General features: G+C 61.0%; 53 protein-coding genes and 2 riboswitches (2 of these 55 only partly in view). Of the genes, 15 read left to right on the forward strand and 38 right to left on the reverse strand.

The annotated features are described in order from the left end of the window. On the forward strand, window positions 1-28 hold the end of the coding sequence (locus DD235_RS11330; RefSeq protein ID WP_109062184.1) for a TonB-dependent siderophore receptor. 2354 nt of this gene lie to the left of the window's left edge; only the last 28 of its 2382 coding nucleotides appear in the window; its start codon lies off the left edge, out of view; its stop codon occupies window positions 26-28. An 86-nt stretch (window positions 29-114) separates the two neighbouring features. Here the strand turns inward: DD235_RS11330 and DD235_RS11335 are convergent, their stop codons facing one another. Then, a complete protein-coding gene (locus tag DD235_RS11335) occupies window positions 115-1728 on the reverse strand; it encodes an ATP-binding cassette domain-containing protein (RefSeq protein WP_109062185.1) in 1614 nt (537 codons plus the stop codon). A gap of 251 nt (window positions 1729-1979) precedes the next feature. On the opposite strand from DD235_RS11335, the gene DD235_RS11340 reads away from it, so the two are divergent. Beyond that, window positions 1980-2462: a hypothetical protein gene (locus tag DD235_RS11340; protein WP_109062186.1), complete on the forward strand. Its 483-nt coding sequence runs from the start codon at window positions 1980-1982 to the stop codon at window positions 2460-2462. Between the two features lie 134 nt (window positions 2463-2596). Then, window positions 2597-2788 (forward strand): YqaE/Pmp3 family membrane protein, encoded by a 192-nt coding sequence (locus DD235_RS11345; RefSeq protein ID WP_109062187.1) that lies wholly within the window; start codon window positions 2597-2599, stop codon window positions 2786-2788. Between the two features lie 86 nt (window positions 2789-2874). Here the strand turns inward: DD235_RS11345 and DD235_RS11350 are convergent, their stop codons facing one another. The 5 genes from DD235_RS11350 to DD235_RS11370 form a co-directional block, all read right to left on the reverse strand. Beyond that, the gene (locus DD235_RS11350; RefSeq protein ID WP_109062188.1) at window positions 2875-3594 is read right to left on the reverse strand and encodes a hypothetical protein; all 720 of its coding nucleotides are present in this window, start codon (window positions 3592-3594) and stop codon (window positions 2875-2877) included. An 8-nt stretch (window positions 3595-3602) separates the two neighbouring features. Further along, a complete protein-coding gene (locus tag DD235_RS11355) occupies window positions 3603-4400 on the reverse strand; it encodes a family 1 encapsulin nanocompartment shell protein (protein WP_109062189.1) in 798 nt (265 codons plus the stop codon). Continuing rightward, the gene (locus tag DD235_RS11360) at window positions 4393-5460 is read right to left on the reverse strand and encodes a Dyp-type peroxidase (protein WP_109062190.1); all 1068 of its coding nucleotides are present in this window, start codon (window positions 5458-5460) and stop codon (window positions 4393-4395) included. Before DD235_RS11360 ends, DD235_RS11355 begins: the two co-directional genes overlap by 8 nt. Before the next feature lie 43 nt (window positions 5461-5503). Further along, window positions 5504-6109 (reverse strand): 3,4-dihydroxy-2-butanone-4-phosphate synthase, encoded by a 606-nt coding sequence (ribB, locus tag DD235_RS11365; RefSeq protein ID WP_239990124.1) that lies wholly within the window; start codon window positions 6107-6109, stop codon window positions 5504-5506. 187 nt (window positions 6110-6296) lie between these two features. Then, window positions 6297-6464, reverse strand: a riboswitch (FMN riboswitch). A gap of 56 nt (window positions 6465-6520) precedes the next feature. Next, window positions 6521-7414 (reverse strand): TIGR01777 family oxidoreductase, encoded by an 894-nt coding sequence (locus DD235_RS11370; RefSeq protein ID WP_109062192.1) that lies wholly within the window; start codon window positions 7412-7414, stop codon window positions 6521-6523. A 99-nt stretch (window positions 7415-7513) separates the two neighbouring features. Here DD235_RS11370 and DD235_RS11375 point away from each other — a divergent pair, with 99 nt between their 5' ends. From DD235_RS11375 to DD235_RS11390, 4 genes are all read left to right on the forward strand, one after another. Then, window positions 7514-8974: a cryptochrome/photolyase family protein gene (locus tag DD235_RS11375; RefSeq protein WP_109062193.1), complete on the forward strand. Its 1461-nt coding sequence runs from the start codon at window positions 7514-7516 to the stop codon at window positions 8972-8974. A gap of 143 nt (window positions 8975-9117) precedes the next feature. Next, window positions 9118-9933, forward strand: a complete 816-nt coding sequence (locus DD235_RS11380) for a MetQ/NlpA family ABC transporter substrate-binding protein (protein ID WP_109062194.1) — start codon at window positions 9118-9120, stop codon at window positions 9931-9933. A 279-nt stretch (window positions 9934-10212) separates the two neighbouring features. Then, window positions 10213-11616, forward strand: coding sequence for a DUF3141 domain-containing protein (locus DD235_RS11385; RefSeq protein ID WP_162300474.1), 1404 nt, complete (start codon window positions 10213-10215; stop codon window positions 11614-11616). A 51-nt stretch (window positions 11617-11667) separates the two neighbouring features. Next, window positions 11668-12828, forward strand: a complete 1161-nt coding sequence (locus DD235_RS11390; RefSeq protein WP_109062196.1) for a linear amide C-N hydrolase — start codon at window positions 11668-11670, stop codon at window positions 12826-12828. A 54-nt stretch (window positions 12829-12882) separates the two neighbouring features. Here DD235_RS11390 and DD235_RS11395 read toward each other — a convergent pair whose 3' ends face one another. The 4 genes from DD235_RS11395 to DD235_RS11410 all read right to left on the reverse strand — a co-directional run bounded on the left by DD235_RS11395 (window position 12883) and on the right by DD235_RS11410 (window position 17112). Beyond that, window positions 12883-13737, reverse strand: a complete 855-nt coding sequence (locus tag DD235_RS11395; protein WP_204524237.1) for a diguanylate cyclase domain-containing protein — start codon at window positions 13735-13737, stop codon at window positions 12883-12885. 170 nt (window positions 13738-13907) lie between these two features. Continuing rightward, a complete protein-coding gene (locus DD235_RS11400; protein ID WP_109062197.1) occupies window positions 13908-14837 on the reverse strand; it encodes a LysR substrate-binding domain-containing protein in 930 nt (309 codons plus the stop codon). An 87-nt stretch (window positions 14838-14924) separates the two neighbouring features. Next, window positions 14925-15674: a cysteate racemase gene (cuyB, locus tag DD235_RS11405; RefSeq protein WP_109062295.1), complete on the reverse strand. Its 750-nt coding sequence runs from the start codon at window positions 15672-15674 to the stop codon at window positions 14925-14927. 154 nt (window positions 15675-15828) lie between these two features. Further along, window positions 15829-17112: an aspartate carbamoyltransferase gene (locus DD235_RS11410; RefSeq protein WP_109062198.1), complete on the reverse strand. Its 1284-nt coding sequence runs from the start codon at window positions 17110-17112 to the stop codon at window positions 15829-15831. 198 nt (window positions 17113-17310) lie between these two features. Then, window positions 17311-17414, forward strand: a riboswitch (glycine riboswitch). Between the two features lie 147 nt (window positions 17415-17561). On the opposite strand from DD235_RS11410, the gene DD235_RS11415 reads away from it, so the two are divergent. Next, entirely contained in the window at window positions 17562-18803 is a 1242-nt protein-coding gene (locus DD235_RS11415) for a D-amino acid dehydrogenase (RefSeq protein WP_109062199.1), read from the forward strand. A 64-nt stretch (window positions 18804-18867) separates the two neighbouring features. Here the strand turns inward: DD235_RS11415 and DD235_RS11420 are convergent, their stop codons facing one another. The 4 genes from DD235_RS11420 to DD235_RS11435 form a co-directional block, all read right to left on the reverse strand. Further along, complete coding sequence (locus tag DD235_RS11420; RefSeq protein WP_109062200.1) at window positions 18868-19320, reverse strand: GNAT family N-acetyltransferase; 453 nt, start codon at window positions 19318-19320, stop codon at window positions 18868-18870. An 83-nt stretch (window positions 19321-19403) separates the two neighbouring features. Next, a complete protein-coding gene (locus tag DD235_RS11425; protein ID WP_109062201.1) occupies window positions 19404-20108 on the reverse strand; it encodes a Bax inhibitor-1/YccA family protein in 705 nt (234 codons plus the stop codon). A 202-nt stretch (window positions 20109-20310) separates the two neighbouring features. Then, window positions 20311-20736, reverse strand: coding sequence for a DNA polymerase III subunit chi (locus tag DD235_RS11430; protein WP_109062202.1), 426 nt, complete (start codon window positions 20734-20736; stop codon window positions 20311-20313). A gap of 7 nt (window positions 20737-20743) precedes the next feature. Further along, complete coding sequence (locus DD235_RS11435; protein ID WP_109062203.1) at window positions 20744-22246, reverse strand: leucyl aminopeptidase; 1503 nt, start codon at window positions 22244-22246, stop codon at window positions 20744-20746. 123 nt (window positions 22247-22369) lie between these two features. On the opposite strand from DD235_RS11435, the gene lptF reads away from it, so the two are divergent. From lptF to DD235_RS11450, 3 genes are all read left to right on the forward strand, one after another. After that, window positions 22370-23530: an LPS export ABC transporter permease LptF gene (gene lptF / locus DD235_RS11440; protein WP_109062204.1), complete on the forward strand. Its 1161-nt coding sequence runs from the start codon at window positions 22370-22372 to the stop codon at window positions 23528-23530. 150 nt (window positions 23531-23680) lie between these two features. Then, the gene (locus DD235_RS11445) at window positions 23681-24634 is read left to right on the forward strand and encodes a CysB family HTH-type transcriptional regulator (RefSeq protein WP_109062205.1); all 954 of its coding nucleotides are present in this window, start codon (window positions 23681-23683) and stop codon (window positions 24632-24634) included. A 190-nt stretch (window positions 24635-24824) separates the two neighbouring features. Then, a complete protein-coding gene (locus tag DD235_RS11450) occupies window positions 24825-25175 on the forward strand; it encodes a DUF2325 domain-containing protein (RefSeq protein WP_109062206.1) in 351 nt (116 codons plus the stop codon). 20 nt (window positions 25176-25195) lie between these two features. Here the strand turns inward: DD235_RS11450 and DD235_RS11455 are convergent, their stop codons facing one another. After that, window positions 25196-25846: a C40 family peptidase gene (locus DD235_RS11455; RefSeq protein ID WP_338028416.1), complete on the reverse strand. Its 651-nt coding sequence runs from the start codon at window positions 25844-25846 to the stop codon at window positions 25196-25198. 126 nt (window positions 25847-25972) lie between these two features. On the opposite strand from DD235_RS11455, the gene DD235_RS11460 reads away from it, so the two are divergent. The 3 genes from DD235_RS11460 (at window position 25973) to DD235_RS11470 (ending at window position 29784) form a co-directional block, all read left to right on the forward strand. After that, window positions 25973-26380 (forward strand): heme-binding protein, encoded by a 408-nt coding sequence (locus DD235_RS11460; RefSeq protein ID WP_109062207.1) that lies wholly within the window; start codon window positions 25973-25975, stop codon window positions 26378-26380. A 7-nt stretch (window positions 26381-26387) separates the two neighbouring features. Continuing rightward, window positions 26388-27677, forward strand: a complete 1290-nt coding sequence (locus DD235_RS11465) for an MFS transporter (RefSeq protein WP_109062208.1) — start codon at window positions 26388-26390, stop codon at window positions 27675-27677. A 247-nt stretch (window positions 27678-27924) separates the two neighbouring features. Then, window positions 27925-29784, forward strand: coding sequence for a methyl-accepting chemotaxis protein (locus DD235_RS11470; RefSeq protein WP_109062209.1), 1860 nt, complete (start codon window positions 27925-27927; stop codon window positions 29782-29784). Window positions 29785-29903: 119 nt separating this feature from the next. On the opposite strand, the gene hslO is transcribed toward DD235_RS11470, so the two are convergent. The 23 genes from hslO to panD form a co-directional block, all read right to left on the reverse strand. After that, entirely contained in the window at window positions 29904-30845 is a 942-nt protein-coding gene (hslO, locus tag DD235_RS11475) for an Hsp33 family molecular chaperone HslO (RefSeq protein ID WP_109062210.1), read from the reverse strand. Window positions 30846-30854: 9 nt separating this feature from the next. Next, on the reverse strand, window positions 30855-31376 hold the full coding sequence (locus tag DD235_RS11480) for a gamma carbonic anhydrase family protein (RefSeq protein ID WP_109062211.1): 522 nt from the start codon (window positions 31374-31376) through the stop codon (window positions 30855-30857). Window positions 31377-31390: 14 nt separating this feature from the next. Continuing rightward, on the reverse strand, window positions 31391-32740 hold the full coding sequence (locus DD235_RS11485; protein WP_109062212.1) for an AMP-binding protein: 1350 nt from the start codon (window positions 32738-32740) through the stop codon (window positions 31391-31393). Between the two features lie 110 nt (window positions 32741-32850). Further along, complete coding sequence (locus DD235_RS11490; RefSeq protein WP_109062213.1) at window positions 32851-33396, reverse strand: RDD family protein; 546 nt, start codon at window positions 33394-33396, stop codon at window positions 32851-32853. Window positions 33397-33636: 240 nt separating this feature from the next. Next, window positions 33637-35409, reverse strand: coding sequence for a THUMP domain-containing protein (locus tag DD235_RS11495; RefSeq protein ID WP_109062214.1), 1773 nt, complete (start codon window positions 35407-35409; stop codon window positions 33637-33639). A 5-nt stretch (window positions 35410-35414) separates the two neighbouring features. After that, window positions 35415-35843, reverse strand: coding sequence for a CopD family protein (locus DD235_RS11500; protein ID WP_109062297.1), 429 nt, complete (start codon window positions 35841-35843; stop codon window positions 35415-35417). 48 nt (window positions 35844-35891) lie between these two features. Continuing rightward, window positions 35892-37151 carry a glutamate-5-semialdehyde dehydrogenase gene (locus tag DD235_RS11505; protein WP_109062215.1) on the reverse strand — a complete coding sequence of 420 codons (1260 nt, stop codon included), beginning with the start codon at window positions 37149-37151 and terminating at the stop codon, window positions 35892-35894. Between the two features lie 116 nt (window positions 37152-37267). Further along, complete coding sequence (gene holA, locus DD235_RS11510; protein WP_109062216.1) at window positions 37268-38311, reverse strand: DNA polymerase III subunit delta; 1044 nt, start codon at window positions 38309-38311, stop codon at window positions 37268-37270. A 13-nt stretch (window positions 38312-38324) separates the two neighbouring features. Beyond that, on the reverse strand, window positions 38325-38852 hold the full coding sequence (locus DD235_RS11515; RefSeq protein ID WP_109062217.1) for an LPS-assembly lipoprotein LptE: 528 nt from the start codon (window positions 38850-38852) through the stop codon (window positions 38325-38327). A 3-nt stretch (window positions 38853-38855) separates the two neighbouring features. After that, window positions 38856-41549: a leucine--tRNA ligase gene (gene leuS, locus DD235_RS11520; protein WP_109062218.1), complete on the reverse strand. Its 2694-nt coding sequence runs from the start codon at window positions 41547-41549 to the stop codon at window positions 38856-38858. 138 nt (window positions 41550-41687) lie between these two features. Beyond that, window positions 41688-43403 (reverse strand): methyl-accepting chemotaxis protein, encoded by a 1716-nt coding sequence (locus DD235_RS11525; RefSeq protein ID WP_109062219.1) that lies wholly within the window; start codon window positions 43401-43403, stop codon window positions 41688-41690. Between the two features lie 198 nt (window positions 43404-43601). Beyond that, a complete protein-coding gene (locus DD235_RS11530; RefSeq protein ID WP_162300475.1) occupies window positions 43602-45347 on the reverse strand; it encodes a methyl-accepting chemotaxis protein in 1746 nt (581 codons plus the stop codon). Between the two features lie 147 nt (window positions 45348-45494). Then, window positions 45495-46469 (reverse strand): helix-turn-helix domain-containing protein, encoded by a 975-nt coding sequence (locus tag DD235_RS11535; RefSeq protein ID WP_109062221.1) that lies wholly within the window; start codon window positions 46467-46469, stop codon window positions 45495-45497. A 188-nt stretch (window positions 46470-46657) separates the two neighbouring features. Beyond that, window positions 46658-47446, reverse strand: coding sequence for an ABC transporter ATP-binding protein (locus DD235_RS11540; protein WP_109062222.1), 789 nt, complete (start codon window positions 47444-47446; stop codon window positions 46658-46660). Next, window positions 47443-49344 carry an ABC transporter permease gene (locus DD235_RS11545; RefSeq protein ID WP_109062223.1) on the reverse strand — a complete coding sequence of 634 codons (1902 nt, stop codon included), beginning with the start codon at window positions 49342-49344 and terminating at the stop codon, window positions 47443-47445. Before DD235_RS11545 ends, DD235_RS11540 begins: the two co-directional genes overlap by 4 nt. Continuing rightward, entirely contained in the window at window positions 49341-50561 is a 1221-nt protein-coding gene (locus DD235_RS11550; protein ID WP_109062224.1) for an ABC transporter substrate-binding protein, read from the reverse strand. Before DD235_RS11550 ends, DD235_RS11545 begins: the two co-directional genes overlap by 4 nt. Before the next feature lie 165 nt (window positions 50562-50726). Continuing rightward, window positions 50727-50897, reverse strand: coding sequence for a 50S ribosomal protein L33 (gene rpmG / locus DD235_RS11555; protein ID WP_109062225.1), 171 nt, complete (start codon window positions 50895-50897; stop codon window positions 50727-50729). A 98-nt stretch (window positions 50898-50995) separates the two neighbouring features. Further along, window positions 50996-51238: a 50S ribosomal protein L28 gene (gene rpmB, locus DD235_RS11560; protein WP_109062226.1), complete on the reverse strand. Its 243-nt coding sequence runs from the start codon at window positions 51236-51238 to the stop codon at window positions 50996-50998. Between the two features lie 81 nt (window positions 51239-51319). Beyond that, the gene (siaD, locus tag DD235_RS11565; protein WP_109062227.1) at window positions 51320-52117 is read right to left on the reverse strand and encodes a biofilm regulation diguanylate cyclase SiaD; all 798 of its coding nucleotides are present in this window, start codon (window positions 52115-52117) and stop codon (window positions 51320-51322) included. Beyond that, the gene (gene siaC, locus DD235_RS11570; protein ID WP_109062228.1) at window positions 52114-52500 is read right to left on the reverse strand and encodes a biofilm regulation phosphoprotein SiaC; all 387 of its coding nucleotides are present in this window, start codon (window positions 52498-52500) and stop codon (window positions 52114-52116) included. The genes siaD and siaC overlap by 4 nt, the downstream gene beginning before the upstream one ends. A gap of 18 nt (window positions 52501-52518) precedes the next feature. After that, window positions 52519-53055 (reverse strand): biofilm regulation protein kinase SiaB, encoded by a 537-nt coding sequence (gene siaB, locus DD235_RS11575; RefSeq protein WP_275667550.1) that lies wholly within the window; start codon window positions 53053-53055, stop codon window positions 52519-52521. A 14-nt stretch (window positions 53056-53069) separates the two neighbouring features. Next, window positions 53070-55073, reverse strand: a complete 2004-nt coding sequence (siaA, locus tag DD235_RS11580) for a biofilm regulation protein phosphatase SiaA (RefSeq protein WP_109062230.1) — start codon at window positions 55071-55073, stop codon at window positions 53070-53072. Between the two features lie 37 nt (window positions 55074-55110). Continuing rightward, window positions 55111-55524, reverse strand: a complete 414-nt coding sequence (panD, locus tag DD235_RS11585) for an aspartate 1-decarboxylase (protein ID WP_109062231.1) — start codon at window positions 55522-55524, stop codon at window positions 55111-55113. A gap of 266 nt (window positions 55525-55790) precedes the next feature. Between panD and DD235_RS11590 the strand changes: the two genes are divergently transcribed. Then, on the forward strand, window positions 55791-56801 hold the 5' portion of the coding sequence (locus tag DD235_RS11590) for a class I SAM-dependent methyltransferase (RefSeq protein ID WP_109062232.1). It continues 414 nt past the right edge of the window; 1011 of the gene's 1425 nt are visible here — the first part of the coding sequence; its start codon is at window positions 55791-55793; its stop codon lies off the right edge, out of view.

The raw sequence follows: 56801 nt of genomic DNA on the forward strand, positions 1-56801 counted from the left end.
TGTGGGCAGCCTGCGCTATCGCTGGTAAGGCCAATCCAGGCACGTCTTCGAGGTGTGCAGGAATGGATCAAGGGGGTCACCAATTCTCATTGGTGACCCCTGGACTTTCCACCCTCACCACGGTGTCAGTTGCCAGCCATCCGGGCTTGCCTGCAGGCGGTCAGTCAATGCCAGGTTGTTCATGAACACCTCATCATGCGACACCACGACCAACGCCCCTCGGTAGCTGCACAACATGGCTTCGAGCGCCTGCATGGTCGTGATGTCGAGGTGGTTGCTGGGCTCGTCCAGCAACAGCAGAGATGGTGAAGGAAGGCGGTAGAGCAGGCAGGCCAGTGCCGCTTTCAGGCGCTCTCCACCGCTCAGCAAGCCGGGCGGTACGGTCAGAGCGTGTGTGTCCAGACCGATCTGTGCCAGTCGCATGCGTAGCGTGCTTTCGCCAATACCCATATCGCACGCGCGCAACTGCTCCAGAATCGGGATGTCATTTCCCAGAACTGTCAGGCGCTGGTCCAGGTAGGCGCTGCCGGGCATGACCCTGACGGAGCCTGACAGGGGAGCGAGGTGCCCGGCCAGCACTTTGAGCAGCGTCGATTTGCCGCTGCCGTTGGCTCCGCTGATGCCGATGCGTTGCTGGTTGCCCAGGATGAGGTTGACAGGCGGACTGCGATCCGCGACGAAGGGCAGCTGTACATCTTCCAGTACCGCTGCCTGTCGCGTAGCCGCCTGAATGGCAGGTGGTACGAAGAGGGTGATCGGGCTATCTTTTTCGACCTGTGCGGCGGCTTCACGCACATCACGGGCAAGCTGCGCGCGGATGGCGGTATGTTGCTGCTGCAGCTTGCCGGTCGAGAGTTCGCTGCGTGCCTTCTGGCGGTCCAGCAGGATTTTGGCCTGGTTGGTGTCCTTTCCCTGGCGGTTGCCTTGCGCTTGCTTGCGCGCCTGCCGCTCGCGTTGTGCGCTCATGGCTTGTTCTCTGCGCTGGCGCTCTGTCTTGCAGTGCGCCAGTTGTTGCAGGGCCTGCTGCCTTTCCTGGGCCTTGGCCTCGGCATAGAACGTGTAATTGCCGCCATGGCTGCGCAAGCCCAGCTCAGACAATTCCACGATGCGCTCCATGTTTTGCAGCAACTGCCGGTCATGACTGATGACCAGCAGACCGCCCGGCCAATCCTGCAGCTGTGTCTCCAGTATCTGGCGGCTTGGGCGATCCAGATGGTTGCTGGGTTCGTCCAGGATGAGAAAGTCTGCGTTCGACAGCAGGGCACCGATCAGCGTGATCCGCATGGCTTCGCCGCCGCTGAGGACGTGGGCGGGACTGCCTGCATCGAGATGGCCCAGACCGTGACGTTCGAGCGCGTATTGCAGGCGTGGGCCGATGTCCCAGTATCCATCTACCGTATCGAAGTCTTCCGGTGCGCAGCTGCCCGTTTCGATACGCCCCAGTGCGTCCAGTATGTGCTGCACGCCAGCGAGGCTGGCCAGGGTGGCACCGGCTGGTGGGGAAACTTGCTGGGCCAGGTAATGCACGTTGCCTGATCGCAGGCAGCGGCCACCGGACGGCAGCAACTGTCCGGCCAGCAGGCGCGCCAGCACTGACTTGCCGGCACCGTTGCGCCCGACCAGGCCCGTGGGGCGTTGGTCGAAGGTTTCATGGAGTGGCCGAAAAAGCATCCTGCCGTCCGGCAGGGAATAGGTCACGCCTTCCAGCGTGATATGAGGATTCGTCATGCGTCATGGTTCCAGTGATGCCAAGGCTTCCCTGCAGTGCAGGGGCGATTGGAGTCTGGCCGTCAGGTCGACGGCGGCATCAATGGCGCATGGGACGAATACCTCGTGAAAATGGCTCTGGCCGATACTATAGAAGGCCTAGTTGAAAATGGCAAAAAGAAGGTGGCCTATTGCCGTATTGAGGGCGTTACGGGGTGAGCTGAAATGTAGTATTGCAACCTGTCTTTTTCCATAGAGGAGTGGTACTTGTCGTGGATACTGTAGTTGATGTCATCGCTGGCGTGCTCGGCGTCTATTTCATCATCGCGATGTTGATGTTTTTTCACTGGTTCTATTTTCGCAAGGGAAGCCCGAAAAAGTCGTTGATACATATCGGTATTTCCGTTGCGTTGCTGTGTGTGGTGGTGGGCGTCCAGATGCTGCGCTGGCAGAGCATCAATGCCGAGCTGGCGGCCGAAAAGGCTGCGCAGGCTCCCAAGCCTGTCGTCATTGCGCCGGATTTGCTGGAGATATTGGTGACCAATGCCGATCCTGCCTCGCTTGAGCCGTCGCAGGTTGCCGCCGTGGCCGCGCTGGCCGAGCAGCGCCTGGGCGAAGCCGGTACGCAGCATGCTGCAGCGCTCAAGCAGTATTTTGTCTATTACCACAGCAAGCTGGCAGAAAAGACCGTGCCCGAGACGATTGCGGGTATCAATTTCGACGCACAGCGTCGCAATGCCGAGCGCATGCCCTGAGCGGGTGTGACGTTGTTTGCCTGAGGCCATGTCCTGACCCGGCAGGATATGACGTGGTACGCTATTCGGGACACAGCCTGCGGATGCGATGCGTCGTTTTCTAGGGCTGATCTCGAATAGACAGGAGTTGAACCATGCGTCTTTTGTTGGCGATCTTTCTTCCCTTTACCGTATTTTTCACGATTGGCCGGCCGATTGCGGGCATCATTTGCCTGTTGCTGCAAATTACTCTGATCGGCTGGATTCCCGCCGCGCTCTGGGCGGTCTATGCCCTGAGCCAGTATAAAACCGACAAGAAGATCGAAGCCTCGCTCCGAGGGCGTTGAGCTGTCTTTGTCCGGCCCCGGCTGTGACGGGCATGGCCGTGCGGGTGTACGTGAGCAATGCCTTGCAGCCCTGGCTCAGTCGTACGTCATTCCCATGCAATTTCGCCATTGCGCAGCGTCGGCACTAGGATCGGGCTGCCTTCGAAACAGGTTTCGAACAGCCATCGGGAAGGTTGAAACGACTCAGGAGGCAGGCCATTCCGCTGCCAGTCTTCACGGTAGCGCTGATCGTCCGGCAGGCGAAACTGGGCAATCCAGCCTGTGTCGCACAGTATTTCCTGGCCTTGTGATGGCCCTTCCGCCTGTACGGTAAAGCGCCGGGGTTGCGCCAGCTCCATCAGCGGCGGTGCCGTCTGGACGGCGGACACCCATGCAGCATTTATGGTCTGTGGCGCGGGAAAGCGCATGGCCTGTACAGCCCGCAATGTCACCGGCCAGTCGGGCGTACCGGGGTCAAGAGGGTCGTCACGCAGCAAGCGGGTGTCGGCAGGGAGCATGATTTCGCCGAATGTAGACGCGGCCTGTACGGTGACATAGCGCCGGGCCTGCAGGTTGGCATCCAGCGCATCCTGGCCCCGTTGCTGCAGCCAGATGTTTATCCAGAGGGTTGCGACCATTGCCGGATAGGCTAGGGCAATGCACAGCAGCAGGCTGCTGCGCCAGGACAGTGGTGCCACCGGTCCCTGGCGAGCCTGTCGGATGCGCCTGCGCATCCAGGCCAGTACGGCTATCACCGACAGCAGGGCGAGCGCGGTGAGCAGCGTGGCGGCCAGGGCAGCCCCGGCCGCGCCGGCAGAGCCGAGCATCGTGTTTCCTACGACTGTACGGTGACGGATGCTTCGGTCGTCAGCAGCAGGAAGGTAAAGCTTTCCTGCAGGTACAGTCGTACGCTGCTGTCGGTGTGGCTCTGGTAGCCGATGGACAGGTCCTGGCCGATGTGGAATGCGAAATCGCCGCCGCGTGTGCTCAGCACGCTGCCGCCCTGGATCGCCGGGGCCCAGATGATTTCGCCATTGACCAGCCGGCGGATATGCTCCAGCACCGGGTAGCCCTGGTCGCTGGCCTCGCTGACTGCCGTATAGGCATCGGCACCGAGCACGACCGTATAGGGACCGTCCACGCCTTCCAGGCGCAGTTGCTCCAGGGCCTTGGCGATGACGGTGGGATAGTCGGCCAGGTCGGGGGGCAGCGACAGCCGTGTGGTGGACGCGCCCTGGCGCACACCGATGATGCCGGCGGCTTCGTAGCCGTCGAAAATGGCGCGGTCTTCGGCCAGCGCCAGTTGCGTGGCGGCGTCCTTGGCCGGTTGCCAGTCGGAGTCGTCGGCACCGCGCTCGACATCGTCGATCGCCTCACGTGACAGTTCGAACGGAACGCGCAATTCGACCACCTGGCGGACTTCGCGCTGACGTGCCTGTACGCCGTCGAGCGGGGCCGCGATGCCGCGCTGATGGCCGGTGCCGATGGCCGCCAGATCCGGGCCCAGCGGTCCCTGAACGTCGACCACGCGGCGTCCGGCCAGCGAACGCTTGAAGGTGCGGGCGACTTCTTCTTCGATCTGGGCCCAGGCGGCGCTGGAAATGGGGGCCAGTTCGCGGTGCAGGTTATTCATGACGAGGTGCTCCTTTGAGTGATCCGATGTTGAGGGTGCCGCTGCCAGGCGTGCCGGACAGGGTGTCGGCGGCCGGGACAGGGGTGTTCGTGTCCTGCAATGTGTCGGGTACCTGTTCCGACAGCGTATCGAGCAGCGGCAGCGACGGAATGAAAAACAGGCTGCCGGTCACGGCCTGTGAGAAATCCAGCAGGCGATCGTAGTTGCCGGGCGGTACGCCCACGAACATGTTTTCCAGCATTTGCTCGATGGGGGCGGGCGAGCGGGCGTAGCCGATGAAATAGGTGCCGAACTCTCCGTGACCGGGACGACCGAAGGGCATGTTGTCGCGCAGGATCTTGATTTCGTTGCCGTCGTCGTCCTCGAGCACGGTCAGGGCATTGTGCGCCCAGCTGGGCTTGGTGTCGTCGTCGAGTTCGATGTCTGACAGCTTGGTGCGACCGATGATGCGTTCCTGGGTTTCCACCGGTAGGGCATTCCAGCCTTTCATGTCGTGCAGATATTTCTGTACCAGCACATAGCTGCCGCCCGTGTAGTCCGGGTCTTCGTCACCGATCACGGTAAAGCGTACGGCCTCGTCGCCTTCCGGGTTTTCGGTGCCATCCACGAATCCGACCATGGAGCGGTGATCGAACTGGCGAAATCCCTGGACTTCATCCACCACGTCGATGGCCCCTTCGAGGCGCCCCAGCAACTGGGTTGCCAGTTCGAAACAGAGGTCGGTGCGTTCTGCCCGGATATGTATCAGCAGGTCGCCCGGCGTGGCGATGGCCTGGCGCGTACCGCTGCCGAATTCGCGAAACGGATGCAGGCCGGCTGGCCTGGGCAGGCCGAACAGGCGATCCCAGGCCGTGGCACCGAATCCGACCACACAGGACAGGTGGCCGGTGGGTATGCGCTTGCCCACGGCACGGGCCAGTCCGGCCACATCCGCGCACCAGGCGCGGACTTGGGCCAGGCATTGCACATCATCCCGGAGCGTGGCCACAATGAAAAAAGCGTTGTTGGTGACCGCACCGTAGACGGGTTGCGGTGCGGGTGATGCTGGGGTATCGATCATGGCGTAGAGGTATGGGGCTGGACGGGAAGTGATTCAGGTATGTTCAGATACATAGTACGTCAACCAGATCGGCGATGGACAGCAGCGGCAGGTCATGACGTGCGGCATAGTCCAGCACCTGCCTGCCGCGCGTCATGGAGCCATCCGGATTCATCAGTTCGCAGAGCACGGCTGCCGGGCGCAGGCCGGCGCGTTCGGCCAGGCAGACGGCACCTTCGGTATGGCCTCGCCGCGCCAGGATACCGCCGGGATGCGCACGCAGCGGAAAAACGTGGCCGGGACGCACCAGGTCAGCGGGCGTGGCGTCGGGCGCAATGGCGGCCCGGATGGTGGCCAGCCGATCATGCGCACTCACGCCGGTGGTGACGCCCCGGCGCGCCTCGATGGTGACGGTAAAGGCCGTGCCGTGACTGCTTTCGTTGTGCTCTACCATTTGCGGCAGTGCAAGCCGGGTCAGGGTGTCGTCCGTCAGGCAGAGGCAGACGATGCCGCTGCCGTCGCGGATCAGTTGTGCCATGGTGGCTTCTGTCAGCCGCTCAGCCGCGATGATCAGGTCTGCTTCGTCCTCGCGGTCGTTGTCATCGGTCAGAACAACCGGACGGCCCGCCCGGATCGCTTCGAGCGCGGCCTCGACGCGTTGCCGCGCCATATCGGCATGGCAGACGCTGGCTGCGGTGAAGGATGATGGTTGAATGGATGCTGCATGCATGTAAACGCTCCTCGGAGATGCAATAGGATGAGAAGACGTTTTCGGGGCGCACGTGCGCAAGCCATACCGGGTACGTCGGACCGACGCGGGCAGGCCGCGTGTCCGCGCACCAGGCGCGATCGCTGTCGTGCATCTTCTTTCATCCGGACTGTGACCGTCGGCTCTGGCATCTGACCAGATCTGCTGACCTCCCGACAATGGCCGGGAGCGCTCGCGGGCTTGCGAAGGAGGCTGCGTGTTGCAGAGACCTTTGCCTACCGCCGGTGGGGAATTTCGCCCCGCCCTGAAGACGTTTGCCGGCAGGTTGCCGACAGGGCAGATAGTGCCGCGATTCGGCACGATGTGCAAGTGTCAGCGCAGCGTCGCCAGCGCCTGTGCCAGGTCGGGGTGTCGGAAGGCAAAGCCGGCGGACAGCAGCCTTGTGGGTGCCAGCCGTTGGCCACCCAGCAGCAGAACCGACATTTCGCCCAGTGCCAGCCGCAATACCCACGCAGGCAGGGGCAGCAGGGCGGGGCGATGCAGGCTGCGTGCCAGCAGCCGGGTGAACTCGGCATTGCGCACCAGATCGGGGGCGCAGGCGTTGATGGGGCCGTCGCAGTCAGCATGTTTGAGCAGAAAATCGATCAGGGTCACCTGATCGTCGAGATGGATCCAGGGCATCCATTGCTGGCCGTTGCCCAGGCGTCCGCCCAGCCCCAGGCTGAACGGCAGGCGCAACCGTGCCAGCATGCCTCCATCGGGACTGAGTACCGGGGCCGTACGCAGCAGCACCACGCGTGTGCCGTGTGGCCGGGCGCGTGCAGCTTCATGCTCCCAGGCCGAGCAGAGCGCGCTGCCGAAATTCGGCTGTCCGGGCGGGCTGGCCTCGTTCATGGCCTGCTCGCCGCCATCGCCGTACCAGCCGACGGCAGATCCCGAGATCAGGACGGGGATGGGTGTGGAATGTTGTGCCATCCACGCGACCAGCCTGCGGGTGAGGTCGATACGACTTTGCCAAAGTACCTGACGACGCGAGGTCGTCCACGGACGGTCGGCAATCGGTGCACCAGCCAGGTTGATGACGGCATCAAGCGGCAATTCAGCCGGAAAGTCTTCCAGGCGGGCAATGCCGCGTGCGTCGGCGCACAGGCCGGGCACATCCAGGGGGCGGCGGCTCCAGACCCACAGTTCGTGGCCCTGTGTCGCCCAGTGTTGGCAAAGCGACCGGCCGATCAGGCCTGTGCCGCCGGTCAGCAGGATACGCATGAGGGTTCTCCCGGTTCGTGGCATGTACGCACGTTGTCCAATACACTGTGCAGCACGCATATTCTGCTGTGTTCCTTGGTTTCTGCAAACAGGCTTGTCATGACTTCCTCCGCCCTGGTCTGGTTTCGGCGCGACTTGCGCTGTGACGATCATGCGGCGCTCTATCACGCGCTGCGCCGCCATGCGCGTGTGTTTTGCGCCTTTGTCTTCGATACCGATATTCTTGATGCGTTGCCAGCCCGCCACGACCGGCGGGTGGAGTTCATCCATGCCAGCGTATTGGCGCTCGATGCTGGGCTGAAGGCATTGGCTGCGGAAAGCGGCGCGCCCGGAGGCGGGCTGATCGTGCGTCACGGCGTGGCGACCGAGTGCATTGTTGCGCTGGCCCGCAGCCTGGGGGTGAATGAGGTTTTGGTGAACCGGGACTATGAACCGGCTGCCATCGCCCGCGACCGGCAGGTGAAGCGTGCACTGGATGAGGCCGGCATCGTCTTCAGCGACTACAAGGATCAGGTGCTGCTCGATCGCAACGAAGTGCTCAATGGGCAGGGACTGCCTTACAGTGTATTTACTCCCTATAAGCGGGCCTGGCTGCAGCAGCTCGATGCCTTCCAGCTCAGACCGTACCCGGTGGCGCGTCATGCCCGGCATCTGGCAGCGGTGCCGGATGCCGATACGGCAGGTGCCATGCCATCGCTGGCGGATATTGGTTTCGAGCGTACCAATCTGGCTGAACTGCCTCTGCCTGCCGGCATGGCGGGTGCGCAGACGCTGTTGCAGGATTTCTTGCCACGCATGGCTGCGTATGGTGTGGCGCGTGACTACCCGGCACGCAAGGGGGTGTCCTATCTGTCCACGCACCTGCGTTTCGGCACGATCTCGATTCGCAGGCTGGCCGCACAGGCCCACGAGCAGGCCCGCCAGGGCAGCGAGGGCGCACAGATCTGGCTGTCCGAGCTGGCCTGGCGGGATTTCTATTTCATGATCCTGTGGCACCATCCCCGTGTGGTGGAGGCGTCCTTCCGGCCGGAATACGATCAGGTGCAGTGGGACGAAGCCCCCGAGCTGTGGGATGCCTGGATCGGCGCGCGTACGGGATACCCGCTGGTCGATGCGGCCATGCGCCAGTTGCATCAGAGTGGCTATATGCATAACCGCCTGCGCATGGTCGTGGCCAGCTTCCTGACCAAGGACCTGGGCATAGACTGGCGTCGGGGCGAGCGCCACTTTGCCGAGCATCTGAATGATTACGACCTGGCTGCCAACAATGGCGGCTGGCAATGGGCGGCGTCTACCGGCTGTGATGCGCAGCCCTGGTTCCGCATTTTCAATCCGATTACGCAATCGCAGAAGTTCGATCCCGACGGACGCTTCATCCGTCGCTATGTGCCTGAGTTGGCCAGGGTGCCAGATCGGCATATCCATTTTCCGGCGGCCATGAAGCCCCTGGAACTACAGGCCTGCGGACTGCAATTGGGGCAGGATTATCCTTTGCCGGTGGTGGACCACGCCCTGGCGCGTGCCCGGACGTTGATGCGTTTCGAGGGTCTGAAAAAGTAGGCGCACCGAGCGAAGGCACCGTGAATGCCGATCTGGGGTGTGCCGAGACAGGAAGCAGGGATCAGCCCTGCTGGCGACCTCGGAAATCCGGGTAGCAGGCCCGGTTTATAGTACTGTGTACGCTTTTGTTTCAGGGGTGGGACATGTCGTTTTTCCGAGGCACGCGCATGGCACTGGCTGCCGTGGCATGGATGGGATTGGCCGTATCGGCTGGCACACAGGCTGCCGAGCGGCCGCTCAGGGTGGGCGTGATCCCGGTCGTGGCCAATGCCGCGACCGAACTGGCGGTTGCCAAGGCGAGAGAAGAAGGCCTCGAGGTGGAACTGATCGAACTCAATGACTGGGTCATGCCCAACCGGGCGGTGGCCGATGGGTCCATTGATGTCAACTTCTTCCAGCACCAGCCTTTCCTGGAACAGTTCAACCGCAGCCAGGGCAGCGAGCTGATGCCGATTGCCTATGGATACTCGACGACGATGGGCATCTACTCCAAGAAGCTCGGCAAGGGCGACCCGATCCCGCCACAGGCAACCATCGCGGTGCCGGGTGATCCCGTCAATACTGCCCGCGCGTTGCTGTTGCTGCAGTCGGCCGGCTTGCTGAAATTGCGGCCCGGTGCCACCCACGAGGCCACGCTGGCCGATATCGTCGAGAATCCGCTGGCGCTGGAGATCGTGCAGATCGATGGCGCGCACTCCACCCGTTCGTTCGATGACGTGACCGCTTCGGTGACCTATGCCTCGTTTGCCAAGCTGGCCGGTATCGACGAGCGTGATGCGTTGTTCTACGACAATACCGATCCCGATAATGTGCGTCGCTATGCCATTCGCTGGGTGACGTTGCCCGAGCGTGCCGATGATCCGCGTATCCTGCGGTTCATCGAAATCTACCAGCAGACGCCAGAGGTGCGCGAAAAGCTGCAACAGTTGTATGGTGAGCTGATTTCCTTCCCCTGGTGATGTCGCGGGCGTTGCCTGCAGCAAGCATCGGATGGCAGGGGACGGTTGACGGCTCTTACAACCTGTTATATTGTTTTGTTGCGGTGCAATAAAACGATGGCCGGAACAGATCCGGCCATGCCCGTTCCTAAATAAGCTGTGCTGTTCGTCATGTTCCGGGGCTGCAAGTCGGCCTGGCCGGAGGTCTGCGCAGGGTGGAGCTGGGCGCGCAGCAAGGCGTATTGACCGGAGCAGGAGATGGCACGTCTCTCAGCCTGTGAGCAGGAGCTTCGAGATCAAATGCGAGACCATCAGACCTTCAATCCGCTTGGCGAGTTTTTTCGTCACCTGACACCGCCTGCCGGCACGGCAGGATTGCCCGGCCCCTGGGCTGCATACGAGTATGCACTGGATGCCTGGCAGCGCAGCGTACTGCTGCTGGATGTGCTGCGGCAGCGTGCCAATCGGCCAGGTAACAACAAGGCAGAAACGGCAGCGGCACAGGACAGCGATGCCGAGGCCGTACTTGGCCAGGAAGCTGCGCGCTTGCTGGCAGCCCTGCAACGGTTGTCCGAAGTCGATGCAGCGCACTACGAACAGCATGTCCGGCCATTGCTGGAAAAAACCCTGACGCCGGTTTTTGCGCATCTGCTGATCGAGCGTCAAGTGCTGCGGCTGGATGATGCCGTGTTTTCCGATCGCAATCCGCTTATGCAGGGCGTGGCACAACTGGCCGCGACGGTCAGAGCAGAGCGGCATCCTGCTGGCAGTGATAATCCCTACCTGTTGCTCCAGCAGCAACTGTCGAGCCTGCTTACCGATGCGCTGCATACGTACGCGGATCTGCGTGACCAGGCAGTAGAACAGGTGTTTCTGACACTGCGTGCGTTGCCCGAGTGGCCGCGACTGCCCGATTTTGTACAGGGCACGCAGCCCGCCGCGACGAAGTTCAAGGCTTCGGTGCCGGCAGCCCAGGCTGAGGCTCCCGCGAAAGCCATTGCCAAGCCCGCCGCTGATGTCAAGGTGCCGGTTGCCAAGAAAACGGTACCAGGCAAGCCGGCTGCTGCTGCCAAGTCTGCGAAATCGCCTGCCACCAAGCCTGTCGGGACCACGCCTGCGGTGTCTGCGCCGAGCAAGCCCGCTGCTGCTCGCGGCGTCAAACCATCCCGCCCGCAGCCAGCAAGCCAGCAAGCCTCCTTGCCAGGCGTGGCCGAACGGCCTGCCGGTGCCATACCGGCAGCGGTATCTTCGGACACCGCGCAGCCTGCTGTTGCTGCCGTACCTGCAGCGGCACCTCCCAGTCCTGTGGCCGCACCGACAGTTTCGGCACCTGCTGCCGTGGCGAGCCCAGTCACTGCCAAGGCCACCGATGCCGCAACGCCGCCGGCAGCACCGCGTCCAGTTGCGCGTCCTGCGCCGTCTGCACAGGCTCGACCCGATGCCAAGCCTGTTACGCCTGTGGCTTCGACACCCAAGCCTGTCGTGAAAAAAACGGTTGCTGCACCAGGCAGCAAGACGGCTGCCGCGACTCCTGCGGCTGCCATGGCGGCAACCATCGCTGCCCTGGCGACGCCCGTCGAAAAAACGGTACCCGCCCGCGCATCGGCTTCTCCCCGCTCCAAGAAGCCGGCGGCCAAGCCTGCTGCAGCCAAGTCAGGCACAGCAGCCAAACCGGGGTTGCCCGTCAAGCCACGCAAGCGCTGAACCCGCTCTGCCTACACATACCAATATCTGTCAGCCGAGGAAAAATCACCCATGACCCGACAATCCGCTTTTCGCCGTGTCGTCCTGGCCGCCGCGCTGGGCTGCATGGCCCTGGCACCTGCTGCCCAGGCCTGCACGTCGCTTCTATATCGGGACATGAACGGGGGGGCCTATGCCGGACGCACCATGGAATTGCCGATGGAGTTGCCGTACAAGGTGTCCTATATACCGACTGGCACGACTTTCGGATCGCAGGCCGACCAGCATCATGTGCTCGATTTCACGGCGCGACATGCCTTTGTCTCGATCGGCGTGCCAGACCCTGTCAATGGTGAAATCAAGGTTGCGGAGGGCGTCAATGACCAGGGACTGACTTTTGCGCTGCTGGCTTTTGCCAGCACCGAAGGGCCGGCGGACATGATCAAGAAGACCCAGGCGGTGCTGTCGGCCATCGACCTGGGGGCCTGGACATTGGCTCAGTTCGGTACGGTAGCGGAGGTCAAGGATGCACTCGAGGAGCAGCCGGTTCTGGTCACAGCACTGCTGCCTCTGGGACTGCTCAAGACGCCGTTCCACTATACGCTGCATGATGCGACCGGCAAGTCGTTGGTGATCGAGTTTGCTGATGGCAAGCAGAACGTGCTGGACAATCCTCTGGGGGTGATGACCAACGGGCCGGAATTCTCCTGGCACATGACCAACCTGAACAATTACACGTTTCTCAGCAACAAGGATCATTCCAAGCTGGAACTCAATGGTGTGACGTTCGCCCAGCCTGACTCCGGCATTGCTACGGTGGCGTTGCCGGCCTCCAATACGTCGGTGGGCCGCTTCGTGCGTGCGGTCTACTATTCGCAGTTTGCGGAAAAAGCCAAGGATGCCGACAGTGCCATCACGACGCTGGCTCATGTGATGAACAATTTCGACCGTCCTCGTGGCATCACCGAGGATGATCGTTTCAAGGAATCGCTGGTCAATATCACGGCCCCTGGCGTCAATGGCGACTGGTTGTATACATCGGAGTACACATCCTGGACGTCCCTGATCGACCTGCAGCGCCGCCAGTTGTACGTGCGTACCTATGCCGGCATCAACTACGTTCGTTTCGATCTGGCCCAACTGGCCTCGATCAAGCAGGTACGGCATGTCGATCTGAAGGACGTGGCGGCCAGCCTGGCCGATGGCTCGGCTGCGCTGCTGGCTGCCAGTTGATTCTCCGATTTGTGTATCGTGGGTCGGCCTCGGGATGATCCGGGTCGGTCCGACTCAGTCTGTTCGGGGACTGTTGCCATCGAGCGGAGCGGTTGCGGCAGACCACCAGCGCCAGCCTGACTTGCCGGTTTTCTTGACTTGATACATTGCCAGATCGGCGCGTTGCAGCAACTCGCGCTGGTTGGCTGCATGATCGGGGTACAGGCAACCGCCGATGCTGGCACTGATGTGCAGGTTCAGGGGGCCGATATGGATCGGAGTCATCAGCGACAGCATGATGCGACGGCAGATCATGTCGAGCTGATCCTGCCCTTCGGGGGCGGCCAACAGCAGTCCGAATTCGTCGCCACCCAGCCGGCAGATCAGATCACTGTCGCGCATGACGGCCTTGAGCCGTGCTGCGGCAATCCCCAGTACGGCATCGCCGGTTTCGTGGCCGTAGGTGTCGTTGATGGGTTTGAAGTTGTCCAGGTCCACCATGATGAAGGCCAGCCGCTTGCCGGGCCGCAGCGTTGCCTCTTCGTTCCAGCGTTCTTGCAGTCCACGCCTGTTGGCTACGGCAGTCAACGGATCGAGAAAAGCATACTCGCGCAGCATGCGATGATCGTGCGTGACACCTGAAATGTCTTTGAAAATGGCGATGCTCACCTTTTGGCGAGGCAGGATCATGCCGCAGTGCAATGCAGTTCTGATTTCTCCGGTACCACTGAGGATATCGATCTCGATGTCGGGAATGGAGATGAGTTCGACATCCTCAGGGAAGTTAAACGCGTGCCAATGCTGGAGCAGACGCTCCCTCTGGCGTTCATGGATGTAGGCTTCTGCAATCAACTGGGCGGCAGTTCGGAAATGACCGGATGGATAGCCGAACAACTGGTCGAAGGCCGGGTTGCCATACTGAATTTGCATGTCGGGCAGCGAGGCCCATGAGATGGCATGAGGCATGCGCATCGAGCATGCGATTGAGTAGTGGGAGAGGGATATGCGGGAGCGGTGCATATCCGCAACCGTCGAGTATGCCGTTCATGCCTGCATTTTCCCGAGTTTGGTGGGCTGCGGCAATATCCCTGTTGCACAGATCATGCAGAATGAGATGCGGTACTTTCGTAAAGGCTGCGCAACCGGTTCCAGAGCCGTCCTACCCCGGGCCGGTCGTTGGTCGTATCGCGATATGCCATCACAGACAGGCGCAGTGTCCAGCGCGGCTCCTCGCTGATCGATACCAGCAGGCCGGCGTCGAGCGCCCGCTGGGCCACGCAGTCGGGCAGCCAGGCAATGCCATGTCCGGCGATAGCCATTTCGCGCAGCACGTCGGCCATGTCGCTTTCTGCCTGTCGCTCCATGACCGGCGGCTGTGGCGCGTTGTCGAGGATCAGGTCGGTCATGCGCGCCAGATAGGCTCCTGGTGAGTAGGCCAGGACCGGCATGGGGCGTTGCGTTGAGCCGGGAAAGGTCCAACGGCGCTGGGCGAGCAATGTGGGTGCCGCATAGGGGTGCAGCGACTGCGCGCACAGCGTCAGGCGCTCGTACTGTGCGGTATCCAGGTGAATCGGTTGCTGCGGATTGTGAAAGCAGACCAGTAGGTCGGCATTGCCTGCCACCAGCGAAGTGACGGCATCATGCACGTTGACCGGATTGACGGTGCAGCCGATCGCAGGCAATCGCTGGGTCCAGTCATGCCACCACTGGGGCAGCATGCCGGTTGCCAGGGCATGGGGGGCTGCGATGCGGATCATGCTGCGATAGCCGGAAGGGCGGTCGGCCATGTCGATCCGGGCATCGGCCACGCGACGCACGATTTCGAGAGCATGTTCCAGGAAGCGGCTGCCCTCTTCGGTCAGGCGGGTGGGGAAGACGCTGCGGTCGATCAGTTCTGCGCCGACCCAGGCTTCGAGGGCGCGGATGCGGCGGCTGAAAGCCGCCTGCGAGGAGTGGCGGATTTCGGCGGCCCGCGTGAAATTGTTGACCTGTGCCAGCGTCACGAAATCCTGCAGCCAGCCTGTGTCCATGTGTGCTCCGGAGCCTGAAAGTATCGGCCCGTATTTTACGGTGATCACAGCCAAACGGATACCGATGCGCTCTGGGGAAGTGCCTGCTCAGGCCGCCTGGCAGATGATGTTCGGTTGGGGCTGTGCACCGCCATGCAGCGAGAAACGAACGGCTTGCCGGGCCAGCGCCAGAGTGGCGTCGAGGCAGTATGCATCATGAGCGGTCTGCCGCAGGGCAACCGGCAGTTCGGTACAAGCCAGCACCACGCCGTCGTAGCCTTGCTCGTCGATCAGGTACCGCAGCGCCTGGCTGCCGATCTTGCGTGCCTCGGCCTCCTGGCCTGCCTTGACCAGCCGGATGGTGTCATCCACCAGGGGCTGGACGGACTCGTCCGGAACCTCGAAGCTGCCTGCAAAACCGGTTGGCATTCTGTCGTACACGCCGGTTGCCAGTGTGCCACGCGTGGCCATCAGCGCATAGCGGCCGCCCGTATTGCCTTGGCGGGCCAGTTCGTCGGCCACTGCGTCGACAATGTGCAGAATGGGTGTCTGAGTGGAACGCGCCAGCCTGTCATACCAGAAATGTGCTGTATTGCACGGGATGACGATGGCATCCACGCCGCATCGTTCCAGTTGCCGTATGCCTGCCAGCATGGGCAGGAACGGCGTATCGGTCTGCTGCTGGATGGCAGTGCTGCGATCAGGGATCTGAGGTACGCTGTGCACGATCAGCGGTACATGCTGCTGGTCGGTCGCGGCAGGCGTCGCGTCCAGCACCTTGTGCATGAAATCCAGCGTCGCCAGGGGGCCCATGCCGCCAAGCACGCCAATGGAGCGGAGATAGGATGAAGTAGCCATGTCGCCATGATAGGCAGCCCATGGGTTTTTCTTCCAATGCGAAAGGCGCATGATGCAAAAAATGCATCATGCGCCTTTCGGTCCTGCAGAGCCACTGAGTGGCACTTTTGCCAGCGTGGATAGCCGGCGTGCCGTCGACGATGCGTGATGCGGATCAGTCGATCCCGTGGAACACGGCATCATCCGGGCCGACCATGGCGGGGCGGCGCCAGGTGGCGTCCCGCATCGAGCGCTGTACCTGTCCGTCCACGCCCATCAGGGTGGCGAAGATGGCCATGCGCACCGGGATACCGTTGTCGGTCTGGCGGAAGATCGCCAGGCGGGGATCCAGGTTCAGGTCGGTGCTCAGGTCATTGGCATCGGGCCGGCCATCGCGCGGCAGCGGATGCATGATCATGGTGTCTGCACCGCAGGCACTGTCGATCAGGGCCTTGTTGATCTGGAAGTCGGGCCGGTAGCCTTCGAAGGATTCATTCTGGAAGCGCTCTTTCTGGATGCGCGTGGCGTAGACCACGTCGGCACCCGCCAGGCCTTTTTCCAGGTCGTCGGTCTGTTCGATCACCATGTCATGCTTGCCCAGGCGCTCGATGACGTAAGAGGGCATTTCCAGTCCGGGGGGGGCGACCAGGGTCAGCTTGATGCCTTTGTAGAGTGCCAGCAGCTTGGACAGCGAGTGGACAGTCCGGCCATATTTGAGGTCGCCGACCAGCGCGATGTGCGCACCGTCGACCAGCTTGCCCAGTCGCGAAAATTCGCGCTGGATGGTGTAGAGGTCCAGCAGTGCCTGGCTGGGGTGTTCACCTGGACCATCGCCGGCATTGATGACCGGGATGTTGGTGGCACGCGCAAACTCGGCTACCGAGCCCTGTTCGGGATGGCGGACCACCAGCGCATCCACATAACCGGCCATGACGCGGCTGGTGTCATAGATCGATTCGCCCTTGGCCATCGACGAGAATGTGAAGCCGGTGGTGTCGCAGACCGAGCCGCCCAGGCGGCAGAAGGCGGCACCGAAGCTGACGCGGGTCCGCGTGCTGGCCTCGAAGAACAGGTTGCCCAGCACGGCACCTTCCAGCACGCGCGAGATTTTCTGGCGGCGGGCGATGGGCTGCATGATGTCGGCTACCTGAAACAGCGCCTCGACCGATTCACGGGAGAACTGATCTACCGACAGCAGTTGTGGTCTACCCTCGAAAGCAATCGCATCGGCCAGCGATAAATGTTTGTGTACGCTCTGTGTTGCCTCGGTCTGGTGCTGGAGAATTTCCGACACGAAGCGTTCGACAATCTCGGGCATGCTGCGAGACTCCTGCGAGTCGTCAGGCAGCAGCCAGGTATCCAGGGCGCGTCGCGAGACGCCGATACGCGTGGCGAAGGCTTCACGGGTCATGTTCAGGCGGCGCATGGCGTCGCGCAGGAAAGTTTGCTGATTGCTCATGGCAGGGCGATCCATAGAGATGTGGTGATGTACGCGATGCGTATATTATCAGTTCTTGCGGTCTGTGAGACGGCCTGTTGCAAAAATATCTATACGCAGTGGGTGTGGGCTTTCTGCCCGCTTCTAGTGCGAACGCTATCAGGGCTTGTCCCGATATTCATCCTGAATCCGAATCAGGTACTGTAGGTGCGTCGAAGCGTCGAGCGCGCGAAAGAGACCGGCGGCCACCATCAGGTGGCGCAGCCGGCGCCGACGGAGCAACCGCCCCGGAAACTCTCAGGCAAAAAGATCGCGCACAGGCTCGGGACAATCTGGAGAGAGGCGCATACGGCGTCCACCGAAGGGGATTCGCGCAGCTCGCAGCGTGCTGCCGAAGAAGCTCTCAGGTCAACGGGACAGATGGGGTGCATCCGCCACGTGGCGGATGCCCTCGTGCATTGGAGTTCCGCATGACACGCATCGCCGTCATCGGTGCCGGCATTACCGGCGTCACCACCGCATATGCCCTGCGCAAGCAGGGTTATGACGTGACTGTCCTCGAGCGACACCGCTATCCCGCCATGGAAACCTCGTTTGCCAATGGTGGGCAACTGTCCGCCTGCAACGCGGAAGTTTGGAACAACATGGCCACCGTTATCAAAGGGCTCAAATGGATGACCCGGCGCAATGCGCCGCTGTTGTTCAACCCGACGCCGGGCTGGCACAAGTACTCATGGATCTATGAGTTTCTGAGGGCGATCCCGGATTATCAGGCCAATACCGTCGAGACTGTTCGGCTGGCCATCGCGGCGCGCGACAACCTGTACCAGTGGGCTGCCGACGAGGATATCGATTTCAATGTTGAGAAGCGCGGCATCTTGCATGTCTATCATTCGCGCCACGGCTACGAGTCGGGATTGAAGGTCAGCGAGCTGCTGAAGCAGGGCGGTCTTGAGCGCACCGCGGTCGGTAATGACGAGATCCACGCTATCGAACCGGCCTTGCAAGGTACCTATTATGGTGGTTTTTTCACGCCGTCGGATGCCACGGGCGACATCCACAAATACACACGTGGTCTGGCGGCAGCCTGCGAGCGCCAGGGCGTTCAGTTCATGCAGGATATCGACGTACGCGATATCGGCCGTGACGGGGCCGGATTCCGGATCGCCGCTAGTTCGGTGGTGCCGGGTGGCGCAGGAGACGTACAGACGTTGCAGGCCGATGCTGTTGTGATCTGCGCAGGCACCGGCAGCCGTCGGCTGGCGGCCATGCTGGGGGATCGCGTCAATATCTACCCGGTCAAGGGTTACTCCATCACGGTCAATATGGATGACGAGGCCAGCCAGGCCGCCGCGCCCTGGGTCAGCCTGCTCGACGAGGAGGCCAAGATCGTCACCAGTCGCCTGGGGGCGGACCGGTTGCGGGTCGCCGGCACGGCCGAGTACAACGGCTACAACAAGGATATCCGTGCTGATCGGGTGCAGCCGCTGATTGACTGGACACGCCGCCAGTTCACGCTGGTCGATACGGCCCGCGTGGTACCGTGGGCCGGATTGCGACCGATGATGCCCAATATGATGCCGCAGGTGCGACCGGGACGGCAGCCTGGCGTGTTCTACAACACCGGGCATGGACACCTAGGCTGGACGCTGTCAGCCATGACTGCGCAACTGGTCACGGACCTGGTGCAAGGCTCGATACGGGTGTCATGATTGCCGGCAGCGCCCACGCATGGGGGCGCTGCACCGATGCGCGTTGTGGGGTGATCGCAATCGCTCAAGCGGCTGCTTTCACCATTTCAATGTGGGGAATGTGGTCCTCATCGTATGTGTCACCAAGCGCCTGAAAACCCAGGGATTCATAGAATTTCTGCAGGTATGCCTGGGCGCTGATGCGGATCCCTGTTCCAGGGAAGTTTTTTTCGGTAAATGCAATGGCTTCAGTCATCAGCGCACGGCCGATCTTGAGTTTTCTGAACTTGCCCAGTGTCATGACCCGCCCGATGGAGGGTTCCTCAAATTTCAGGCCGGGGTCGACCACTCTTGCATAAGCGGCCAACTCCCCTGCGAGCAGAACGGACAGATGCCATGAGTGAGGGTCCATCTCATCCATTTCCTGGTAGATACATTGCTGCTCGACCACAAATACGGATTCGCGGGCCTTGATGATTTCGTACAGTGCAGGGGCTGTGAGTGATTCCAGCCGGTTCCATTTGAAATCCAGGGTCATGATGGTCTGTTGTGAGTATTGATCTGACAATAAAAAACCCCGTCCGAAGCCGGACGGGGTTGGATCAGGCTGTGAAAGCCGGTTTATTCGCGGTCGCCGCCGAAGATGCCCAGCAGCATCAGCAGGTTGGAGAACACGTTGTACACATCCAGGTAGATCGCCAGCGTGGCCGAGACATAGTTGGTTTCGCCGCCGTTGATCACGCGCTGGATATCGACCAGCATGAAGGCGGAGAAGATCACCACGGCCAGAACCGAAATGGTCAGCATCAGGGCAGGCATCTGCAGGAAGATGTTGGCCAGGGCTGCGACCAGGATGACGATGGCACCCATGAACAGGAACTTCTGCATGCCGGACAGGTCACGCTTGATGGTCGAGGCCAGGGTCGCCATGGCACCGAACACGACGGCAGTACCGCCGAAAGCGGTCATGATCAACTGTGCGCCGTTGCTCATGCCCAGCACGAAGCCCAGCAGGCGGGACAGCATCACACCCATGAAGAACGTGAAGGCCAGCAGCAGGACGACGCCCAGCGAGCTGTTCTTGTTGCGCTCGATGGCATACATCAGGCCGAAGGCACCCGCCAGGAACAGGATGGCGGTCAGGCCGGGGCTGCCGCCCATGACGCGGTTGATGCCGGTGCTCAGGCCGACCATGGCACCCAGTACAGTGGGGATCAGGGACAGGGCCAGTAGCCAGTACGTATTGCGCAGCACGCGGTTGCGCACGACCTCGCCAGCGGAACCGGCGTAGGGTTGGTTCATGGTGGAGGGTCGATAATCGTTCATTGCTAAAGCTCCTTATCAATACAGGGCGCAGGATACAGCGATCCCGTTTTGACCGCTAGCATAACTGACAGTTTCCTGAAAGAACAGTTTTTTGTCGGCAAATTGTAACAGGTTCGACAGGGGGCCTGCGGATATGTGTTTCGCGTGGCTCACGCTGTGAGTGTGCTGAATGCGGACAGCCTAGCCGTTATGCAGGCGGTGTTCAGCGCTTCTGGCCCAGGTTGTGTGCAACCAGTTCGTGTCCGGCCTGCTTGTACCATTTCCAGCGCTCACGTGCCGCCAGTACTTCATCCTCTTCCTGTGACACGATCTCGAGCACTCGCTCGTAGCGTCCAGGTTCGGGCGGGCAGTCCATGTCCAGATTGACCAACCAGAGCGTATCGGGCCAGGTGTCTGTCTGGCGCGTGAGAATGATCGGCGTGTCGGCGACCAGCGGGTCGTCGGCATAGACATGCGGGATGAACGAGATATCGTCGAACGCCCACAGCATGCGATCGAAATTATCGAGTCGCAGGGCATCGCTGCACCAGACCGTCAGGGTGTGGCCCGCCTGGAAGCGGGACCGCACCATGGCGCAGGCTGTGCGCAAACGGTCGGGGGCACCGAAGGCGAAGTCGATTTTCGCCATGGGTTGCTTACCGTACCTGGTCCAGCAGATACTGGGTCAGCAGCGGGACGGGGCGGCCTGTGGCACCCTTGTCCTTGCCGCTTTGCCAGGCCGTGCCGGCGATATCCAGGTGAGCCCAGCGATAGGCCTTGGTGAATCGTGACAGGAAGCAGGCTGCCGTGACCGAACCGGCGGCTGGGCCACCGATGTTGGCAATATCGGCAAAGCGCGACTTGAGCTGTTCCTGGTAGGCACCCTGAATGGGTAACTGCCATACAGTGTCGAGCGATGTGCGCCCGGCCGCCTGCAGGCTGTCGGCCAGTGCCTGGTCTGTCGAGAACAGGCCACTGTTGACGTGGCCCAGTGCGACGACGCAGGCACCCGTGAGGGTGGCGATATCCACCACCGAGGCCGGCTTGAGGCGTTCGGCGTAGGTCAGTGCGTCGCACAGAACCAGACGGCCTTCGGCATCGGTGTTGAGGATTTCGATGGTCTGGCCCGACATGCTGGTCACGACATCGCCCGGCTTGTTGGCACGACCGCTGGGGAGGTTTTCGCAGGAGGCAATCAGCCCGACCACGTTAAGCGGCAGGTCCAGTTCGCCGAGGGCGCGGAACGTGCCCAGCACGCTGGCGGCACCACACATGTCGTATTTCATTTCATCCATGGTGGCGGCAGGCTTGATCGAGATGCCGCCCGAATCGAAGGTGATGCCCTTGCCGACCAGTACATGAGGAGCCTTGTCGCTGCCCTTGCCAGTCTTCTTGCCCTGATGACGCAGGATGATGAAGCGTGGCGGCTCGTCCGAACCCTTGGCAACCGACAGGAACGAGCCCATGCCGAGCGCCTGGATTTCTTTCTGGTCGAGTACTTCGACCTTGATCGATTTGAATTCTTTGGCCAGTTTGCGGGCCGTGTCGGCCAGGTAGCGTGGGGTGCAGATGTTCCCGGGCAGGTTGCCCAGCGTGCGGGTCAGATCCATGCCGTTGGCGATGGCGCGGCCTTCCTTGAGGCCTTTCTGGGCCTCGGCAGTATGGCTGCGGCCCACCAGCAGCGTGATCTTTTTCAGGCGCGGTGCGGCGTCAGCATCCGGCTTGCCGAAGGTGGCGGTATAGCGGTAGAGTGCTTGCCCGTAGCGGGTGGCGGCGCGCTGGGCACGCTGATGCAGGGTGCTGTTTTCGCAGGGCAGGGCGGCCAATTCGGACACGGCCTCTTCGACTCGGGCCTGCACGCAGGCCTGGGCAAAGGCCAGTTCGGCACGGGCGTGTACTTCGGGGGTGTATTGATCTGCCTTGCCCAGGCCGACCAGAATCACGCGCTCTGCCTTGATGCCGGGCAGGTGGCGCAGCACCAGTGTGGCACCTGTCACACCGTCGAAATCGGTCTTGATGGTAGCCGAGATCAGCCCGCCTGCAGCGCGGTCGAGCGCCTGCCCGGTCGTGCTGAGCGTGCCATCGGCATAGACCCCCAGACCGAGTGCGGCGGTCTTGATCTGGTGAGGGGAAAGGGTGGTCTGTGTGCTGAATTCCATGTCTTGCATTCCTGGCGCAGGTGGCGCGGTCTCCAATCTTGCATTATGGCGCATATCCGAACGGACTTGTAGCGGCGGGATGCGGCATAATTCACCCGTTGCTACCTATCGTGCCTCTACATCGTGTCTTTGTTCAAGCGTTCTGTTGTCAGTGAAATCGTCAGCCATGCCAGCGTCGTGATGTCCACTCTGCTGATTGTCTGGCTGAGCGTATTGCTGGTGCGGTTGCTGGGCGATGCGGCGGGCGGGCAGATCGGTGCCGACGTGGTGCTGGGGCTTGCCGCCTTCTCGACCATTACGGCCTTGCCGGTCATTATGGCGGTTTCTCTCTTCATTGCGGTGTTGACCACGGTTTCCCGTTCCTATCGTGAGTCCGAAATGGTGGTCTGGTTTGCCAGCGGGCTATCGCTGGCGGACTGGTTGCGGCCGGTGCTGCGTTGCGCGATTCCGGTGGCGGTGCTGATTGCATTGCTTACGCTGGGGGCATCGCCTTGGGCGTATCGGCAGATTGCCGAGTATCGCGAGCGTTTCGAGCAGCGTTCCGACCTGTCCAAGGTCGTGGCCGGACAGTTTGCCGAGTCGGAAGGCGGACAGCGCGTGTTCTTTGCCGAAGAGCCGACCTCGCCTGATCAGGAGTTAGGTGGCGTGTTCATCCGGATCAATGAGCCGGAATGGCACAGTCTGGTGATGGCGGGCAGTGCTCGTATCGAGACGCAGGAAAACGGCGACCGCTTTCTGGTACTCAGTTCAGGGCATCGCTATGACCTCAAGCCGGGTGAGGCTGAAATGCGTGTCGCGGATTTCGAGCGCTATGGCGTACGGCTGGAAAGCCGTTCTTCCGAGGATCCATTGCAGCAGGCCCGAGCTGCTGCGGAACAGGTCATCAAGGCACGTCCTACCCTACAGTTGCTGGAAGACAATGATGACCGGGCGCAAGGACAGATCATGTGGCGTCTGGCGCTGCCGCTGGCGGCACTCAATCTGGCGTTGCTGGCCGTACCGCTGGGCGTGGTCAATCCACGCCTGGGACGCTCAGGGGACCTGTTGCTGGCAGGCCTGATCGGGCTGCTGTATATGAATCTGATCAATTTGTCGCGTGGCTGGATCGGCAGCGGCAAGCTGGATTTTGGTGTAGGCGTATGGCTGGTGCATGCCCTCATGGGGGCGCTCACGGCCTGGTTGCTGTATAGACGGCTGCGGCTGGCCGGCCCCAAGGATAGTGGCGGCAGTCGCAACAGCGGGGGTAGGCCGACCAAGGGGCAAGGCACTTCGGGCGTTGCGTGACCGGGGCATTGCGTGCAGACAGGATTCAGATGACGGTGATGACATGCTGCTTGGAGGCAGCATGTTCATGCGATATTTTCTTATTTCTTTAATATATATATCGCAAATTCATTATTACTTATAATTGGTTCGATTGTTTTGGGGCCAACTATGAATCTGCAACAGTTCCGTTTCGTCCGCGAAACGATCCGCCGTGATTTCAACCTGACCGAGGCAGCTCGGGCGCTGTATACCTCGCAGCCGGGGGTATCCAAGGCTATCATCGAGTTCGAAGACGAACTTGGCATCAAGATCTTCGAGCGCCATGGCAAGCGCATCAAGGGGCTGACCAAGCCGGGCATGGCGGTCGCACAGGTGATCGATCGGATCATGCGCGAAATCGATAATCTCAAGAAAGTCAGCGACGAATTTGCCCGGCGTGATGAGGGTGGTCTGGTCATCGCCTGCACGCACACCCAGGCACGCTATCTTCTGCCCAAGGTCATCCCGGCCTTCCGGCGCCAGTTTCCCAAGGTTCATCTGTCGCTGGCGGAGGGGAGTCCGACACAACTGGCCGAAATGGTGCTGCACGAACAGGCCGATATCGCAGTGGCGACCGAGTCGCTGGCGGCGACCCCTGGCCTGGTGACGTTGCCTTGCTATACCTGGGAACATTCGGTTGTGGTGCGCCCGGACCATCCGTTGGCAGAACTGACATCGAGCGAAGCACGCCAATTGACGCTGGAGCAACTGGCGCAATATCCGATCGTGACTTACGACAGGGCGTTTTCGGGTCGCCGCTCGATCGATGAAGCCTTTGCACGCGCCGATGTGCGTCCGGATATCGTACTCGAGGCCATCGATGCCGATGTCATCAAGACCTATGTCGATGTGGGGCTGGGCATTGGCATCATCGCGGGCGTGGCATTTGATCCACGGCGCGATCACGGGCTGATCGGCCTGCCGGTTGGCCGGTTGTTCGGTACGCATACGACTCGTATCGGCATCAAATCGGGTGTCTTTCTGCGCGATTATGTCTATACGTTCCTGCAGTTGCTGTCGGCAGGCCTGACCCGCGAGGCTGTGCTGGATGCCATCCAGGGTGCGCAGCCGGACGAGTCCTGATCCAGACCGGGGAGGTGGGTTGCATTACCTGCCTCCCGATATGGACGCGGGTAATGCTGTCTGATCTATTTTTTCAATAGAAATCAATTTTCAATCCAAAAAATCAATCAACTTAGTTCGCCTTAGCTATTGATTCTTTAACAAGAATTATTATCATTGTATTTATCTAATTTAATACGCAAGGTGGAACATGGCGCAGACCGTCAGTGCAGTTGTCGTTGGGGCCGATCGGCTTGGCAATATCCCTGATCTGCTCAAGGGGCACAACATTGCAATCACCCACCATATCAGTGGTCGTGATCCGTCTCACCAGAAAAAAACCCTGCAACTGCCTTCGGGTACGGAACTCGTCATCCTGCTGACGGATTTCCTGGGGCACAACGTGATGAAGACATTCCGCCATGCTGCGCAGCGATCCGGTATTCGGGTCGTGGCGTGCCGCCGGTCGGTGTGCAGCATGCAGCAGGCGCTGACGCAATGCGGACTGTGCGGCAACGAGTCGTGCGCGTACCGCAAGCAGAGCAAACAAAGCTGTTTCTGATCCCGTCAGGGATCACAGGCTTAACTGGCGCTGGCTGTGAGCCTGCGTGCGCCGTTATAGCGCTTGCGCCAGTAGGAAATGTCCATGCTTTCGATGCGCACCACGCTGCCGGCGCGGGGCGAATGGACGAATTCATTGTTGCCCAGGTAAATGCCGACGTGCGAAAAGCGTCGGCCCAGCGTGTTGAAGAACACCAGATCCCCAACCTGTAGATCACGCTTGGAGACGGATTCGCCTTCGCTGGCCAGCTCATATGAGCTGCGTGGCAGCTTGAGGCCGAGTGACTGCTCTGCGGCATAGGTAATCAGGCCACTGCAGTCGAAGCCTTCCTCAGGAGAGCGCCCCCCCCAGCGGTAGCGTATGCCCAGGTAGCCAAGCGCTGCGCTGGCCAGTGGGTTGGCGTCGGGATCGGTGCTGGCGTCAGCATCGGATACGGGATGGGTGGAACGCGTGACCTGTATGTCACGGCTCAGCAGCAGGTCGCGGATCGGATCTGTGCCATCGAAGCCGGTTGAGGCTGTGTGGCGACGTATCGGACTTTCGGCTACAGGCCCCTGGGTGGATGCGCAGCCCGCCAGGATGGCGCAGGAGGCAAACAGGCAAAGCGCCATGCCGGAACGAGGCCGGCCGGCACCGGACTGGACGGTCAGGGCGGGTGTCGGTATCTGCATGGGTAGGATCGGAATGGCGCGTACCCTGCGATTCTATCAAAAGATACAGCGAAGTAACAATCGAATCTCAGGGCGGGATATCATCCTGCTTTGACCTATCGCAAATCACACCAAGGGAGAAAGACCATGCAACAAAAATCTGTCCTGACTCATGATGATGTCCAGGCCATCCTGTCGGCTGCCCGGGCCCATGCCCAGGCCCATGGCTGGGCCGTGACCATCGCGGTTGCCGATGATGGCGGGCATCTGCTCGGATTGGTGCGCCTTGATGGGGCTGCACCTCTGTCCTCGCATATTGCTCCGGCCAAGGCACATGCAGCCGCCGTGGGTCGACGCGAGACCAAGGGGTTCGAGGACATGATTAACGGTGGGCGGACGGCATTCCTGTCGGCGCCCTTGGTCCAGGGCATGCTGGAAGGCGGGGTACCCATCGTTGTGTCGGGCCAGGTGGTGGGTGCCGTCGGTGTCTCGGGCGTCAAGTCCAACGAAGATGCCGAGATTGCCTCTTCCGGCATTGCAGCACTGAACGCCTGAGACAGGTATGGCCCGGGCCCCTCGTTATCTCAATCCGGGTGTCCGCCGTTCCGAAGCGGTGGCCTGGGCCTTCTATGATTTTGCCAACTCGGGCTATACCACCGTCGTCCTGACGGCGGTATTCAATGCCTATTTCGTGAGTGTGGTGGCCGGCAATGCCGATTGGGCCACACTGTTGTGGACATTGACCCTGTCTCTGTCCTACCTGATCGTCATGATCGTCATGCCCGGTCTGGGTGCCTGGGCCGATGCGCATACCGGCAAGAAAAGGATTCTGGTCTGGAGTACGGTCGGCTGTGTCCTGGCCACGGCTTCACTTGTGGGGGTCGGGCCGGGGGATATGGGCCTGGCGATCGTGGCAATCGTCGTGTCCAACGTCTGCTATAGCATCGGCGAAAGCATGATTGCTGCGTTCCTGCCTGAACTGGCCCAGCCTCATGCCATGGGACGGGTATCCGGCTGGGGGTGGGGAGTAGGCTATGTCGGCGGCATGCTGACACTGGGGCTGGGGCTGTACGTCGTGCTGCAAGGGCAGGCGGCAGGCCAGGATGCTTCTCACTATGTTCCGTCCGTCATGTTGCTGACAGCGGCCGTATTTGCCGTGGCAGCCTTGCCGGCCTTGTTGCTGTTGCGCGAGCGTGCCCGTGCCCCGGTTTCAGGAAGCCTGGGCCGGAAAGCCCGCACAGGCCTGCGTCAGGCCTGGCAGCGCATGGCCGACATGCCCGATTTCTGTTGGCTGCTGTTGTGTGGCCTGTTCTACCAGGCAGGCATTGCTGTGGTCATCACGCTGGCAGCGGTCTACGCCGAGCAGGTCATGGGTTTTGGTCTGCAGCAGACCATGCTGCTGATCTTCCTGGTCAACATCGCGGCAGCGCTGGGTGCCTTTGCTTTCGGACATGTGCAGGACTGGCTGGGGCATCGCCTGGCCCTGGGGCTGACGCTGACAGGCTGGCTGCTGATGGTGGCCATGGCGGCCATGGCCGAGAGCGTGACACTGTTCTGGGCTGCCGCTACCCTGGCCGGGCTGTGTATGGGATCGAGCCAGAGTGCCGGGCGGACGCTGGCTGGCATTTTCGCACCGGCACAGCGATTGGCGGAAAGCTTTGCGTTGTGGACATTTTCCGGTCGCCTGGCGGCGATCATCGGACCCGTAACTTACGGTGTGGTGACCTGGCTGACGGCCGGCAATCACCGCTTGGCCATTGCGTTGACCGGTGTGTTTTTTGTGCTCGGGCTGTGGGCACTAGGCAGGGTAAATGTCGATCGGGGCATGGCACGGGCGCATCAGGCTGGTTGATTCGGTCTGGCTGGCGTGAATCGGCTGCAATGCCATTGTGTGAGGCTGTGTGGCCGCTGCATTGGCATATATTTGTTACTTTGATGTTTGGTCATGTCAGCATATGTAAGCCTATGCTGTGATCCAGGCTTAAACGGCTTAGAATCCAATCAAAAATACTTCAAGGTGTTGCGTAATTATTGCCAATCTATTCTTGTGTGGCAATTTTTCGTGCATTTCCTGTTCTGTTTCTGATTCGGTTGCTTCAATGATTAAGACGTTACGTTCCAGAATTCTTGTCATCAGTACGGCCACTGTAGTGGCGGCATTGGTCATCACCGGCATAGCCGCCTACAGCATTGCACGCAACAGTACGCTGCAGACGCTGGAGCAGGATCTCGATGCGATTACGGCTGGCAATGCCATGGCCATCGATCAGTGGGTCTCTGCCAAATCCCAGGCCGTGGTGGCGACTGCGGCTGCCATTGAATATGGTGATCCGCGCGAGTTGTCTATCTACATGAGCAAGGCCAGCGGCTTTCCGATCACGTCCGTAGGCTGGACGGACAAGAGCTTCAAGTCGACGGTCAATGTGGCCGCAGATTATGATCCGACCGCGCGTCCCTGGTACAAAACGGCTGCGCAGGCCGGCAAGCTGGTTGTCACAAAGCCTTATCCGGATTCTGTGAGCGGCATCATCTATGTGGCATTCACCATGCCAATGCTGCGCAATGGTTCGCTGCAGGGTGTGTTGAGCGGAGCCGTATCTCTTGACGGTGTGCGCGAGGTGGTGTCGGCCATTCGCCCGACACCCAGCAGCAGCGGATTTGTCGTCAATACCGAAGGTTTGATCGTGGCACATCCGGATGCGCAATATGTGCTCAAGCCGGCAACCGAGCTGTCTGATCGCCTGACGCCGGCAGCCTTGACCGAACTGGCCAAGACGCAGACTCCTCTGGCTGCCACGCTCGACGGTCGCGCCCACCTGCTGCAAGCCAAGCCGGTCAATGGTACGGATTGGTTCCTGGTGGTGGCCATGGATGAGGCCGAGGCGACGGCCGGGCTGGGTAGCCTGCTGCGTACGCTGATTCTGGCGGTCGTGGTGCTGGTGTTGCTGGCCGCTGCCGTGTCTGCTGCCTTGACCACCAAGTCTTTCCGCCGCCTGTCTCAGGTGCGCGATGCGATGGACAAGATCGGTTCCGGTGGTGGTGACCTCACCCAGCGGCTGCCTGTGTCGGGGCAGGATGAGGTCGCACAGATCTCGTCTTCCTTCAATCAATTCGTGCAGCAGATCGCGACGGTACTGCAGGATGTGCGCAACGGTGTCGAGTCGATGCGCACGGCGACCGACGAGATCAAGGCTGGCAACGTCGATCTGTCGCATCGGACCGAATCGTCGGCCAGCAGTCTCGAGGAAACGTCTGCGGCCCTGGCGGAGCTGACCGCGAATGCGCGTCAATCGGCCGAATCGTCCGACCAGGCGTCGCGTCTGGCGAAGGCTGCCAGTGCATCCGCCGGTCGTGGTGGCGAGGCTGTCGAAAGTGCGGTGACAACCATGGATGAGATTTCCCGGACCTCGACCAAGATCGGCGAAATCATCAGCGTGATCGACGGCATTGCCTTCCAGACCAATATCCTGGCGCTCAATGCGGCGGTCGAGGCTGCCCGTGCCGGCGAGCAGGGCAAGGGTTTTGCGGTGGTGGCCGGTGAAGTGCGTGCGCTGGCACAGCGTTCTGCCCAGGCTGCCCGGGAAATCAAGACGCTGATCGATGCATCGAGCAGCAGTGTCCAGGCAGGTACCGAGCGCGTGCGTACGGCAGGTGTGATCATGGGCGAGATCGTGCAGGACATCCAGCACGTCACGCATATCATCGGTGAAATTAATGGTGCCATGACCGAGCAGAGTACGGGCATCGGCCAGATCAACCAAGCCGTGGCAGATATGGATCGGGCGGTGCAGGAAAATGCCGCGCTGGTGGAAGAGTCGACGGCAGCATCCATCACGCTCAATGAGCAGGCGCACTATCTGGCGGATACGGTGTCGGCCTTTACGCTGGAGTCGGATTCAGAGCATGCGCAGGGACACGGTCACAACAGGGCTGCGCCTTTGCTGCTGTCTTCTCGCTAGGGTCATCCTGCCGTACCTGTTTCAGATACGGCATGCACAGGTCCGGCAAGCATGTTGCATGCATGTCGGACCTGTATTGCGTGTAGGCTGGATAAAAAGGATGGCGATAGGCTGACGGTTCAGTGCAGCCTGCCATGCTCCGAGGTGTCGGGCTGCTGTTCGAGCTGGCGTACCAGGGCTGCGGAGTCCACGCTGTCGAGGTGGTAGGGCTTGCCGCAGAAGTCGCAACGTACATCGATATCGCCGTCACGTTCGGCAATCATGTCGCGCAGTTCTTCGGTACCGAGCATGCGCAGCATGCCGAGTACTTTGTCGCGTGAGCAGGTGCAGTGCCAGCGCACCGGCTGTGGTTCGAATGCCAGCAGTGACTCTTCCCAGAACAGGCGGTGCATCAGGGTATCGGTATCGGTCTGAAGCAGCTCTCCAGGGCGCAGCGTGCTCGCCAGATGGCAGGCACGATCCCAGGTGTCAGTTGCTTCTTCGATTGTTTCTGATGCCTGATCGAGAGCCCCACCATGGTCTGGCAGGCGTTGCAACAGCAGGCCGCTGGCCTGGTGTTCGTTGGCTTCCAGCCATACCCGTGTGTCGAGCTGTTCGGAGGCCGCCATATACTGTTCGAGGATTTCCGCGATGGTGTCGCCTTCCAGCGGAATCAGGCCCTGCCAGGCATGCTGGCCGGGCTGCTTGCGGGAAGGATCAAGGATCACGGCCAGTTGCCCTTGGCCACCGGGGTTGAGCCAGGCCTGTACGCCACCATGCTCGGGCAGGGGCTGGTTTTCACGAAGCTTGGCCATGGCCCGAATGGTTTTGTCGGCGCGGCACTCGACGACGATCAGCGACAGCGGACCGTCTCCTTGTGCCTGCAGCAGCAGGGAGCCATCAAACTTGAGGTTGGCCGCCAGCATGGCACCGGCGGCAGTCAACTCCCCAAGCAGGCGGGCGACACCTTCGGGGTATTGTTGATGCTGGTGTGCTGCCTGCCAAGCATGTTCGAGGTTGAGACCGACGACACGCACTGTGCGGTCGGCAAACAGGTAGGTTTTCAGTAGATCGTCGCTCATGGCGGAATTTTAGTCTATCCGCACCAGTGCTTCGCGGTAGGCGCGCGCTTTCTCGACATAGTGCCGGGCATTGGCATGCATCTGTGCGATTTCTGCGTCGGTGAGTGTGCGCACGATCTTGGCGATGCCAATGACCAATGAGTTGTCCGGAATTTCCTTGCCTTCGGGAATCAGTGCACCGGCACCAATCAGGCAGTTCCGGCCGATGCGAGCATCATTGAGTACGATGGCCTGCATGCCGATCAGGGCTCCGTCGGCAATGTGGCAGCCATGCAGCATGGCCTGGTGGCCGACCGTGACGCCTGCACCGATATGCAGGGGGTGACCGACATCGACATGCAACACGCACGATTCCTGGATGTTGCTTTGCGGGCCGACGATAATGGGAGCATTGTCACCTCGCAGGGTGGCATTGGGCCAGATGCTGGTGTCTTCGCCAAGTTCGACATCCCCGATGACAGTGGCATTTTCGAAAACGAAGGCACTGGGATGGATGCATGGCGTCTGGTCGTGCAGGCGGTAGATGGGCATGTCCTTGTCCTGTGTCAGGTGGGCACGGAAGGTGTGTTATCGGCAGCCGGCCAGAGATAGCCGGCTTCATCCATATGCAGCCATTCTTCCGAACTCAGCCAGGGAGCGATGGGTTGGTGCAGGGTCAGCGTCGGATCTCGCCAGTAGCCCAGGGCCAGGGCAGGGTCTGGGTGACCGTACCGATCGGTGCGGCTGATTTCCAGAGTGCCGGTGTTGCTGCTGTTGCCAGCCATTGCCGGATCCGGATGGGCCAGTCTGATGCGGTGGCCCGGGTAGGCCCGACCCAGGCTACCGGGCCTGCTGGGCCATTGGCTGGCACTTTCGCCGATCAGGCTGACGGCTTCGCTTGGGTGTTGATACACGAAATTGGCAGGGATGCCGAATAGTGTCTGGCAGTGGGCCGAGAGCCCGCTGGGCGGTGTTCTGCCGGTGACGACAAGGTTGCGCAGGTGGGCAGGCCGTATCTCCATGCCGGCCCAGGTTTCGCGCAGGTGTTCGAAAGCTGCTGCAGGAAAGGATAGACAGGTCAGCGGAAGTTGATCGAGCAATGCCTGCAGTCGCCAGGCAGTGAGGCGGCCTGCGGTGGCCGCCAGCGAACGGCCGAAATAGAGCACTGGCAGGAGTGTATTGAGCAGCGTGGTGCCGAGTGACCAGTCCGATTGTGTCCAGAGCACATCACCGGGCTGCGGAAACCAGTCGTGGGCCGCGACGAAACCGGGCAGGCTGCCGATCAGGCTGACCTGCGCATAAAGCAGACCGCGTGGCCGACGCCCGGCGGCAGGACCCTGTGGATACAACAGCAGGGCCGGATCGCTCGGCAGCATGGGCAAGGGTGTGAAATGCTCTTCCTGGCGGGCCAGCAGGGTGCGCCAGGACATGACATGTTCGTTGATCATGTCGATGGCCAGGATCAGCGACAGGCTTGGGCAGCGATGCTGAATGCGCAGGAGGTTTTCACCGCCTTCGCTGTCGATGATGGCGAGTCGGGCCTCGGCATGGCGCAGGCGTTGCTCGAGCGCGTCGGGTCCGAGCTGGCAGGAGAGCGGTACGGCGATGGCCCCGACGCTGTTGACAGCAAGCAGGGCGGCCAGCGACTCGGGCCGTTGCCCAAGGACAAGGGCGACACGGTCGCCGCGCACGATACCCATGCGGGTCAGGCCATTGGCCAGGCGGGAAACGGTGCGAGCAAGTCGATCATAGGACCAGGTGTCCAGCCTTCCTTCTGGATCGACTGCATACAGTGCGATGCGCTGCGCATCTGCTGCATTTTCGACCCAGCGGTAGCAACAGGCCTGCGCCAGACTGAAGCGGCCTGGTATCCACCACCCGAAGGTGTCGTATAGGGTCGTGTAATGATCGTTCATGGCCTGCGTGTTCTTTCAGACATGCAATCATTACTGATGCAGCCGGGAACGGCAACCTTTTTCGGCTTGCTGGCCGGCGCAGCACCGCCGATCGATGACCGACGTCAATCTTAGACGATGGGGTGCGGCTTGCGCTGGCGTGGCGGCAGCAGGGTCAGGCGAGTGCCCGCCAGACGGTCATGCAGGAACTGACCATCGCGGTCCAGCCAGGTCCATATGAAGATCGTGAATGGGGCGAAGACGATCAGCAGGCCTGATGACGACCAGCCGGTCCAGCGCCCGATGAGCCAGACCAGCGCACCTGCTGCAAGCGGTAGCGGCCAGAGCAGCAGGTAGCGCAGTGCGAGGCGCGACAGGGATGGGCGCAGTCCATGTTCATCGACCAGCTTGATGTGCCAGGTGGACATGGGCAACGTCTGGCCGCCACGACGCCAGCACAGCAGGAAGTAGGCCCCCAGGACGACAAACAGCCAGGCCTGGCGAGTGTGCCGCAGCAATAGTGCATGATCGCTGCGGGTCAGGGTGTCGAAGATAAAATCCGCCAGAAAGACCAGCCCGAACAGCAGGATGCCTTCATACATCATGCTGGCAAAACGGGGCCAGCGACCGGGAGTCTTGATCATGCTGGGAGAGGGGGAAAAGGTGGACTGCGTCATCACGCCATTATGACGTAAAAGACGGTTTTGCCGTATGCAGGATAGGGTATTCGCCAGCGTGTTTCATTGACCAGGAATAAATTTGCGGCAAAAAAAACCGCCATGAAGGCGGTTGAAAAAGAGTCTGATGACTCTCAAGGGGAAATCGAGGGTCGTATCGCAGCGTTTCCGCTGTCCGGATCCGATCCTGATGGCTGCGCATGAAGGCAACCATCCTGAATACGGTTCCGATTATACGGGTTAACCCTGATCGTCTGCAACAGCTTTCGGTGTTTTGTTGTCGCGGTAGCTTTCCTGCACCAGTTCGAAGGCAAACAACCGGCAGTCGAGCGCACCGTTGCGCAGCGGCGTACGCCGCAACGGCTTGAGCCGCAGATGTTTGGGCAGGTCGAGGTCGCTGGAAATGGCGTGCAATTGCCAGCCTCCGAATTTCTGCTTGAGGTTGCTGGCCCAGGCGGGCCACAGGGCGGCACCGTCCTGTGCGGTCATGCGTTCGCCATAAGGGGGATTGGCAATGATCCAGCCCTGTGTCGCAGGGGCATCGATGGTGCGAGCATCGCCTTGTTCGAAACGGATGACATCGCCGGGCAAAGTGCTGCGCAAGAGATTCTGGCGGGCGGCGGCGATAGCATCGGCATTGATGTCGAAGCCGATCAATGGTGCCTCGGCCTGAGTCCTGGCTGTTGCCAGGGCGGCATCCTTGAGTGCATGCCAGGCATTTTTGTCATGGTCGCGCAGGCGCATGAAGCCGAAGGGACGCGAGATACCGGGGGGAATGCCCAGTGCAATGTGCGCGGCTTCGATCAGGATGGTACCGCTGCCACAGAACGGGTCCAGCAGCGCATGACCGGGTGTCCAGCCGGAGAGCGCCAGCATGCCGGCAGCCAGGTTTTCGCGCAGCGGAGCCTCGCCCTTGTCGAAGCGCCAGCCGCGCTTGAACAGGGATTCGCCGGACGTATCCAGGTAGAGCGTGCCGGTGTCTTCGGTCAGGAACAGGTGTACCCGGGCATCCGGGCGCACGGTATCGACGTCCGGCCGGGCCCCCTCGCGCTCACGTAGCCGGTCGCAGATGCCGTCCTTGGCTCGCAGGTTGCAATACTGCAGGCTCTGCATGGGACTGCGAATGGCTGAGGTATCGACGCGCAGGGTCTGCTCCGGACCGAACCAGCGCTCCCAGGGAATCGAGCGTGCCAGTGCGAGGATATCGTCTTCATGGTGCACAGGGGCCTGTCCTACCTGGACCAGGATGCGGGTGGCCAGTCGTGAGTGCAGGTTGGCCCGCATGATGCCGGTCCAGTCGGTGCGGAAGCGGCAGCCCGCCCGGTCGGCACGGACATCGGCATAGCCCAGGGCCAGCAGTTCATCGGCCAGGGACTGCTCCAGCCCCTGAGGGCAAGGGGCAAATACGGCATAGAGGCCGTTGTTGTCCGGTACGGCTGCCTGACGTTGGGCGGGGGCCGCGTGGCGGGCAGGCTGACGAGGCTCGCGCCCTGGTTGTCGCGCAGGGCGGTCGCTGCGCTCTGGCCGGGCCGCTTGTGGACGGGAGGGCGCATTGCGCCGGTCATGGTCGCGGGGGCCTGGTTTGGCAGACTCCCGGCGTGGCCGGTCGGTACGGTTTTCCGTGTCTGCTCCATGCCGTGTTCTGGTTCCAGGACGTGTATCCGGGCTGCGACGTGTATCGGATGCACGGCGAGTATCTGCGCTGCGAGAGTCGGTGCTGCGCGTGCTCTGCGTTGTCTGACGAGCATGTGCCTGTCGGGCGGGGCGGTCCTCAGGTTTTCTGTCGTTGTTGCGACGTTCGCTGGGGGTGGGCGCGGCGCGGCGCGCTTGTTGCGGTGCTGCGGGCTCTGTATCGGTCGCGGCGGCATTGGCCGCACGGCGAGGTTCGAAACTGGCATGCCGGGCACGTGCGCCGGTACGCATGCGCGTGCCGTTGCCGGGCTTGTCGCTGCTTTCTTCCCGTGGTTTCAGGGAAAGGGTCTTGCGTGACTTGTCGGAGGAAGAGTCTGTCATGAATATCAGAAAGGTTTGAGCACGACCATGGTCACGATGCCGAACAGCAGCAGGACGGTGATTTCGTTGTACCAGCGGTAGAAAGTATGGCTGCGCTTGTTCTCATGGCGTTCGAAGCGGGCCAGCATGGCACCACAGGAGAGATGGTAGCCGATCAGCAGGGTCACGAAGAGCAGCTTGGCATGCATCCAGCCATTGCCGGGGCCATACAGGCCGATGCCATAGGCACCATAGAGCGCCAGGCCGAACATGACGGCGGGCATGGCCAGCAGGCTGGTGAAACTGTACAGCCTGCGGGCCATGCCCAACAGACAGGCGTAGGTGTCGGGATGGTCGTTCTGTTGGGCCAGATTGACGAAAATGCGTGGCAGATAGAACAGCCCGGCAAACCAGGCAATGACGAAGAAAATGTGCAGTATCTTGATCCAGAGCATTGCCATGGCAATAGTATCCTTCAGGCGTTACAGGCTTTTGGGGCTGGGTCAGCCACGCGTCTGGCCGTCGCCGGTCAGGACCCATTTGTAGGTGGTCAGGCCTTCGAGTCCGACCGGCCCCCGGGCATGCAGACGGTTGGTTGAAATACCGATTTCGGCACCCAGACCGTATTCGTAGCCATCCGCAAAGCAGGTCGGCAGGTTGACGTAGACCGAACTGGAGTCGACCTCGCGCTGGAAGCGCTTTGCCGCGCCCAGGTCTTCCGTCACGATGGATTCGGTATGTCCGGAACTCCAGCGGGCAATGTGCGCCATGGCGACATTGATGTCCTCGACCACGCGGATGGCCAGGACCGGCCCCAGGTATTCGGTGGCCCAGTCGTCGTCGGTTGCGGGCAAGGCTTGCGGCAGCAAGGCGCGGGTACGTTCGCAGCCGCGCAGTTCGACGCCGTGCCCGGTGAGGGTCGCACCCATGCGCGGCAGGAAGTCTGGCGCGACATCCTGGTGGACCAGTAGTGTTTCGAGCGCACCGCAAATGCCGTAGCGGTAGGTCTTGGCGTTGAAAACGACGGTATGTGCGCGTTCGAGATCGGCCGCCGCATCGACAAAGATATGGCAATTGCCATCGAGGTGCTTGATCAGGGGTACGCGGGCTTCTTCGCTCAGGCGGCGGATCAGGCTCTTGCCGCCACGTGGCACGATGACATCGACGTGTTCGGTCATGGTGGCCAGCAAGCCGACGGCGGCACGATCGGCCGTGTCGATGACCTGTACGGCATGCTCGGGCAGACCGGCCTCTTGCAGTCCCTGCCGGATGATGCGGCCCAGGGCGACATTGGAGTGCAGGGCCTCGCTGCCACCACGCAGGATGGCGGCATTGCCTGACTTCAGGCAGAGCGCGGCGGCATCGATGGTGACGTTGGGGCGTGATTCATAGATGATGCCGATGACGCCCAGGGGGACGCTCATCCGTGCGATCTGCATGCCGTTGGGACGCACAGTGGTGGCAGACAGGCAGCCAACCGGATCCGGCATGGCAGCAATCTGTTCGAGGCCCGCAGCCATCAGGTCGAGGGCTCGGTCGGACAGTTTCAGGCGGTCGAGCATGGCCGGCTCCAGCCCGTTGTGCTCGGCAGCCTCGAGGTCGAGGCGGTTGGCGGCCTGCAGCGTATCGCGCTGTGCATTCAGGGCGTGTGCCATGGCGCGCAGTGCCGTGGCCTTGGTATGGTCGCTGGCGCGCATCATTTCACGGGATGCCAGGCGAGCCTGGGCTCCGATGGCAAAGAGAGTATCTGCTAGAGTCGACATAGAGGCTGCTTTGGGTGTCGGTGCAAGGATCAGGGCAAAAAAGGCACCGAGAAGAAGTATACCGGGCAGGAAGGGGCTTGGTGATTGACCTGGCTCAGTGCCGCGTCGGACATGTGTCAGGACGGTCGCGCAATGCGCAACGCCAGCCGCGCCATCTCTTCCCAGGGATCTGCCATCCGGCCTTCGGCAGCCAAGCCCTTGATCAGGCGGTCGACATCGTGGGCATGGCGCACGGCAGCGGGCCAGATGCGCGCGGGTACACGATCCAGGGCCTGTCGGGCCAGACGCTCGTGATCGCCGAAAAAACGCAGCCGGCGCATCAGTGCGCCCATGTCCTGGCCACTCTGGCGGGCAGCCGATAGCCGGGCCAGTTGCCGGATTTCGTCACCGACTGCCCACAGCACAAGCGGCAGTGCCTCGCCTTCGGCATGCAGGCCATCCAGAAGGCGCAGGGTACGCTCTGTCTGGCCGGCCAACATGGCATCGCGCAGGCTGAACACGTTGTAGCGTGCCACGTTGAGGACTGCATTCTGCACGTCTTCCGCGGCAAGATCGCCTTCCGGGTACAGCAGGCCGAGCTTCTGTATTTCCTGGTGCGCAGCCAGCAGATTGCCCTCGACTTTGTCGGCCATCCATTGCAGGCTGTCCCGATCGAGCTTCTGTCCCTGGCGTGCCAGCCGCATGCCGATCCAGGCAGGCAACCGGGCTCGGTCCACGCTGGCGATTTCAATCAGACAGGCAGATTGTTCCAGGGCGGAAAACCATTTGCTGGTGCGGGTGGTCCTGTCCAGTCGGGGCAGGCTGAGCATGACGATGGCTTCGGGGGCTCCCTGGGCACTGTCGCGCGCCTGCTGTGCAGCAAGTTGTTGCAGCGCATCGGCACCGGGCTTGCCCGGCTTGCCCGAGGGCAGGCGCAGCTCGATCAACTGGCGGTCGCCGAATAGGGAGACGGCCTGCGTGCTGGCCAGCGCGCTGCTCCAGTCGCTGCGCGCATCCAGTGTCAGGACGGTGCGGTCGGTGTAGCCGGCCTGCCGTGCCGCCTGGCGCAGCGCATCCTGCACCTCGATGACCAGCAGGGCTTCGTCCCCGGCGATGCAATACAGGGCCTGCAGCTTGGCGGGCGCAGCCGCAAGTTGTTCCAGGAAACGATCGGCATCCATATGGCCGTGCCCGTTAATCCTGCGCTTCGCGGGCGACCTGTGCCGCAGCCTTGACGTCAGGGGCGGTCAGGCGATTGATCAGGCGGCCGATGAGGCTTTCTTCAAGACTGCGGTACAGCAGCGTCATTTCGCCTTCCTTGGCCTGGACGAGATCGTTGCTGTAGGGCATGTCCTGGGAGGCAGACAGCGTGATGTCAGGAATCAATGGCTGACCAGTCTTATCTGTCAGGCGGAAGATGTAGTACACACCCAGTTCGTATTCCTCTACCCGACCATTCGGATCCAGTGATACCTCTCGCCTGGTTTGCGTACGCTGTACTTGCTGCAGCTGGGCGTCGGCCTGGCCGGGCTCGGTGACCAGCCGCGTGCCAGGCGATGCAGCACGTATGGCACGTCGCAACTGGGCACCGAACAGTGTATTGTCAGATACACCCACATACAGCGTATCGAATGGCAGCGGTGTCGTGCCCCGCATGGTGAAGCCGCAGGCAGCCAGTGACAGCAGCAGTGCAAGGAGGGGCAGGATCCGCTTGATGCTCATGGCTCAGCCTACGACGTTGACGAGTTTGTTGGGAACGACGATCACACGTTTGGCCGGGCGGCCTTCCAGGAAACGCAGGGCTTCCGGATGTTGTGCCGCTGCCTGTTCGATGGCTTCGCGCGTAGCACTGCTGGGGACGCGCAATGCGCCGCGCAGCTTGCCGTTGACCTGAAGCATGAGTTCGGTTTCGTCGCTGACCAGTGCGGCTTCGTCCACAATGGGCCAGGCGGCATCGAGCAGATCGCCGTGCCGTTCGGCGTAACCCAGGTCGCGCCAGAGCAGCCAGGTCATGTGAGGGACGACCGGATACAGGATACGCAGCAGAATCGACAGGCTATCGGCCAGCGCTGCGGCCGACAGGGGGCTGTCATCAAGCTTGGCGTCGTCCAGCGTGTTGAGCAGCTTCATGCCGGCCGATACCACGGTGTTGTACTGCATGCGCTGGTAGTCGTAGTCAGCCTGCCGGAGAATGGTATGTACCGTGCGGCGCAGATCCTTGGCGGCTGCCGAGGCGGATGGCCAGTCAATGCTGCCTGTCGATCCCAGAGCCAGGCCTGCTGCGATCTGCTGCTGGTGCGTCTGGGAGAACGACCACAGACGGCGCAGGAAGCGGTTGGCCCCCTCGACGCCCGAGTCGGACCATTCCAGCGTTTGTTCAGGCGGGCTGGCGAACATCACGAAAAGGCGTGCAGTGTCGGCTCCGTAGGTGTCGATCAGTGACTGTGGGTCAACACCGTTGTTCTTGGACTTGGACATCGTGGTGATGCCGTTGTAATCCACGGCGCTGCCGTCGGCTTTGAGACGGGCACCGGTGATGGCACCCTTGGCATCATAGGTATTCTCGACCTCTTCGGGCCAGAAGTATTCGATGCCGCCCTTGGCATTCTTGCGCGAGTAGCAATGGTTGAGCACCATGCCCTGACACAGCAGCCGGGTGAATGGCTCGTCGAAACTGACCAGCCCCAGGTCGCGCATGACCTTGGTCCAGAAGCGGGCGTACAGCAGGTGCATGACCGCATGCTCGATCCCGCCGATGTACTGGTCCATCGGCATCCAGTAGTCGTTGCGGGCATCAACCATCGCCTGGCTGTTGCCCGGCGAGGTGTAGCGCATGAAGTACCAGGACGAGTCCACGAAGGTGTCCATGGTGTCGGTTTCGCGACGAGCAGGCTTGCCGCACTTGGGGCAGCTGCAGGACAGGAAGGCTTCATCCTTGTTGAGCGGATTGCCACTGCCGTCGGGAATCAGGTGCTCGGGCAGCACGACAGGCAGGTCCTGCTCGGGAACCGGCACGGGGCCGCAGTCGGCACAGTGGATGATCGGGATGGGCGTGCCCCAGTAGCGCTGGCGCGAAATGCCCCAGTCGCGCAGGCGCCAGGTGGTCTGCTTGTCGCCGAGGTTCTTGGCGGACAGGTCCGCAGCCACGGCGTCGAGTGCCTCGGCGTAGGGCAGGCCGTCGTATTTGCCGGAGTGAATGCAGCCGCCGTGTTGCTTGTCGCCATACCAGTCGTGCCATTGCGTGGCATCGTAGGCTGGCAACTGGCCTTCCCTGGCCAGCGAGGCGGCAGGGGCGATGACCTGCCGGATCGGCAGGTCATATTTGAGGGCAAAGGCAAAGTCGCGCTCGTCGTGTGCCGGTACGCCCATGACCGCACCGTCGCCATAGCTCATCAGGACGTAGTTGCCGACCCAGACCTCGACCTGATCGCCGGTCAGTGGATGGGTGACGAACAGGCCCGTGGGCAGGCCTTCCTTGTCACGCGTGGCCATTTCGGCCTCGGTGGTGCCACCCTGCTTGCATTGCTCGATGAAGGCGGCCAGCGCCGGGTTGTTGGCAGCAGCGTGCGTGGCCAGCGGGTGTTCGGGAGCCACTGCGCAGAAGGTGACACCCATGATGGTGTCGGGGCGCGTGGTGAACACATACATGCGACCGTCCTGGATCAGCTGGCCGGCTGTATCACGAATATCGTGAGTAAAGGCGAAGCGCACGCCCTGGCTCTTGCCGATCCAGTTTTCCTGCATCAGGCGGACCCGCTCGGGCCAGCCTTCGAGACCGTTCTGGACGTTGTTGAGCAGTTCTTCGGCGTAGTCCGTGATGCGCAGGTAGTAGCCGGGGATTTCTCGCTTTTCGACCGGGGCACCGGAACGCCAGCCACGGCCATCGACCACCTGTTCGTTGGCGAGTACGGTCTGGTCGACCGGATCCCAGTTGACGACCTGGGTCTTGCGGTAGGCGATCCCCTTTTCGAGCATCTTGAGGAACAGCCACTGGTTCCAGCGGTAGTACTCGGGATCGCAGGCGCACATCTCGCGCGACCAGTCGATGGCCAGACCCATCGACTGCATCTGCTTCTTCATGTAGGCGATGTTGTCGTAGGTCCACTTGGCCGGGGGTACCTGCGACTTGATGGCAGCATTCTCGGCAGGCATGCCGAAGGCGTCCCAGCCCATCGGCATCAGCACGTTGTAGCCGCGCATGCGCAACTGGCGTGCCATCATGTCGTTGATGGTGTAGTTGCGCACGTGGCCCATATGCAGCTTGCCGCTGGGGTAGGGCAGCATGGAGCAGGCATAGTATTTCGGCTTTTCGGAGCCGTCGGCCTGTTGGGCGTGTTCGACGACGCGATAGGCATCGCGGGTATTCCAGTCAGCCTGGGCGGCTGCTTCGACAGCGGTGGGGTGGTAGCGTTCCTGCATGGACTCTGTCTGGCGCAAAAGAAAAGGGACGATCAAGGCGCACGAAGGCGCGGGCCAGCTGGCCCGAAACCCAGGATTATATAGGAGGGGATAGATGCCGGTTGCCCGAGGCCTTTCCCCACGCGCAGAATCAATGCGTCAGAACGTCGACCAGTCGTCGTTTTCAGTGGTATCTTTTGCAGGCGTTGCGGTGTGTACCAACGCGGGTCGTGCAGTGGGGTGTGCCTTGGCTGTTTGCGTGGTGGCTTGCGCGTGCTTGTGTATCCTGCCAGCGATGTTTCTGCCATGAGGGACAGACGGGTGTATGTTGTCACCCGTGTTCAGATGGGCAATGGAGGCGACCAGGGCTGCTGCCTGTTCACGCAGGGACAGGGCCGCCGCCGCCGCTTCTTCTACCAGCGCGGCGTTCTGCTGTGTGGTGGCATCGATCTGGGCAATGGCTACATTGATCTGGTCAATGCCTTCACTCTGCTCGTGGCTGGCCTGGCTGATTTCGTTGACGATGGCGATGACGGGTTCAGTGCCCTTGCCCATGTCTCGGACAATGTTTTCTGCCTGCGTAACCAGGGCACTGCCACGGCTGACTTTTGTGACCGAGTCATCGATCAGGGACTTGATTTCCTTGGCCGAGGTGGCGCTGCGTTGCGCGAGATTGCGAACCTCGCTGGCGACAACGGCAAACCCTCTACCCTGTTCGCCGGCACGCGCAGCCTCGACAGCTGCATTGAGTGCCAGGATATTGGTCTGGAAGGCAATGCTGTCGATCACATTGATGATTTCGGCAATGCGGCGTGAGGCATCGCTGATTTCAGTCATGGTACTGCTGACTTCGCCCATGACATTGACACTTTGTTGCGCCAGGTTTGCTGCGCCACCAACGAGCCGGTTGGCTTCGCCGGCACTGCTGGCATTGTTCTTGACGGTGGATGTGATCTGTTCCATGGAAGCGGCGGTTTCTTCCAGCGAACTGGCCTGTTCTTCGGTGCGGCTGGACAGGTCCTGGTTGCCTGCGGCGATCTGTGCGGTAGCCGAGGCAATGTTGTCTGCCCCGCTGCGTACCCGCACAACAATATTGCGCAGGCTTTCGTTCATCGTGTCGAGCGCACGCAGCAACTGTCCCGTTTCGTCTTTGGTGGCGTGCCTGATATTGGCGGTCAGATTGCCTGCGGCAACCTGATTTGCAAAGGCGACAGCCTGTCCCAGCGGTCGCGTGACACTGCGTGTCATGAAAATGGCGATCATGATGCCCAGTATGGCACCGGCCACGCTCAAGGATGCCATCAGCAATTCGGCCGCCTGATATGACTCCTTGACCTGCTCGCCGGCATCGACCATCAGGTCATCTTCACGGTCAATCAGTTTGAGCAATTCGGCTTCATAGCGTTTCTGCAATGGCCGCATGGTGTCGAGATATTCGCGGGTTGCTTCGGCGGTCCTGTATTCCGAGGCATATCTGAGAATGCGCTCACCCGATGCGCGGTAGTCTGTGCGAATGGCCAGCGCATTGCGCTGTGCCTGAACCGAGACGGGGTCCGTGATGACTTTGCCGACTGACTCCAGCAAGGCTGTGATTTTTTGGGTGGTCTCCTCGATTTCCTGGAGGAATGCCGTCTTGTTGTCGCCGTCGTCGGAGAGTAGGATGGCCTGATAGGCTGACGTCTGCTGGTTCAGTTGCTGGATCAAGGTATTGGCGTCGACGGTCAGTGGGTACTGATCCTCAACGACGTATTGCATGTTGTGATGCATGCCTGATAAGTTGGCCAGCGCCATGCCGCCCATGGCGACGAGAAGAAAGACAAGTACGCCAAAGCCGAGGCCCAGACGGGCACCGACCCGCCAGTCAGAAAAGTGCATTATATGGTTCCCTTGAAAGGCCCCAGTCTACTGATCTGATTAAGCGTGGCGCTTGTTAATGCGTGCGGAAGCATTGACGCATGGTGCATATTTGGCACCATGCGTTTTCGCATGATTTTGCGCAAACCATTGTGGACATAAACTGATTACGCAGCGTTGAGGCGTGGCGAGTGTCGTACAGGTGCCGAGTGGGCAACGTCAGAAGGTTGACCAATCGTCGTCGTTGCCTGCTGTCTCTTGAGCGGATTTGGCTGAAAGAGCCAATGGTTTGTTCCGGGTCGGGCGAATGGCGGGGCGGTATGCGGGTGTGGGAGGTTGATTTTCGACGGGCCTGGATGCGGTGGCTGGGACGGCTGTCAACTGACGAATGGATCGCACCGTCGAGGCCGTATCGGTTTGACCAGTGCGAAAATGAGAAATCGAGCCCACCAGTTCGGCAGCCTGCTCACGCAATGCCAAGGCGGCAGCGGCAGCTTCTTCCACCAGTGCGGCGTTCTGCTGTGTGGTGGCATCGATCTGGGCAATGGCTACATTGATCTGGTCGATGCCATCGCTTTGCTCACGGCTGGCCTGGCTGATTTCATTGACGATGGCGATGACTGGCTCAGTGCCCTTGCCGACGTCACGCACGATATTCTCGGCCTGGGAAACCAGTGCGCTGCCGCGCCCGACTGTTGCGACCGATTCGTCGATGAGGCTCTTGATTTCCTTGGCCGAGGTGGCGCTGCGCTGGGCGAGGTTGCGGACTTCGCTGGCCACGACGGCAAAGCCTCGGCCCTGTTCGCCGGCACGCGCAGCCTCGACAGCGGCATTGAGTGCCAGAATGTTGGTCTGGAAGGCAATGCTGTCGATCACATTGATGATTTCAGCAATGCGGCGTGATGCGTCGCTGATTGCTGTCATGGTGCTGCTGACCTCACTCATGACACTGACACTTTGTTGAGTCAGACTGGCGGCACCATCCACCAGTCTGTTTGCTTCGCCGGCACTGCTGGCATTGTTCTTGACCGTGGCCGTGATCTGCTCCATGGAGGCGGCGGTTTCTTCCAGCGAACTGGCCTGCTCTTCTGTGCGACTGGAGAGATCCTGGTTGCCTGCTGCAATTTGTGCTGTGGCCGAAGAAATGCTGTCGGCACCCGTTCGTACGCGCTCGACGATGCTGCGCAGGCTGCCGTTCATGGCGTCCAGTGCGCGCAGCAACTGCCCTGTTTCATCTTTGGAGGCGTGCTCGATCCTGCTGGTCAGGTCGCCTGCGGCAACACGATTGGCCAGCGTTACGGCTTCGCCCAGCGGACGGGTCACGCTGCGTGTCATGACCATGGCAATGCCGATGCCCAGTACGCTGCCGGCAGCAATCAGGCAGAACATGAGCAGGCGCGTGTCCTGGTAGGACGCCTTGACCTGTTCGCCAGCCTCGACCATCAGGTCGTCTTCCCGGTCGATCAGCTTGACCAGTTCTGCTTCGTAGCGCTTCTGGACGGGTTGCATCACGTCGATGTATTCGCGGGTGGCTGCATCTTGCGCGTGGCTGGCGATGTGCTGGCGCACACGTGCGGCTGATGCAAGAAAGTCGGCGCGGATTGCTGCGCCATTTGCCAGGGCCTGGCGGGAGATGGGGTCGGTCAGGTTCTTGTCGAGAGACTCCATCAGCCTGGAGACTTCTCCCATCGTATTCTGTATCGTATTGAGCAGCGCTTCAGAATTGCGTTGGCCAGCAGTCAGCAGCAGCGTTTGATAGCTCCCCGTCTGCTCGTTGAGCTTGTCGATCAGTGCATTTGCATCGACTGTCAGCGGATATTCATGCTCGATGACCTTTGCCATGTTGCGGTTCATGCCGGACAGGTTCAGTACTGCGACGCTGCCCATGATGATGATGAGAAAAATAAGCGCGCCAAAGCCGACACCCAGCCGGGTGCCGACTCGCCAGTCGGAAAAATGCATCATGTGTATTCCTTGAAAAGGGGTGCCCAGTCTAATGACCAGGACGGATCGGCTGCTTGCCGATCCGTGCATACACATTGACGCATGATGCAAATTTGGCGCGTGACGTAACACCATGATAGTGCGCAAATCATGGCATGTGGAAAGGCCTTATTGCGTGCCTGTGTCGCAGACGGTTTCCTGCAGATTTCTGTGTCGCCATTGATGGGGGGACACGCCGAAAGCCTGCTTGAACATGCGTGAAAAACTGGCAGCGTCGTTGAAGCCGTGCTCCAGGGCCAGCGTCAGGATGCTTTTGTGGGACAGCACGGGTTGTGCCAGTGCCTGTCGTACGGAAACCAGGCGAATCCAGCGGATATATTGAGCTGGCGTCAGGAAATGATGCTGGAACAGGGCATACAGTGTGCGTCGTGAAATATGCAGTGCCGAAGCCAGTGTGGCCGGGCTGAGCGCAGGATTGGACAGGTGCTGTCGGATGAAGGTATGTGCCTGGGCCAGTTTGGGTTCGAGCGCGGATTGAGGGCTGCCCTGCAATTGTTGCAACAGCGAGTGTTGCAACAGCCATTGGGCGGATTGCAGAATGGTGTCGGCATCGGCCAGACTCAATTGTGCGTCATGCAGCAGTGTGCGTGCGGCGACCAGTGCCGTGCGTGTACAGGGCAGGTTCGCCATGGGGCGAGCGCAGAGTCTGGCAGCGTGCAGATGCCAATCGGGTATGGTGTCGTATGGCAGTGTCAGTACGGTCAGGCAGGTTTCCGGAGCAAGGTGCAGACTATATGGAAAACCGGCGTCATAGAGGGTGACTTGCCCGCTGGACAGGACGCACTGCCTGCCGCCCTGACTCAGGTGCATGCCGCCGGCATGCAGCCAGACGATCTTGAGATGGCCGTTTTCCGTATGGTTACGAATGGGCCTCTCGTAGTGCATTCGGCATTCCTGCGTGTAATAGGCGGTTGTGAGGCGGCGGCTGCCAAAGGTGCGGTGATTGATATTGGCCCGGAAGTCGCGCCGCCTGTCTACGTGGAGTTGCAGCCAGGGGAAGTGGGTCGCGGCAAAGGCGCGGCACTCATCAAAGCTGGAGAGTTCGTGGCGGCTTTCTGGTGGAGAATAAAGCTCGATCAGCATATGGTCTCGGAGATTCCCTCGCTATTACCCGGGGGCTTGTGGTCTGTGGGCGAATATCTGATTCATAGTGCAATTGTGAATTGAGTTGACGTGTGTCAATCATGGGAATAGCGATACCCATAAGCGGGGTATCGCTGCTTGGGCGTGCCATCGAATATCACGAATGAATATTTATTTCGATATTGTATTCAGACGCGGGTCGATCCCAGATAGGCGCTGCGCACACCTTCGTGCGTGCGTATCTCGCCGGGTGTCCCGGCAGCAATGATGCGGCCCTGGGCCAATACCACGATGCTGTTGGCATGAGCAAAGACCACGTCCAGACTGTGTTCCGTAAACAGAATCGCCATGTCGCGCTCATCGGCCAGACGACGCACCAGGGCCATCAGTGCATGTCGCTCGGGGGCTGTCATGCCGGCAGCCGGCTCGTCCATGAGCAGCAGGCGCGGACGGCCCGCCAGTGCGATGGCCAATTCGACACGTTTGATGTCACCGTAGGCCAGCACACCACACAGCCGCCCGGCACTGTCTTGCATACCGACCTGGGCCAGCAGGTCCATGGCTTCGTCAGTTCGATATCCCTGTGCCTTGCGCCAGAACGAAAACAGGCGGCGGTCGCGCGCCAGCAGGGCAATCTGGATGTTTTCAAGCACGCTGAACGAACCGAATACAGCGGCGGTCTGGAATGTGCGTCCGACCCCTTGCCTGCCTATCTCGCGTGGTGACAGGCCTGCCAGGTCAATATTGGCCAGCCGGATGTGGCCTTGGTCTGGTGCGATCTGGCCATTGAGCAGGTTGAACGTGGTGGATTTGCCGGCACCGTTCGGACCGATCAGCGCCAGCATCTGGCCTGCGGCCAGCTCGAATGAGACATTGTCGACAGCCTGCAGGCCGCCGAAGCGCTTGCTCAGGTTCTCGACGCGCAAGAGTGCTGCAGGGGGAGGGGGCGGGACGGCTGTGCCGGGTAGCAGGGTCATGTGCGTGCTCCCGGTCGGGCCCACAGGCTGCTCAGGCCCTGTGGCATGAAGAAAATCAGCAGCAGGATAATGCCGCCCAGCATGGCATGCCAGTAATCGCCCAGCCGTGAAATGCTGTCATGCAGCCAGGTGTAGGCGGCGGCCCCGGACAGCGGGCCGGCCAATGAGCTCAGTCCGCCCAGGATGACCATGACCAGTCCGTCCACGGAACGGCCGATCGACAGCGCATCGTCGGGCGCGATACTGCCTTTGAAAAATGCGTACACAGAACCGGCCAGACCGGCCACCAGTGCTGCTGCCACGAAACCGGCCAGCTGGATGCGACGGGTATCCATGCCAAGCGCAGCGGCACGCAGCGTAGAGTCGCGGGTCGCGCGCAGTGCATAGCCCAGCGGCGAGCCTGACAGACGAAACAGGAAGACGATGCCGAGACCGGACAGTGTCAGGCTGAGATAGTAGTAGGCCGTCGGTGAGGACAGCCAGGCGCTGGGCCACAGGCCGATCAGACCGTTGCTGCCGCCGGTGAAACCATCCCACTGGTAGGTCAGGGACCAGAGAATCTGAGCCGTAGCAAGCGTCAGCATGGCCAGGTAGACGCCGGACAGCCGCACGCAGAACCAGCCAAAGAAAAGGCCACCGGCCGCCGCGACCAGGGGGCTGGCCAGCAGTGCCGCTTCCATCGGCAGGTTCAGTTCCAGGAACAGCAGGGCCGCACCGTAGGCACCCAGGCCGAACCAGGCGGCATGGCCGAACGTATGCAGGCCGGCGGGGCCGATCAGCAGGTACAGGCTGGCGGCAAAAAGCCCGGCAATCAGGATTTCTGTTGCCAGGATCGTCAGATAGGGCCAATGCGCCAATACCCAGGGCAATGCCAGCAGGCCGATGAGCAGCGCTGCGCTGCTCAAGCGCAGCCGCCGCGCCCTGCCGGGTGTGTGTGGTGTATCGCTCGACTGGCTGGTGCTGAGCGGTGCGGCATCATGTTGTTCGGGCAGTGGTTTGCCCAGCAGCCCCCAGGGGCGGAACACCAGAATGATCGCCATAATGATGAACTCGGCAACCAGGGTCAGCTTCGACATGCTGAACGACCAGCCCCACAGATCGACCTGGCCGATGAAAATACATAAAGCCTTGACCTCGCAGATCAGCAGGGCCGCCAGAAAGGCACCGCCGAGCGATCCGAGGCCGCCGACCACGACCACGACGAACGCACTGGCAATGATTTCCAGATCCAGGCTGAGTGTTGCTGGAATGCGTGGCGCAGCCAGTGCGCCGCCCAGTCCGGCCAGGCAGGCACCGAGGGCGAAGGCGGTCGTGAATAGCCAGGCCTGGTTGACGCCGAGCGCGCCCAACATGGTTCTGTTTTCGGCAGCGGCGCGCAGCAGCACACCCCAGCGGGTCCGGTGCAGCAGCAGCCAGAGCAGGCCCAGTACCAGCGGCCCGACAACGATCAGGAAGAGGTCGTACTCTGGAAAGCGTCGCCCGAAAATCTCGATGGAGCCTGACAGTCCGGGCGCGCGCGGAGCGAACAGGTCTTCAGGGCCCCAGGCCAGCAGTGCCAGGTCTCCGATGATGAGTACCACGGCGAAGGTGGCCAGCAACTGGAACAGTTCGGGAGCACGGTAGATGCGGCGCAGGACAATGATTTCGACCAGGCCGCCGATGCCACCCACCAGTATGGCAGCCAACGGCAGTGCCAGCCAGTAGCCGATGCCGGTTGCGCCGAGTGCGTGGATCAGTGTGCCGGCCAGATAGACGCCCAGCATGTAGAACGAACCGTGCGCGAAATTGATAATGCGGGTGACACCGAAAATCAGCGACAACCCGCTGGCGACCAGGAACAGCGCACTGGCATCGGCCAGTCCGTTGAGCAGTTGCAGCGGCAGTCCGCCCAGGTTCATGGTGCGGCCGTGCGCAGTTGCCGTACCTGTTCGTCGCTGGGTTGCAGGTCAGCTCCATCGATATAGTGGAAATCGACCATGACGCCCTTGCCGTCGCGCTGTGCGGTCTTGCCGACGTAAACGCCCATGGTGGCCTGGTGATCCAGGGAGCGGTACTCGATCGGGCCGTAGGGCGAGTCCAGTTGCAGGCCTCTGAAGGCTTCGATCAGGGCTTCCGTATCAGTCGAGCCGGCCTTTTCGATACCCGCGGCCAGTGACATGAGCGAGGCATAACCCACCACTGAGCCGACACGGGGGTAGTCATTGAAACGGGCCTGGTAGGCTTCTACGAAAGCCCGGTTGCTTGGCGTCTCGATGGCATACCATGGGTAGCCGGTCACAATCCAGCCTTCTGGGGTTTCTGTGCCCAGCGGATCGATGTATTCAGGTTCGCCGGACAGGACGGAAACCACTTCGCGGCCTTCGAACAGGCCTCGTGTATTGCCCTCGCGCACGAAGCGAGTCAGGTCGGCCGCGAACAGGACATTGAAAATGGCATCGGGACGCGCGTCATCCAGTGCCTGCACGACTGCACCGGCATCGATTTTGCCGAGCGGCACGGCCTGTTCCGCGACGAATTCTATATCCGGTTGCGCGCCCTGCATCATTCGCTTGAATGTGGTCACGGCTGACTGACCGTATTCGTAGTTGGGGTAGACGATGGCCCAGCGTTTTTTGTTGAGTTTGATGGCTTCCGGTGCCAGAGCTGCCACATGCATCCAGGTCGAAGGACGTAGGCGGAAGGTGTAGCGATTGCCGTTCTGCCATGTGATCTTGTCGGTCAGGGGCTCCGCTGCGAGAAAGAATACCTTGCGCTGGCGTGCGAAATCGGTCAGGGCAAGACCGGTGTGCGAGAGGAAACCGCCAAACAGGACTTCGGCTCCTTCGCGCGTCATGAGATCCTGGGCGGCGCGGATGGACTCGCCAGGGCTGCCGTTGTCATCACGCCAGAGCACCTCGACTGGGCGTCCCAGCACGCCGCCGCGCGCGTTGATCTGTTCCTGAGCCAGTTGCCAGCCCATCTTGTAGGGCTCCAGGAAGGCAGGAATGGCCTTGTAGCTGTTGATCTCGCCAATGCGCAATGGCGTGGCGGCATCTGGGCCGGACTGGGCAAGGGTGCTGAAGGAGGCGAGGCCAAGCGCCAGCAGGGTGGTGCGGACAAAGCGGATGGGATTCATGGGAGTTTGCAACCATAAATGCTCAATGTGAGCATAAATATACTGCAAAAAAAACCGGTGCGGGGAAAATTCCTCCGGCTGGTAGCGATCCTGATTGGTAACGGAAAAAGGCCCGGCATGTCATGCATGCTGGGCCAGTAGGTGCGTCCGGCAAGGCGGCTGCAATCAGCGCAGCTTCGTTTCCTTGTAGTCGACGTGCTTGCGTGCAACGGGATCAAATTTCTTGATCACCATCTTTTCAGGCATGTTGCGCTTATTCTTGGTGGTGGTGTAGAAATGCCCGGTGCCAGCGCTGGACTCGAGCTTGATTTTTTCACGTGCGCCTTTGGTCGCCATGATGTGCTCCTGGTAGACAGGTAGGCTGTGACAGCCTGGTTTTGTTCATTGTCGATCCGGCATGCCGGATCGGACGTATCGCTTCAGACCGGAGGCAATCAGCCTTCGATTGCTTCGCCACGCTCACGCAGGTCGGCCAGGACGGCTTCGATGCCGTGCTTGTCGATCGTGCGCAGTGCGTTGGTCGAAACACGCAGACGGATCCAGCGGTTCTGGCTTTCGAGCCAGAAACGGCGCGACTGCAGATTGGGCAGGAAGCGACGCTTGGTCTTGTTGTTAGCGTGCGATACGTTGTTGCCCACCATCGGGCCCTTGCCGGTAATTTGGCATACGCGTGCCATGGTTGCACCTCTTTGAATTCTATCGGAATTACATAGTCAAGCCAGCAATGGTACTACGATCGAATGGGTTTTGGCAAGCGCTTATGCAATAAAAACCGTTCTGTCGCGGCCAGCCGACTTGGCGGCCAGCAGGGCATTGTCGGCGCGGGTGAGTGTTTCGGAAAAATCCTCGCCGGATCGGTATTGCGTCCACCCCAGACTGGCGGAGATGGGATGGGGCTGGCCCAGCACAGGCGCGAGCGCAGGCCCCAGTTCGGCGATGCGCAGACGCACCCGTTCGGCTACGGAGCGTGCTGCTTCGGCATCTGTCTCGGGCAGCAGGATCAGGAACTCCTCGCCACCCCAGCGTCCACAGATATCATATTCACGCAGTGCTGTCTGGATTGCCTGGCCGATGCCGACAATGACCTTGTCGCCTGCCACATGGCCGAATTGGTCGTTGATGCGCTTGAAATGATCGATGTCCAGAATGCCCAGCGCATAACTGTGGCCCTTGCGGTGCGAAAGCCGTGTTTCCTCCTGGAGTCGCTGGGTCAGGAAGCGGCGATTGTTCAGTCCGGTCAGTGCGTCGCGCGCGGCTGAATCTCGCAGTGCGTCGCTGAGTTCGCGCAGGCTGTTCTGATAACGGTCGGAAATCCGGGTCAGCTTTTCGAGGCGACGCAGCTGTTTGTCATATTGCTGCGTCAGTGTTTCCTGGCGGCTGTGCGAAATGGAGTGATAGCCATCGGAAATCCGGACCAGTCGCGCCAGGCGCTCGTTCTGTTCTCGGCTGTAGGCCAGCAGGCACTGTAGTGCGTCGTGCAGCGGATGCCCCTGATGGACAGGATCATCCAGCAGGGATTGGACATGCCTGACCAGATCCTGTTCTGGCAGATTCATGTGCTTTGGGTGTCGCTGCTGATGTTGAAGGGGAACGTGCAGTCTTCGCGGAACTCGTCTGCCAGGTCGAAGACGCGTTCGTTGAGCGGGTCGTAATACCAGTCCACGCTGACAGGCTGACCGCCCTGATGGGCTTCTTCCAGCATATCGAAAATATCCATCATGGCCTTGACGGAGCTTGTATTCATGTAGACCAGACGCAGTTCGAGACGCAGGGGGCGTGGCGCGTTACTCAGATAGGCTTCGAGCCACTGGATGATCGGCGTGAAGAATTCGTACGAATTTTCGGGGTAGGAGTCTCCCCGCATCATCAGGACACCTTCGGAAAAGGCACTGGTGACGCCGGGCGTGGATTGGCTGCTGGGGATGTTCAGGTCGTTCATGCTGGTCGATGCAAAAAATCAGATCACGGCGCGCAGGCTGAAGAATACACGGCCATTTTCCGTGGGGGTCAGCGATGCGGCAAGGGGGACTGCTGACTTGCGGGCGATGTCAATCAGGCCCAGGCCGGCACCCGATACGGCATCGGTGTTGCGGGGCTGGCGCAATTGTGCCTTGTAGGCGGCCTTGAGGGCGGTTTTGTCCATGGGGGCGAGTTCGTCTACCTTGGCCAGGAGGCGTGATGCATCGGCTGCTTCCACGAGGTTGCCCGCGTGAATGATATAGCGACTTTCGTCTTCCTTGGCCACGATGACCGTGGCGGCGCTTTCCTGCTCGCTGTAGCCCTGCGCCAGAGCGTAGTGGCGGATGTTTTGCGTCATTTCGATGTAGACGCTGAACACATCCATGGCGGCGGATGGCTGGGCGCTGTCAGCCTGCAGGTAGTTTTTCAGGGCCGTGCCGATCTCTTCGATCAGGCTGCGGGAAATCGGACCGTTGAAGCACAGCAGGATGCGTTGTCGATCCATGCTGGCCCTCAGGGCGAATAGGTCGATCATGTCCATGTGATGGGTCATCGTGTGTGAAAGTGGAAGGACAGGACGGTAATATCGTCCCGCTGTGGGTGATTGCCGCGGTAGGTCTCCAGTGCGGCTTCCAGGGCTGCAGCCCGCTGGTCTTGAGGCAGGCGGGCATTTTCAAGCAGCAGTTGCGCCAGGCGGGTATGGCCAAAGCCGTAGCCGAACTCACCGCCTGCCTGATCCAGGAAGCCATCCGTCACCAGGTAGTATGTTACATCCGTACGCAAGGCCAGTTCCTGGTCAGTATAGGTGCCCTGGCGACGGTCGCCAATGGCACGCCGGTGTCCCTTGACTTCATCGACGGTGTGACCATCGCTCCAGTACAGGCCTATCCGGGCTCCGGCAAAGCGCAGCAGGCCAAGCGTGCGATCAATGCAGACCAGCCCCACATCCATGTTGGTGGCAATGCCGCGCGGCAGTTCGTACTGGTGCATCATTTCGCGCATGGCCTGGTCGGCGCGATGCAGGATGGCCGCGGGCGACTGGCGACCGGTTTCGGCGACCGCGTGATCCAGTGCCGCGCGTGCCAGCATGGTCATGAGCGCGCCGGGCACGCCATGACCCGCGCAGTCGACTACCCCCAGGATGTATTGCTCGGCATTGCCCTGACACAGATAGAAATCGCCGCCGACGATATCGCGGGGCCGCCACAGCACGAAGGAGTCAAGGCCGGGGAGCTGCCGCAGTTGCTCGTCAGGCAGGATGGCGCGCTGGATCAGGCTGGCATACTCGATGGAATCGTTGATTTGCTGGTGCGCACGGCGCATTTCATCGTTGGCCTGTTCGAGTTCCTGCGTGCGTGCCTGGATGCGGCCTTCCAGATCTTGCGTATGGTTGCGTATCTGTGCCGCCATGGTGCTGAAGGCGCGATTCAGGTCGCCCAGCTCATCATGGCGTGGCGAGGGAGGAACCACATCATAGTGCCCGGCGGCCAGCGCCTGCGCTGAACGCTGCAGATCCCGTACGGGACGCAGGACCAGGCGTTCCACGGCATAGCCGAAGGCCAGGATCAGGACTGCCAGCAGGACGACCAACACCACCATCATCAGGCTGAACCAGCCGGTGTCGATTCCCCTGGCAGCCTGCAGATCGACGGCCAGCACGATATACCAGTCCAGTTCAGGCAGGTAGGTCAGGGTCAGAAGCTGGCGCTGCTGGTCGATGTCGACAAACAGGCTTTGTACTGTGCCCGGCTCGGCCTGGGCAAGCTGCATGGCGTCTTCCAGTGCCGTAGCCTGGGCCGGATCACCAAGCTGGCCTGCCAGCGTCTGTTGTGCGTTTACGGCAGCTCCGGCGGCCTGGTTCAGGGCGATCAGATTTTCATTCTGATGTGCCTGGATGATGCCGTTGCGGTTGATCAGCATCGGCGTGACACCGCTTTCGCTGTTTGCGATGAATTCCTGTACGAACTCGCTGAGGTTGAAACCGCTGCCTGCCAGGCCGAGTACCTCGCCATTGTCCCGGATGGGGACATTGACCCATACCTGCGTGACCTGTAGCTGGGCGTCGTGGTTGACGTTCAGGGAATAGGGGGCTTCCTGCTGCAGCGTGCTGTAGAACCAGGTGTCGTCCTGGTGCGTGGGGCTCAGCGTGTAGCGGGGTTGCTGACTGTATGCCTTGGTATCGTCATTGAAGTAATAGTTGCCACTGTCGGCGCTGGCAATGAAATAGGCATGGTCGTGCAGGTCCTGGCGATATTTTTCCGCCTCCCTGAACAGCAGTCCGGTCTTGCCGGGATCCTGTTCGTCTCGCAGCCATTGGATGGTGACTTCCGAGTTGGCCAGGCGTCGTGCCAGGGCGATGTCGCGCGCTACCGGTGCCAGGATGGTCTGGCGCTGGAGGAGGATCAGATTGCGCGCGTAGGCCTCACCGAAATGGTTGCGCACATTGTCCATCAGTTGCCAGCCGAGCAGGCCGGCTGGGATCAGCGCCGCCAGGCATGCCAGCAAAAGCGCGACGATGGATTTGGCCCGCAGGCCGGCTTTCCAGAGTGCCATGTCCGAGTGAGTAACTAGAGAATGGGGAGGGCGCGTCTCAGGCGTGCGTGACGATATCGAAGGACAGGCGGCCCTTTGCGTCGCGGCCGATATCGTAAGACAGCGTTTCACGGACTGAATTGTCGGGGTGGAATGTCAGAACCATCGGCTGGATCAGCTCAAGCTCATGCTCCTGGATATAGGCAGAATTGCAGATGATGATCTCGTCACCCTTTTGGCAGGTGCGTGCGGCGGCACCATTGAGGATGCAGCAGCGAGAGCCGCGTTCACCATAGATGACATAGGTACTGATGCGCGCACCTGAGTGCTTGTTCCAGATATCGACGAATTCCAGCGGCAGGATACCTGCGGCTTCGCAATGGTCAGGATCCAGGGTGATGGAGCCGTGATATTCGAGATCGGCACCTGTGACCCGGATGCCATGAAGCTTGCCGCGAACGACTTTTCTCACGATATGTCCTGTGGTAGGCGGGGGGATAACGGGAGATCATTGTAGTGTCATCGCTGGAGTCGTGACGCGAATTTATATAGGGAAGACGGCAGGGCCAACCAGGAAAGTTGATGAATGACACTTTCAATTCCTGTTTTGCTGGTATGGAGATGCAGGATCGCAGGAAGTAGTATTCTTTTACCCAGGTTCCGTCATCAGAGCATGATGGAGTCCATGTCGCATCGGAGTGCATGTGTAGACCTTTTTTCCATCCCGAAGGAGGTGTCGTGAGTCCGGTATCAAATGCCATAGCCAACAGGCTGCAGCAACTTCCCCATCCCGTTCAGCTTATCCTGCCAGATGGCACCCAGGTCGGTGCGGATATGCCCGTTGTCCGTTTGCGGCTGCATGATCTCAAGGCGCTCGCCAGTCTGGCCTCCGGCGAGGTCGGGGTGCTGGGGCAGGATTACGTCGAAGGCCGGGTTGATATCGACGGGCGCATGCGTGACGTCATGGCCGTGGCCGCTGCGCTGCTGCCGGGTTCCCCGGTTGAGGCGGCCCGTAGTGGTTGGCTGACAGAATTGATACGCAGGTTGGTGTCGGTCTGGCGGCACTCGGTGGACCGCGATGCGCGACAGATCGAATTCCACTATGACCTGTCCGATGCCTTCTATGCCCTCTGGTTGGATCCGCGCAGGGTCTATTCGTGTGCCTATTACCGCGAACCGCAGATGACGCTGGCGCAGGCCCAGGAAGCCAAGCTAGACCATATTTGTCGCAAGCTGCGGCTGCAGTCGGGAGAACGTTTTCTGGATGTTGGCGCTGGATGGGGCGGGTTGCTGCTGTGGGCTGCCGAACACTATGGCGTGCAGGCTACCGGGATTACGCTGTCGCACAATCAGCATGCCTATGTGAATGGTCTGATTGAAAGTCGTGGCTTGTCGGACAGGGTGCGCATGCTGCTGCTCGATTATCGCAATCTGACTGAGGATGAACCGTTCGATAAAATTGCCTCGGTCGGCATGTTCGAGCATGTGGGGCGTGCTCAGCTTGAGGCTTATTTTGCCAAGCTGCGCAAGCTGCTGCGGCCCGAGGGCATGCTGCTCAATCATGGTATCACGTCGGCAGGGGTCTATAACGCCGAGCTTGGCAATGGCATGGGTGAATTCATCGAGCGCTATATCTTTCCCGGCGGCGAACTGACCCATGTCAGTCGGGTGGTCGAGGCCATGAGTCACAGTGGTTTCGAGGCCGTCGATATCGAAAGCCTGCGGCCACACTATGCCCGGACCCTGTGG

It is taken from the genome of Corticimicrobacter populi (genome assembly GCF_003123725.1).
Lineage (GTDB): Bacteria > Pseudomonadota > Gammaproteobacteria > Burkholderiales > Burkholderiaceae_B > Corticimicrobacter > Corticimicrobacter populi.

Excerpts from the sequence above, each read along its gene's own strand:
- DD235_RS11435 (WP_109062203.1), bottom strand. The coding sequence starts at position 22,246 with ATGGAATTCAGCACACAGACCACCCTTTCCCCTCACCAGATCAAGACC.
- holA (WP_109062216.1), bottom strand. The coding sequence starts at position 38,311 with ATGGATGCCGATCGTTTCCTGGAACAACTTGCGGCTGCGCCCGCCAAG.
- DD235_RS11480 (WP_109062211.1), bottom strand. The coding sequence starts at position 31,376 with ATGCCCATCTACCGCCTGCACGACCAGACGCCATGCATCCATCCCAGT.
- siaB (WP_275667550.1), bottom strand. The coding sequence starts at position 53,055 with ATGATCGACCTATTCGCCCTGAGGGCCAGCATGGATCGACAACGCATC.
- DD235_RS11445 (WP_109062205.1), top strand. The coding sequence starts at position 23,681 with ATGAATCTGCAACAGTTCCGTTTCGTCCGCGAAACGATCCGCCGTGAT.
- rpmG (WP_109062225.1), bottom strand. The coding sequence starts at position 50,897 with ATGGCGACCAAAGGCGCACGTGAAAAAATCAAGCTCGAGTCCAGCGCT.
- DD235_RS11420 (WP_109062200.1), bottom strand. The coding sequence starts at position 19,320 with ATGACCCTGGATTTCAAATGGAACCGGCTGGAATCACTCACAGCCCCT.
- DD235_RS11505 (WP_109062215.1), bottom strand. The coding sequence starts at position 37,151 with ATGTCGACTCTAGCAGATACTCTCTTTGCCATCGGAGCCCAGGCTCGC.
- DD235_RS11335 (WP_109062185.1), bottom strand. The coding sequence starts at position 1,728 with ATGACGAATCCTCATATCACGCTGGAAGGCGTGACCTATTCCCTGCCG.
- DD235_RS11465 (WP_109062208.1), top strand. The coding sequence starts at position 26,388 with ATGGCCCGGGCCCCTCGTTATCTCAATCCGGGTGTCCGCCGTTCCGAA.
- DD235_RS11355 (WP_109062189.1), bottom strand. The coding sequence starts at position 4,400 with ATGAATAACCTGCACCGCGAACTGGCCCCCATTTCCAGCGCCGCCTGG.
- DD235_RS11400 (WP_109062197.1), bottom strand. The coding sequence starts at position 14,837 with ATGGACACAGGCTGGCTGCAGGATTTCGTGACGCTGGCACAGGTCAAC.
- DD235_RS11385 (WP_162300474.1), top strand. The coding sequence starts at position 10,213 with ATGCGAGACCATCAGACCTTCAATCCGCTTGGCGAGTTTTTTCGTCAC.
- DD235_RS11460 (WP_109062207.1), top strand. The coding sequence starts at position 25,973 with ATGCAACAAAAATCTGTCCTGACTCATGATGATGTCCAGGCCATCCTG.
- leuS (WP_109062218.1), bottom strand. The coding sequence starts at position 41,549 with ATGCAGGAACGCTACCACCCCACCGCTGTCGAAGCAGCCGCCCAGGCT.
- DD235_RS11425 (WP_109062201.1), bottom strand. The coding sequence starts at position 20,108 with ATGAACGATTATCGACCCTCCACCATGAACCAACCCTACGCCGGTTCC.
- DD235_RS11410 (WP_109062198.1), bottom strand. The coding sequence starts at position 17,112 with ATGAGCAATCAGCAAACTTTCCTGCGCGACGCCATGCGCCGCCTGAAC.
- DD235_RS11535 (WP_109062221.1), bottom strand. The coding sequence starts at position 46,469 with ATGCTGATCGAGCTTTATTCTCCACCAGAAAGCCGCCACGAACTCTCC.
- DD235_RS11545 (WP_109062223.1), bottom strand. The coding sequence starts at position 49,344 with ATGAACCTGGGCGGACTGCCGCTGCAACTGCTCAACGGACTGGCCGAT.
- siaA (WP_109062230.1), bottom strand. The coding sequence starts at position 55,073 with ATGGCACTCTGGAAAGCCGGCCTGCGGGCCAAATCCATCGTCGCGCTT.
- DD235_RS11380 (WP_109062194.1), top strand. The coding sequence starts at position 9,118 with ATGTCGTTTTTCCGAGGCACGCGCATGGCACTGGCTGCCGTGGCATGG.
- DD235_RS11490 (WP_109062213.1), bottom strand. The coding sequence starts at position 33,396 with ATGACGCAGTCCACCTTTTCCCCCTCTCCCAGCATGATCAAGACTCCC.
- DD235_RS11430 (WP_109062202.1), bottom strand. The coding sequence starts at position 20,736 with ATGGCGAAAATCGACTTCGCCTTCGGTGCCCCCGACCGTTTGCGCACA.
- DD235_RS11500 (WP_109062297.1), bottom strand. The coding sequence starts at position 35,843 with ATGCTCTGGATCAAGATACTGCACATTTTCTTCGTCATTGCCTGGTTT.
- DD235_RS11515 (WP_109062217.1), bottom strand. The coding sequence starts at position 38,852 with ATGAGCATCAAGCGGATCCTGCCCCTCCTTGCACTGCTGCTGTCACTG.
- siaD (WP_109062227.1), bottom strand. The coding sequence starts at position 52,117 with ATGAATCTGCCAGAACAGGATCTGGTCAGGCATGTCCAATCCCTGCTG.
- DD235_RS11375 (WP_109062193.1), top strand. The coding sequence starts at position 7,514 with ATGACTTCCTCCGCCCTGGTCTGGTTTCGGCGCGACTTGCGCTGTGAC.
- DD235_RS11455 (WP_338028416.1), bottom strand. The coding sequence starts at position 25,846 with ATGCAGATACCGACACCCGCCCTGACCGTCCAGTCCGGTGCCGGCCGG.
- DD235_RS11395 (WP_204524237.1), bottom strand. The coding sequence starts at position 13,737 with ATGCAAATTCAGTATGGCAACCCGGCCTTCGACCAGTTGTTCGGCTAT.
- cuyB (WP_109062295.1), bottom strand. The coding sequence starts at position 15,674 with ATGGCTACTTCATCCTATCTCCGCTCCATTGGCGTGCTTGGCGGCATG.
- DD235_RS11530 (WP_162300475.1), bottom strand. The coding sequence starts at position 45,347 with ATGATGCATTTTTCCGACTGGCGAGTCGGCACCCGGCTGGGTGTCGGC.
- DD235_RS11415 (WP_109062199.1), top strand. The coding sequence starts at position 17,562 with ATGACACGCATCGCCGTCATCGGTGCCGGCATTACCGGCGTCACCACC.
- DD235_RS11360 (WP_109062190.1), bottom strand. The coding sequence starts at position 5,460 with ATGATCGATACCCCAGCATCACCCGCACCGCAACCCGTCTACGGTGCG.
- rpmB (WP_109062226.1), bottom strand. The coding sequence starts at position 51,238 with ATGGCACGCGTATGCCAAATTACCGGCAAGGGCCCGATGGTGGGCAAC.
- DD235_RS11550 (WP_109062224.1), bottom strand. The coding sequence starts at position 50,561 with ATGAATCCCATCCGCTTTGTCCGCACCACCCTGCTGGCGCTTGGCCTC.
- DD235_RS11450 (WP_109062206.1), top strand. The coding sequence starts at position 24,825 with ATGGCGCAGACCGTCAGTGCAGTTGTCGTTGGGGCCGATCGGCTTGGC.
- DD235_RS11470 (WP_109062209.1), top strand. The coding sequence starts at position 27,925 with ATGATTAAGACGTTACGTTCCAGAATTCTTGTCATCAGTACGGCCACT.
- DD235_RS11540 (WP_109062222.1), bottom strand. The coding sequence starts at position 47,446 with ATGACCCTGCTACCCGGCACAGCCGTCCCGCCCCCTCCCCCTGCAGCA.
- siaC (WP_109062228.1), bottom strand. The coding sequence starts at position 52,500 with ATGAACGACCTGAACATCCCCAGCAGCCAATCCACGCCCGGCGTCACC.
- DD235_RS11345 (WP_109062187.1), top strand. The coding sequence starts at position 2,597 with ATGCGTCTTTTGTTGGCGATCTTTCTTCCCTTTACCGTATTTTTCACG.
- DD235_RS11525 (WP_109062219.1), bottom strand. The coding sequence starts at position 43,403 with ATGCACTTTTCTGACTGGCGGGTCGGTGCCCGTCTGGGCCTCGGCTTT.
- DD235_RS11485 (WP_109062212.1), bottom strand. The coding sequence starts at position 32,740 with ATGAACGATCATTACACGACCCTATACGACACCTTCGGGTGGTGGATA.
- DD235_RS11390 (WP_109062196.1), top strand. The coding sequence starts at position 11,668 with ATGACCCGACAATCCGCTTTTCGCCGTGTCGTCCTGGCCGCCGCGCTG.
- DD235_RS11370 (WP_109062192.1), bottom strand. The coding sequence starts at position 7,414 with ATGCGTATCCTGCTGACCGGCGGCACAGGCCTGATCGGCCGGTCGCTT.
- DD235_RS11495 (WP_109062214.1), bottom strand. The coding sequence starts at position 35,409 with ATGACAGACTCTTCCTCCGACAAGTCACGCAAGACCCTTTCCCTGAAA.
- DD235_RS11350 (WP_109062188.1), bottom strand. The coding sequence starts at position 3,594 with ATGCTCGGCTCTGCCGGCGCGGCCGGGGCTGCCCTGGCCGCCACGCTG.
- hslO (WP_109062210.1), bottom strand. The coding sequence starts at position 30,845 with ATGAGCGACGATCTACTGAAAACCTACCTGTTTGCCGACCGCACAGTG.
- ribB (WP_239990124.1), bottom strand. The coding sequence starts at position 6,109 with ATGGCGCGGCAACGCGTCGAGGCCGCGCTCGAAGCGATCCGGGCGGGC.